The 57,671-nt window shown below is 53.8% G+C and carries 55 protein-coding genes (2 of these 55 cut by a window edge); 14 read left to right on the plus strand and 41 right to left on the minus strand.

Annotated elements, in window-relative coordinates; genetic code table 11:
* From MHH28_RS08345 to MHH28_RS08375, 7 genes are all read right to left on the minus strand, one after another.
* On the minus strand, positions 1–48 hold the 5' end (the start) of the coding sequence (locus MHH28_RS08345; protein WP_405113857.1) for a putative amidoligase domain-containing protein. It extends 1,821 nt beyond the left edge of the window; the window shows 48 of its 1,869 coding nt (coding positions 1–48); its start codon is at positions 46–48; its stop codon lies off the left edge, out of view.
* A 456-nt stretch (positions 49–504) separates the two neighbouring features.
* Entirely contained in the window at positions 505–1,062 is a 558-nt protein-coding gene (locus MHH28_RS08350; RefSeq protein ID WP_405113859.1) for an outer spore coat protein CotE, read from the minus strand.
* A 229-nt stretch (positions 1,063–1,291) separates the two neighbouring features.
* Positions 1,292–2,311 carry an HD-GYP domain-containing protein gene (locus MHH28_RS08355; protein WP_405113861.1) on the minus strand — a complete coding sequence of 340 codons (1,020 nt, stop codon included), beginning with the start codon at positions 2,309–2,311 and terminating at the stop codon, positions 1,292–1,294.
* A 136-nt stretch (positions 2,312–2,447) separates the two neighbouring features.
* Positions 2,448–3,437: an aromatic acid exporter family protein gene (locus MHH28_RS08360; protein WP_405113863.1), complete on the minus strand. Its 990-nt coding sequence runs from the start codon at positions 3,435–3,437 to the stop codon at positions 2,448–2,450.
* 95 nt (positions 3,438–3,532) lie between these two features.
* Positions 3,533–4,285, minus strand: coding sequence for an ABC transporter permease (locus MHH28_RS08365; RefSeq protein ID WP_405116938.1), 753 nt, complete (start codon positions 4,283–4,285; stop codon positions 3,533–3,535).
* Positions 4,286–4,365: 80 nt separating this feature from the next.
* Entirely contained in the window at positions 4,366–5,145 is a 780-nt protein-coding gene (locus MHH28_RS08370; RefSeq protein ID WP_405113865.1) for an ABC transporter ATP-binding protein, read from the minus strand.
* A gap of 14 nt (positions 5,146–5,159) precedes the next feature.
* Entirely contained in the window at positions 5,160–6,170 is a 1,011-nt protein-coding gene (locus tag MHH28_RS08375) for an ABC transporter substrate-binding protein (RefSeq protein ID WP_405113867.1), read from the minus strand.
* A 101-nt stretch (positions 6,171–6,271) separates the two neighbouring features.
* Between MHH28_RS08375 and MHH28_RS08380 the strand changes: the two genes are divergently transcribed.
* A complete protein-coding gene (locus MHH28_RS08380; RefSeq protein WP_405113869.1) occupies positions 6,272–6,406 on the plus strand; it encodes a hypothetical protein in 135 nt (44 codons plus the stop codon).
* Here MHH28_RS08380 and MHH28_RS08385 read toward each other — a convergent pair.
* Entirely contained in the window at positions 6,399–7,043 is a 645-nt protein-coding gene (locus MHH28_RS08385) for a hypothetical protein (RefSeq protein ID WP_405113871.1), read from the minus strand. The genes MHH28_RS08380 and MHH28_RS08385 overlap by 8 nt on opposite strands.
* A gap of 194 nt (positions 7,044–7,237) precedes the next feature.
* On the opposite strand from MHH28_RS08385, the gene MHH28_RS08390 reads away from it, so the two are divergent.
* Positions 7,238–7,477 carry a hypothetical protein gene (locus MHH28_RS08390; protein WP_036699054.1) on the plus strand — a complete coding sequence of 80 codons (240 nt, stop codon included), beginning with the start codon at positions 7,238–7,240 and terminating at the stop codon, positions 7,475–7,477.
* 376 nt (positions 7,478–7,853) lie between these two features.
* On the opposite strand, the gene MHH28_RS08395 is transcribed toward MHH28_RS08390, so the two are convergent.
* Positions 7,854–7,991: a hypothetical protein gene (locus MHH28_RS08395; RefSeq protein ID WP_179090468.1), complete on the minus strand. Its 138-nt coding sequence runs from the start codon at positions 7,989–7,991 to the stop codon at positions 7,854–7,856.
* A 329-nt stretch (positions 7,992–8,320) separates the two neighbouring features.
* Here MHH28_RS08395 and MHH28_RS08400 point away from each other — a divergent pair, with 329 nt between their 5' ends.
* The gene (locus MHH28_RS08400; RefSeq protein WP_340940244.1) at positions 8,321–8,947 is read left to right on the plus strand and encodes an FMN-dependent NADH-azoreductase; all 627 of its coding nucleotides are present in this window, start codon (positions 8,321–8,323) and stop codon (positions 8,945–8,947) included.
* 1,096 nt (positions 8,948–10,043) lie between these two features.
* Here the strand turns inward: MHH28_RS08400 and rsgA are convergent.
* From rsgA to MHH28_RS08420, 4 genes are all read right to left on the minus strand, one after another.
* Complete coding sequence (gene rsgA / locus MHH28_RS08405; RefSeq protein ID WP_405113874.1) at positions 10,044–11,147, minus strand: ribosome small subunit-dependent GTPase A; 1,104 nt, start codon at positions 11,145–11,147, stop codon at positions 10,044–10,046.
* Positions 11,148–11,658: 511 nt separating this feature from the next.
* The gene (locus tag MHH28_RS08410) at positions 11,659–12,330 is read right to left on the minus strand and encodes an HAD family hydrolase (RefSeq protein WP_405113876.1); all 672 of its coding nucleotides are present in this window, start codon (positions 12,328–12,330) and stop codon (positions 11,659–11,661) included.
* Between the two features lie 156 nt (positions 12,331–12,486).
* Entirely contained in the window at positions 12,487–12,945 is a 459-nt protein-coding gene (locus MHH28_RS08415) for a DUF3939 domain-containing protein (RefSeq protein ID WP_405113878.1), read from the minus strand.
* A 120-nt stretch (positions 12,946–13,065) separates the two neighbouring features.
* Complete coding sequence (locus MHH28_RS08420) at positions 13,066–13,662, minus strand: metalloregulator ArsR/SmtB family transcription factor (protein WP_405113880.1); 597 nt, start codon at positions 13,660–13,662, stop codon at positions 13,066–13,068.
* A 198-nt stretch (positions 13,663–13,860) separates the two neighbouring features.
* Between MHH28_RS08420 and MHH28_RS08425 the strand changes: the two genes are divergently transcribed.
* Together MHH28_RS08425 and MHH28_RS08430 are read left to right on the plus strand one after the other, a co-directional pair.
* The gene (locus tag MHH28_RS08425; protein WP_405113882.1) at positions 13,861–14,847 is read left to right on the plus strand and encodes a YpdA family putative bacillithiol disulfide reductase; all 987 of its coding nucleotides are present in this window, start codon (positions 13,861–13,863) and stop codon (positions 14,845–14,847) included.
* Between the two features lie 20 nt (positions 14,848–14,867).
* The gene (locus MHH28_RS08430; protein WP_405113884.1) at positions 14,868–15,311 is read left to right on the plus strand and encodes a DUF441 domain-containing protein; all 444 of its coding nucleotides are present in this window, start codon (positions 14,868–14,870) and stop codon (positions 15,309–15,311) included.
* A gap of 102 nt (positions 15,312–15,413) precedes the next feature.
* Here MHH28_RS08430 and MHH28_RS08435 read toward each other — a convergent pair whose 3' ends face one another.
* The gene (locus tag MHH28_RS08435; RefSeq protein WP_405113886.1) at positions 15,414–17,162 is read right to left on the minus strand and encodes an ABC transporter ATP-binding protein; all 1,749 of its coding nucleotides are present in this window, start codon (positions 17,160–17,162) and stop codon (positions 15,414–15,416) included.
* A 119-nt stretch (positions 17,163–17,281) separates the two neighbouring features.
* Between MHH28_RS08435 and MHH28_RS08440 the strand changes: the two genes are divergently transcribed.
* Positions 17,282–17,797 (plus strand): ADP-heptose synthase, encoded by a 516-nt coding sequence (locus tag MHH28_RS08440; RefSeq protein WP_405113888.1) that lies wholly within the window; start codon positions 17,282–17,284, stop codon positions 17,795–17,797.
* Between the two features lie 128 nt (positions 17,798–17,925).
* On the opposite strand, the gene MHH28_RS08445 is transcribed toward MHH28_RS08440, so the two are convergent.
* Positions 17,926–18,228, minus strand: a complete 303-nt coding sequence (locus tag MHH28_RS08445) for a HesB/YadR/YfhF family protein (RefSeq protein ID WP_405113890.1) — start codon at positions 18,226–18,228, stop codon at positions 17,926–17,928.
* Between the two features lie 518 nt (positions 18,229–18,746).
* Here MHH28_RS08445 and MHH28_RS08450 point away from each other — a divergent pair.
* From MHH28_RS08450 to MHH28_RS08460, 3 genes are all read left to right on the plus strand, one after another.
* A complete protein-coding gene (locus MHH28_RS08450; RefSeq protein ID WP_405113892.1) occupies positions 18,747–20,495 on the plus strand; it encodes an ABC transporter ATP-binding protein in 1,749 nt (582 codons plus the stop codon).
* A 22-nt stretch (positions 20,496–20,517) separates the two neighbouring features.
* The gene (locus tag MHH28_RS08455) at positions 20,518–22,608 is read left to right on the plus strand and encodes an ABC transporter ATP-binding protein (RefSeq protein ID WP_405113894.1); all 2,091 of its coding nucleotides are present in this window, start codon (positions 20,518–20,520) and stop codon (positions 22,606–22,608) included.
* Positions 22,609–22,775: 167 nt separating this feature from the next.
* Positions 22,776–24,110 carry a DNA glycosylase AlkZ-like family protein gene (locus MHH28_RS08460; RefSeq protein ID WP_405113896.1) on the plus strand — a complete coding sequence of 445 codons (1,335 nt, stop codon included), beginning with the start codon at positions 22,776–22,778 and terminating at the stop codon, positions 24,108–24,110.
* A gap of 537 nt (positions 24,111–24,647) precedes the next feature.
* Here the strand turns inward: MHH28_RS08460 and MHH28_RS08465 are convergent.
* From MHH28_RS08465 to MHH28_RS08485, 5 genes are all read right to left on the minus strand, one after another.
* On the minus strand, positions 24,648–25,112 hold the full coding sequence (locus tag MHH28_RS08465) for a hypothetical protein (protein ID WP_036724577.1): 465 nt from the start codon (positions 25,110–25,112) through the stop codon (positions 24,648–24,650).
* A gap of 159 nt (positions 25,113–25,271) precedes the next feature.
* A complete protein-coding gene (locus MHH28_RS08470; protein ID WP_405113898.1) occupies positions 25,272–25,982 on the minus strand; it encodes a hypothetical protein in 711 nt (236 codons plus the stop codon).
* The gene (locus MHH28_RS08475; protein ID WP_405116941.1) at positions 25,979–26,971 is read right to left on the minus strand and encodes an ATP-binding cassette domain-containing protein; all 993 of its coding nucleotides are present in this window, start codon (positions 26,969–26,971) and stop codon (positions 25,979–25,981) included. The genes MHH28_RS08470 and MHH28_RS08475 overlap by 4 nt, the downstream gene beginning before the upstream one ends.
* Before the next feature lie 158 nt (positions 26,972–27,129).
* Positions 27,130–27,477 (minus strand): four-helix bundle copper-binding protein, encoded by a 348-nt coding sequence (locus tag MHH28_RS08480; protein WP_405113900.1) that lies wholly within the window; start codon positions 27,475–27,477, stop codon positions 27,130–27,132.
* 95 nt (positions 27,478–27,572) lie between these two features.
* Positions 27,573–28,574, minus strand: a complete 1,002-nt coding sequence (locus MHH28_RS08485) for a CobW family GTP-binding protein (protein WP_405113902.1) — start codon at positions 28,572–28,574, stop codon at positions 27,573–27,575.
* Between the two features lie 185 nt (positions 28,575–28,759).
* Between MHH28_RS08485 and MHH28_RS08490 the strand changes: the two genes are divergently transcribed.
* Entirely contained in the window at positions 28,760–29,275 is a 516-nt protein-coding gene (locus MHH28_RS08490) for a molybdenum cofactor biosynthesis protein B (RefSeq protein ID WP_405116944.1), read from the plus strand.
* A 438-nt stretch (positions 29,276–29,713) separates the two neighbouring features.
* On the opposite strand, the gene MHH28_RS08495 is transcribed toward MHH28_RS08490, so the two are convergent.
* From MHH28_RS08495 to miaB, 10 genes are all read right to left on the minus strand, one after another.
* The gene (locus MHH28_RS08495) at positions 29,714–30,313 is read right to left on the minus strand and encodes a DUF1349 domain-containing protein (RefSeq protein WP_405113904.1); all 600 of its coding nucleotides are present in this window, start codon (positions 30,311–30,313) and stop codon (positions 29,714–29,716) included.
* Complete coding sequence (locus tag MHH28_RS08500) at positions 30,313–31,521, minus strand: MFS transporter (RefSeq protein WP_405113906.1); 1,209 nt, start codon at positions 31,519–31,521, stop codon at positions 30,313–30,315. The genes MHH28_RS08495 and MHH28_RS08500 overlap by 1 nt, the downstream gene beginning before the upstream one ends.
* A 218-nt stretch (positions 31,522–31,739) precedes the next feature.
* Positions 31,740–34,046 carry a thiamine pyrophosphate-dependent enzyme gene (locus MHH28_RS08505; RefSeq protein ID WP_405113908.1) on the minus strand — a complete coding sequence of 769 codons (2,307 nt, stop codon included), beginning with the start codon at positions 34,044–34,046 and terminating at the stop codon, positions 31,740–31,742.
* Positions 34,047–34,072: 26 nt separating this feature from the next.
* Entirely contained in the window at positions 34,073–35,083 is a 1,011-nt protein-coding gene (locus tag MHH28_RS08510; protein WP_405113910.1) for a 2-oxoacid:acceptor oxidoreductase family protein, read from the minus strand.
* Between the two features lie 933 nt (positions 35,084–36,016).
* Positions 36,017–37,246: a glycosyl hydrolase family 8 gene (locus MHH28_RS08515; protein ID WP_405113912.1), complete on the minus strand. Its 1,230-nt coding sequence runs from the start codon at positions 37,244–37,246 to the stop codon at positions 36,017–36,019.
* A 351-nt stretch (positions 37,247–37,597) separates the two neighbouring features.
* Positions 37,598–39,049 (minus strand): nicotinate phosphoribosyltransferase, encoded by a 1,452-nt coding sequence (locus tag MHH28_RS08520; RefSeq protein WP_405113914.1) that lies wholly within the window; start codon positions 39,047–39,049, stop codon positions 37,598–37,600.
* A 64-nt stretch (positions 39,050–39,113) separates the two neighbouring features.
* Positions 39,114–39,656: a cysteine hydrolase family protein gene (locus MHH28_RS08525; protein WP_405113916.1), complete on the minus strand. Its 543-nt coding sequence runs from the start codon at positions 39,654–39,656 to the stop codon at positions 39,114–39,116.
* Between the two features lie 48 nt (positions 39,657–39,704).
* Entirely contained in the window at positions 39,705–40,475 is a 771-nt protein-coding gene (locus MHH28_RS08530) for an NUDIX domain-containing protein (RefSeq protein ID WP_036699096.1), read from the minus strand.
* Between the two features lie 140 nt (positions 40,476–40,615).
* Entirely contained in the window at positions 40,616–41,068 is a 453-nt protein-coding gene (locus MHH28_RS08535; RefSeq protein WP_405113919.1) for a RicAFT regulatory complex protein RicA family protein, read from the minus strand.
* 24 nt (positions 41,069–41,092) lie between these two features.
* Positions 41,093–42,643: a tRNA (N6-isopentenyl adenosine(37)-C2)-methylthiotransferase MiaB gene (gene miaB, locus MHH28_RS08540; protein WP_405113921.1), complete on the minus strand. Its 1,551-nt coding sequence runs from the start codon at positions 42,641–42,643 to the stop codon at positions 41,093–41,095.
* Positions 42,644–42,818: 175 nt separating this feature from the next.
* Here miaB and MHH28_RS08545 point away from each other — a divergent pair, with 175 nt between their 5' ends.
* Together MHH28_RS08545 and MHH28_RS08550 are read left to right on the plus strand one after the other, a co-directional pair.
* Positions 42,819–43,601, plus strand: a complete 783-nt coding sequence (locus MHH28_RS08545) for a MerR family transcriptional regulator (RefSeq protein WP_405113923.1) — start codon at positions 42,819–42,821, stop codon at positions 43,599–43,601.
* Positions 43,598–44,074, plus strand: coding sequence for a hypothetical protein (locus MHH28_RS08550; protein WP_405113925.1), 477 nt, complete (start codon positions 43,598–43,600; stop codon positions 44,072–44,074). The genes MHH28_RS08545 and MHH28_RS08550 overlap by 4 nt, the downstream gene beginning before the upstream one ends.
* 120 nt (positions 44,075–44,194) lie before the next feature.
* Here MHH28_RS08550 and MHH28_RS08555 read toward each other — a convergent pair whose 3' ends face one another.
* The 5 genes from MHH28_RS08555 to MHH28_RS08575 form a co-directional block, all read right to left on the minus strand.
* Positions 44,195–45,289 carry an NADH:flavin oxidoreductase gene (locus tag MHH28_RS08555; protein WP_405113927.1) on the minus strand — a complete coding sequence of 365 codons (1,095 nt, stop codon included), beginning with the start codon at positions 45,287–45,289 and terminating at the stop codon, positions 44,195–44,197.
* Positions 45,290–45,630: 341 nt separating this feature from the next.
* Positions 45,631–46,476, minus strand: coding sequence for a rhamnulose-1-phosphate aldolase (gene rhaD, locus MHH28_RS08560; RefSeq protein ID WP_405113929.1), 846 nt, complete (start codon positions 46,474–46,476; stop codon positions 45,631–45,633).
* A gap of 24 nt (positions 46,477–46,500) precedes the next feature.
* Entirely contained in the window at positions 46,501–47,757 is a 1,257-nt protein-coding gene (gene rhaA, locus MHH28_RS08565) for an L-rhamnose isomerase (RefSeq protein ID WP_405113931.1), read from the minus strand.
* A gap of 16 nt (positions 47,758–47,773) precedes the next feature.
* Positions 47,774–49,246 (minus strand): rhamnulokinase, encoded by a 1,473-nt coding sequence (gene rhaB / locus MHH28_RS08570; RefSeq protein WP_405113933.1) that lies wholly within the window; start codon positions 49,244–49,246, stop codon positions 47,774–47,776.
* 30 nt (positions 49,247–49,276) lie between these two features.
* Positions 49,277–50,428, minus strand: coding sequence for an iron-containing alcohol dehydrogenase (locus MHH28_RS08575; RefSeq protein WP_405113935.1), 1,152 nt, complete (start codon positions 50,426–50,428; stop codon positions 49,277–49,279).
* A gap of 267 nt (positions 50,429–50,695) precedes the next feature.
* Here MHH28_RS08575 and MHH28_RS08580 point away from each other — a divergent pair, with 267 nt between their 5' ends.
* Entirely contained in the window at positions 50,696–51,451 is a 756-nt protein-coding gene (locus tag MHH28_RS08580; protein ID WP_405113937.1) for a DeoR/GlpR family DNA-binding transcription regulator, read from the plus strand.
* A 39-nt stretch (positions 51,452–51,490) separates the two neighbouring features.
* Entirely contained in the window at positions 51,491–52,546 is a 1,056-nt protein-coding gene (locus MHH28_RS08585; RefSeq protein WP_405113939.1) for an ankyrin repeat domain-containing protein, read from the plus strand.
* A gap of 31 nt (positions 52,547–52,577) precedes the next feature.
* On the opposite strand, the gene MHH28_RS08590 is transcribed toward MHH28_RS08585, so the two are convergent.
* The 6 genes from MHH28_RS08590 to MHH28_RS08615 all read right to left on the minus strand — a co-directional run.
* A complete protein-coding gene (locus MHH28_RS08590) occupies positions 52,578–53,870 on the minus strand; it encodes a serine dehydratase subunit alpha family protein (RefSeq protein WP_405113941.1) in 1,293 nt (430 codons plus the stop codon).
* Positions 53,871–53,969: 99 nt separating this feature from the next.
* Positions 53,970–54,164, minus strand: coding sequence for a hypothetical protein (locus MHH28_RS08595; RefSeq protein WP_405113943.1), 195 nt, complete (start codon positions 54,162–54,164; stop codon positions 53,970–53,972).
* Between the two features lie 364 nt (positions 54,165–54,528).
* Entirely contained in the window at positions 54,529–55,422 is an 894-nt protein-coding gene (gene gnd, locus MHH28_RS08600; RefSeq protein WP_405113945.1) for a phosphogluconate dehydrogenase (NAD(+)-dependent, decarboxylating), read from the minus strand.
* Between the two features lie 52 nt (positions 55,423–55,474).
* Positions 55,475–57,013 (minus strand): glucose-6-phosphate dehydrogenase, encoded by a 1,539-nt coding sequence (gene zwf / locus MHH28_RS08605; protein WP_405113947.1) that lies wholly within the window; start codon positions 57,011–57,013, stop codon positions 55,475–55,477.
* A 186-nt stretch (positions 57,014–57,199) separates the two neighbouring features.
* Positions 57,200–57,430 carry a hypothetical protein gene (locus MHH28_RS08610; RefSeq protein WP_405113949.1) on the minus strand — a complete coding sequence of 77 codons (231 nt, stop codon included), beginning with the start codon at positions 57,428–57,430 and terminating at the stop codon, positions 57,200–57,202.
* Between the two features lie 6 nt (positions 57,431–57,436).
* Positions 57,437–57,671, minus strand: partial view of a Ger(x)C family spore germination protein gene (locus MHH28_RS08615; protein ID WP_405113951.1) — the 3' portion only. 989 nt of this gene lie beyond the right edge of the window; 235 of the gene's 1,224 nt are visible here — the last part of the coding sequence; its start codon lies beyond the right edge, outside the window; it ends in the stop codon at positions 57,437–57,439.

Below are 57,671 nucleotides of genomic sequence, written 5' to 3' on the forward strand. Positions count from 1 at the left end.
GATCTGCTCCGGTGCAAGCTGCCGGAATACATTCAGCCCTTCATTCATGTCAGTGCCTCCGCCCATACGAAATTCCTCAGGGCTGCATCCCTCCGCGCACCGCCCTGTAACCGGACAATGCCCTGTGAGCGATAAGCCGCTGAGGAAACCTGACCCCCGAATTATTCAAGTCGAACCTCAAGTGGAAACGGCTTTGTCGTCCTTTGTAAGGACGGTACCGTTTCAGCGAGAAATAGAAGGATAATTTATCATGTGAAACATATAAATTCTTATATTTGCACAAATCTTCCTTATCAAGACGGTATCACCCTAAGCCATGCGTAGGACGCCTATGCCGTCCTTTTATCAGAAACAGTACGGCATGCAGCATCTTCATTCTGAGCTTCATTAAAAAATATTTTTGTATTTTTAAAAAAAGAGGGCATTCGCCCTCTACGCCGCTGCCCTCTCATCATATAATGGATCATAACCCACACAGTACTTCAGGCAGCGGCGTATTGCTTCCTACAATTCATCATCCAGAGCGTCAGGGTCCAGATCATCGTAATCAAAGTTCTCGCCTTCAAAATCATAATCCTTGTCTTCCAGATCATCACTCTGATCACTGACATACACGCGGACCTTGGTCTCAGCCACCAGTTCCGCCTCGAACTCGCGTTCCACCCTAAGTGTCACACTGCCTCCGCCCGGCGATACCCCGGCTTCCACACAATTGGGTTCCTGCGTTGCCTCCGCAGAGACCTGTGCCGTGGAAGCACGATGTCTCGGGTCGAGGTACGACAATGGAATCAGCTCCACATAGGAGACCGTTTCCTTGGCAACCTCGGTTTGCTTGTTTTTGTCGTACGAATACCAGATGTTTACATCATAGGTACCGATTACTTCGATTCCGTTCCCGGCGGCAACCGCTTCGTACTGGTGGTTAATGATCCAAGCCCCCAGAATACTAGTCGGATGATGTGGCGGAGTCACGGTATGGGTTGCTGTAGAGAACTTACGACCTTTGCCGCAAATTGCCTTCGTAATGATCTCCCTTGTTTGACGTTTATGGCTTAATGACATCTTTGAACCTCCTCCATACAATCATTCACTATCAAGTGTATGCACGTTCTGGGCATTTGTTGATTGTTAGAGTAGAAATAAATTTGGGTAAGCCCCCGGACCCCGTGAATTAAGCCTTCTGCTTCATTTTATTGCCGGATTTAGTCCATTATGAGTCCTCCTGCCCGAAAAAAAACAAAAGTAGCGAACTCCCAAAACATAGGGAACCGCTACTTTTGTTGTGTTTCTGCTATGAAAGCACACGTACAATCCCCAGCTGCCGCTGGCGGCTGAGATCGATGAAGTCCTCACCGATATTCACCAGCGGACGCAGCGGGTCATGGGCCAGAATCATAATAATTTTGCCGATCTGCCCGTCCGTCAGGAGCACCTCATTGCCGATCATCGATTGCATCAGCTTATTAATGAAGACGCTGCAGATATACGGATCCAGCTTGCCGTAGACATTCTCGTCCATCTTCCTCAGCACCTCATATAACGGCGCAGCGTTGCGGTAGAACCGGTCCGAAGTCATCGCATGGAAAATATCCGCCACCGCCACAATCTTGCTGAAATCCGTAATCCGGTGGCCCAGCACGCCGAAGGGATAGCCGCTGCCGTCCATCCGCTCGTGATGCTGCAGCGCCACAAGCGCCTGCATATGATTGGTGCCCACCGTATCGCGGATCATCTCATATCCGTAGGTGGTGTGCTTCTTCATCAAGGCATATTCATCCTCACTCAGCGGACCCGGCTTGGTAAGGATCTCGGCCGGAATCATAATTTTGCCGATATCATGAAGCGTCGCGGCAATCGTCAGCATACTCAGCTCATCCGGCTTCAGCTTCAGCCATTTGCCAAGCAGCGTAGAGATGATGCCCACCGCCACATTATGCCTGTATGTATAGTCATCCTTCGTCTGGAGCGCAGACAATATGCCAAAGAAATCATTCCTCTCGCTCACCTGCTGGATAAACGGGATCACTTCATTCCTGAGCTCAATCATGGGCAGACGCTTCGTCTTCGTATAGCGCAGCTGTTCAAAGATACTCTCCATCGCCGCCGTACATTCATCCACAGCCAGCTGATAGAATGCAGCGCTGTCGACCTGGATCACATCCTGCGGCTCCAGAACAATTTTGTGCTGCGTGATCAGGCGGATATGCTCCCCGGTGAGCAGGGTCAATGCCGGCAAGACAAATACACCGCTATGATTAAAAAGGTTCGCTACCAGCTGTTTGCCGATATATTGATCATTGCTGTTATTCATATTCCTCACCTGCCAGACCAAGATTCTTGGGTTTTGGACATCACTTAAGAGACCAGCTCACTTTTGGCGCTTATGTTTCTTATCGTTATTTTACACCTGAATGTGAATACCTGACACCTAAATTACATGGAATTGCTTATGCCTTACCTTTGTCAGGCAGCTTGTCCTTGGCCGGACGTAGTTCAACCGGACTTTTATAACGCTTTGCAATCTTAAGATATAGCGCAAGCTCGCGGCATAATTGCAGAATAGCGGAGCGGATCTCGAATTCCTCACGCGAATCCGGCAGCTCCATCTCCTGGAACTCCTGCTGCAGCTCCTCCAGCAGCCGTTCGGTGCGGCCGGTATATTCCTCAGCCAGCACATCGCCGCTAAGCTGGTCGAACAGCTCCGCTACCATATCCCCATGCGGCAGCTGGCGGTACACTTGCGAGAGCAGCTGCATCATATTCTGGATGGACTCCAGCTGCTCCTTGCGCATATAGAAGTACACGTTCCAGGCTTCATCCGGGTGAATCACATGATTCTCCATTTCCCTGGATGCCGCGTTCAGCCCCTTCTGCACAGTCTCGCCTGCCCCGATCAGCTCTTTCCCGTCCCAGATGTAACCTGGATCACGGAGCGTCCGGGCCATCTGCCGGAAGATCACCGAGAAATAGCTGTCCACCTCTTTGCGGATGCCCGCAATCATCCCGCCTGTCTCCGGCATATAGATGAAGTTAACGAGTCCGGCCGAGCCGAGGCCGATCAGCAGCAGCTCAATCTGCTGCAGCAGGATGTGGACCGTGATATCGGCTTGTCCAAATACGCGGAACACAATGACCGAGCTGGTGACGATCCCTTCCTTGAAGCCGGATTTGACAATCAGCGGGAAGCCGAACAATACATACAGACCAAGCACCCAATAATGAAAGCCCAGGGCCCAGAACAGAATGCAGCCCAAAAAGAGTCCCACCAATGAGGCGAAGAAGCGCGCCGTAATCGTGCGTAGACTCCTTTTGCGGGTCGTTTCCACCCCGAGAATGGCCAGCAGTCCCGCGCTTTGCGCACCCGGAATACCAGCGGCGGCTGCCAGCAGAATGGACAGCAAAGTTGCAGCCGCCGTTTTAATAATACGAAATCCCATGTGAATACCTCTCCTACACCGATAAGCTTCAACATTCAGATGAAGATATAGTCATGGTACAAGATTTTGCCAACAGACACAATATGACATCGTTCCTACCTTCTCGACAGCAGCAATTTCTCCACATACACCACCAGCTGGTACATGGCTGTGGCCACTGCCGCAATAATGAGCAGACTCGACATGACCAGGGTGAAGTTGAACACCTGAAAGCCGTAGATGATCAGGTAACCCAGCCCCGATTTCGCAACCAGAAATTCACCTACAATGACGCCGACCCAGGACATTCCGACATTCACCTTCAGGGTAGAGACCACAGCCGGGAATGAAGCCGGGAGAATGACCTTACAGAACTCCTGGCTCTTGGAGGCGCCGAAGGAGCGGACCACCTTAACCAGATTCGGGTCCACGCTGCAAAAGCTGTTGTACACTACCAGAGTGGTGATAATCACGGTAATCGATAAGGTTGTAATGACAATGGCGGTGAAGCCTGCCCCGAACATTACAATGAAGATCGGACCCAGCGCGACCTTCGGCATACTGTTGAATACGACCATATAAGGGTCCAGGACAGCGGACAGAAACGGCGACCACCAGATGACGACAGCAAGCAGCGTCCCGATCAAGGTGCCCAGAATAAAGCCCACCGCCGTCTCGCCGACGGTCATTCCCAGATGCGGCCACAGACTGCCGCTGACCATGTCCTCCCAGATCTGCCGGAACACCTTCGTCGGATAGCTGAACAGCAGCTCATCGATCCAGCCCATGCGGGCCCCGGCTTCCCAGAGCACGAAGAACACCAGCAGCAGGCTGCTGCGGACCATAAGCACCTGACTCCTGCGGCGCAGCTTCTTCTTCCTGTAATCCGCATGCTTCTGTTCCAGCCACTGCGCACGGGAGGCCGTCTCACGGGGCTGCGCTTCTGTATTCACATCTCTTCCCTCCCTGCCAGCTCCATTTCCTTCCATACCTCGTGAAAAAGCTCCGCGAAGCCCGGCAGATCCCGCGCATACAGCGGCGGCGTGCGGCGGATCGCTTCCGGAATCTCAAAAATCCTGCGGATCCGCCCCGGATTCGGCTGGAGCAGAATGACCCGGCTGCTGACCGCAATCGCTTCAGACAGGTCATGGGTGACGAGAATGGCCGTGGTTCCCCGGCGCATCAGCGTCTCCGAGACCAGATCCTCCAGCTGCAGCTTAATCTGGTAATCCAGCGCAGAGAACGGCTCATCCAGCAGCAGCAGGCTGGGGTCGGTAGACAGAGTCCGCACGAGGGCGACACGCTGGCGCATCCCTCCCGAGAGCTGCGCCGGATAGGACCTCTCCTTGCCCTCCAGCCCCATATCGGCCAGCAGCTGCAGCGATTTGGCGCGCGAGCTTCCGGTGAGCCTTCCGGTCAGCTCCAGCCCGAGCAGCGCGTTATCCTGAATCGTCCTCCAGGGGAACAGATAGTCCTGCTGGAGCATATACCCTACCTCCGGCGAAGGTCCCGTGGTAGGGCGCCCGCTGAGCAGCACCTCGCCGCGCGAGGGCTGCAGCAGTCCGGCGATGATGGACAGGATCGTCGTTTTGCCGCAGCCGCTTGGTCCGACCAGGCTGACGAACTCGCCTTGGCCGACACTGAGATTCAGATCCTCTATCGCAAGCGAAGCCTCGCGGTCTCCCAGATAGGCGTGCGTGACTTCCTTCAACTCGACTACGGGAAGCATAGTTGTCAGCCCCCTCAATCCTTAATCGTGCTCTCTGCCTGCTCTGCAAAGCTGTTATTTACAATTTTAGCGGCAGGAATCCGTTCCTTCAGCTCACCGGCATGGTCAATGACATCCAGCAGATTATTCCATTCCTTGTCATCGATCACCGGATTCACGGCATAGGTGTCCTGTTCCTTATAACGGCTGATGGATGAGACTACAATGCTGCGGTCAATTTTCTCAAAATAAGGCATGACCGCGTCAGCAATCTCCTCAGGACTGTGAGCCTTCACCCATAGCTGGGCGCGCTGGACCGCATTGGTGAATTTCTGCACCGTATCCTGGTTCTTATCGATATAGCTCTGCTTGGACATGAACACCGTATACGGCAGATAACCGCTCTCCACCCCGAAGGAAGCGACCACCTGGCCCCGGCCTTCGCTCTCGAAGATCGATGCCTGAGGCTCGAACAGCTGCACATAATCCCCGGTCCCGGAAGCAAAGGCACCCGCAATATTGGCAAAGTCAATATTCTGGATCAGCGTCAGATCCTTCCCGGCATCAATCCCCTTATTCAGCAGCGTGAATGCGCCCGCCATCTGCGGCATACCCCCTTGGCGTTGCCCCAGGAAGGTCGAGCCCTTCACTTTGTCCCATGTAAAATGGCTGTCCGGTGTGCGCGCGAACAAGAAGGTTCCATCCCGCTGCGTGAGCTGAGCGAAATTGATGACAGGATCATCCGCCCCCTGCTGGTATACGTAAATTGAGGTCTCCGAACCGACCAAGGCCACATCGATCGCCCCTGAGAGCAGGGCCGTCATCGTTTTATCTCCGCCCGGTATCGTCTGCAGCTCTACATCCAGCCCTTCATCCTTGAAAAAGCCCTGCGATAAGGCAACATATTCAGGCGCATAGAACACGGAACGGGTAACTTCGCCAATCTTCACCTTGACCCCGGCGGAATTGCTGCCGCAGCCTGCTAGGACAGAGCCGATTACAAGGATCAGCAGCATCGGCAATGACAGTCTTTTGAACCCTTTCATCCTTTCCTCTCCTTTCTTCCAGGGTCTTTCGCCCTTGCTCTATGCATATGCGGCAGTCTATAGAAAGGTTAAAGCACAATAAATGAAGCGCTTACATAAATATGCACTTCGACCACCCGCCCAATCCGTGGGGGGGGATCGGCGCCATGTTCACTCTGAAGCGAATCAACGGGCGGATACTCAAGGATCGGGCGGTGCCTGGGCGGGGCTATTGTGCCAAGAACAATCTTAGCTGAGCAGCCATTCACCGAAAGCATGACACAGCTCCGCCCGGGTAAGCGGGAACGCAATCATATAATCATCTTCCGGCTCACTGCTGCTGCGCAGAAGCCAGCCGCCCGAAGAAGCCTCAATGAACGATACCTGCTGCTGGCTCCAGCCTGCACCATTCCTAGCACATAACCGCAGTTCTCCCGATGCTGTCCGGTTCTTGAGCACTTTGGCCAATTCAGCAGAGCTGTCAGGGTCCCCCGTCTCCGCTTCCAGCGTTTCTGCCAGCACACATAGTGTCCAGGCTCCGGCCATCTCATGAATCTCCTCATATCTCCGCCGGGACAGGAATAGCGCGGGAGCAGACAGATTCCGGGGCTGTGCATGACCGGAGCCGTTGAACAGGTAATAGCAGGCGCGCTTCACCTCTGCCGGCTCCTTCAGTTCGTAGCCGAACTCGTCCTCTTCCACTAACCCGGTTAGAATGATCTTCTCGTTATGTACCTGCAGGCATACGTCCTGCGCATATTCATGCTCATTGAATTTTATTCGGCAGATCCGCATGCAGCCGGAGGCTGTGTGCAGGAGCTCCGCCACCACTCTCCGCCGGGCCTCACCCGGGAACAGATACTGCGCCAGACAGGCAACATCTTGATTATTCACATTCTTTATCCCTTTCAGCGGGAAATAGAAAGATAATTTATCATGTGAAACATATAAATTCTTATATTTTAAAAAAGCAGCAAAACTATAAAACTTGCAATCTTTATGTTATCATAAGCTAATTTTAAGGTAAAATTAAGAAAGACAAGGTAAGATCAATACCATGAAATACTTTTAGCGAGGTGGTTTTCAAAATGAGAATGCTCATCACATTTCAAAACAAGCTTGTCCCTGTATATTTCACAACAGAAAACAAACAGCCGACCCAAAAAGTACTTCGACTGCTCAACAGTACACTCGAACTTAAAATTCAAAAGGGTAAAAACGCCCTGCAGACCTGTTTGAATTCTCTGATCAGTATCGAAATTAAAGGCTCAGAAGCTATATTGCACAGTTACAGTGAAAATGATTCATTGGCATTATCCCTCTACTAAACAGAGGGATATTTTTTTGCGGATGAATATGATTACCTTCGCGTGAAGACAATGTATGCTTTTTTCCACATACGTTTGGTCTATCTGCCTGCTTGCGAGCACAATGTATGCTGTTTTTGACATACATTTGTCCAGTTGCCTCCTTGCGAGCAAAATGAATGCTGTTTTTCACATACAATCAGCCTTCAGTCACATTAAGAATCAAAGTCACTCTTTGATTCTTTCCAAGAATTCTTATTCACATATGTACGCTAACCTTTTCCACAGCAAGAGGAAACTAAATTTTCCTTTAAAATAAAAAAGCACATTCCCATAAGTGAGAGATGCGCTTAGTCTATGGTTTACAGGGGCTTAACACTCAACATTATACCGGCAGTCATCCAATCCGGAGGTTCCGGTTCTCCTCTTTCTCCGCCTTTTTAATTCGCAATTTGAACAACTTCACCAGGTTGCGCCGGGTATGCTCTTCGTGACAGCTGTCCAGTTTCTTCAGGATGAAACGGTCGATGGACATGTCAATCGCTCCTTTAAATGGGGGCTTAGTCCCGTGATCTGGAGAGGGAATCATTTCCTCTTCTCCTTATATCACCTATATAACCGGGCCGCTGATTCCCTAAACTTGTCCTGAAGCACGCCCGCGCAGACTGCGAAATAAGGAATACTACATATAGATCGTTCCACGCATTATTGAAGTTCTGTTATAGAAGATATGGTACATTTGCGAAGGATAGCAGCTTGCTGTCAGCAGAATAAAAATTTTATCCGACGGATATTTACAAACTAAAAATTAAATGCTATATTATCGATAGTTAATATTAAATAGATACCTAAGGAGAAATCATAATGTCGAATGTACTGTTTATCAAAGCCAATAACCGCCCTGCCGAGCAATCCGTAAGTGTTCAGCTCTACAATGAATTCCTGTCCAGCTACAAGGAGACTCATCCGCAGGACCAGATTACTGAACTGGACCTGTTCGCTGAACAGCTTCCTTACTACGATAACACACTTATCACCGGCGTATACAAAGCAGCTCAAGGCTTCGAAGCCACTCCTGAAGAAGCAGCAGGCGCTGCACTTGTCAAGAAATATCTGGACCAGTTCCTGGCCGCTGACAAAGTAGTATTTGCCTTCCCGCTCTGGAACATGACTGTTCCGGCTGTTCTGCACACATACATTGACTACCTGAACCAGGCTGGAACTACCTTCAAGTATACTGCTGAAGGCCCAGTAGGACTGCTGACCGGCAAAAAAGCAGCCGTACTGAACGCCAGAGGCGGCGTATATTCCGCAGGTCCGGCAGCAAGTGCCGAAATGGCCGTTAACTTCATCATGGGCAACCTGAACTTCTGGGGCTTCAAGGAAACTACTCAGGTCATCATCGAAGGACACAACCAGAATCCGGATAAATCCGCTGAAATTATCGCTTCCGGCCTGCAACTGGCTAAGACAGCAGCAGCATCGTTCTAATCTGCTATTACTTGAACCAGCATACGAAGGGGCTGTCCCAAACTTGGGACAGCTCTTTATTTTGAAGTTGGATCAATGTGAGCACTTGGGTGGACGCTGCGTGAACGGACCGATGTTTGGGTCGCTGTGCTCTCCAGATTTTTTTCCCTTTTGCGGTGAAAATCCGGAGACTGCTGACTAGAGTAAAGGACTGGTGTATGGCCAGCCCCTCCTCATCAAACCGTACGTGAGGTTTTCCCTCATACGGCTTTCCGATGTTCGTCACTCTTGGGCATGCGGCCTCTTTGGCCTTGGCTCCTTGAGCTAGTTTCCTCCACGGAGTTGTTGAGCGTTTCTTGCGTGTCGTTAGCCCTTTGGGCAATCACGTACTCGTACCTCTGGGATAAACTTGAACAAAGTAGGGCCCCTTTCCTCCCGCAGGTTATGTTGTCCTACGGTTACTTGGTACTATAGGCCCCTCGGACTCCCTTCCTGCAGACCTCTCATTTCACCTTCTGGGTTTATAGAGGGTCCCTTTACCTTTTCTTTTCGGTGCAGGGGAGGGTCTCCCCAGTTCACTGCCTTCTCTTTCTAACCATGCCGTTCCCCTTACGCCGGAGGATTCTTCGTTGCTGCTCCAAGTTCTCTGCAACTTCCTTGGCCTTCGTCCGAAAGCACGAGACTCGGCTTCCTCTTGCCCTCTTGCGAGGCCGCATTGACGACGCGGCAGGATTCACTTGATGTTGCGGCCTGGTCAGTTGCTCGCACGGTCCTACAACCGCACTTCTGTCGATGCGCTTCTACACACAGATTTCGCCATGTGCAGGCATCCTAGCTACGCGGGGGCTTGGCCCCTCCCGCGACCGGACTTTCACCGGCTAGAGATTGCGCGCTTTGCTGGGCACGCTGCTTCCGAAGCGAGCTTTCCTGCGGAAAGCTATCAGGCGACCGCTATCGCTTTCTCACATTCGTTCCGTCCTGTCTGCTATTTAAGCGGGATGCCGAACATTCTTTAAAAAAACCAAAAACGGAAAGCAGCGATTTCCCAATGACGGGAGAATCGCTGCTTTTTTAATCTTTGAAGCTTTTAAGAAAATCGAGAACTTGGCACTCCCGCTTAATATTCATCCAGCACCCGCTCCCAGCTCTTGCCTTTGGCGCGGGGCGGGGCGCTTCTGGTGGAGGCGGCGGCTGTCTTACGCTTCTGTCTCGCTTCCTTGCTGTTCTGGAATTGCAGCTCCTTCTGCGTCTTGTGGTAATTCTGCAGCCGCTTCCCGTCCAGCACACCGCTGGCGGCAGCCGCAAGCACGGCGCAGCCTTCCTCCCGTATATGGGTGCAGTCACTGAAGCGGCATGCTGCCGCAAGACTGCTGATCTCTCCGAACGCCAGGTCCAATCCGCCGTCATCCTCCCATAATTGCAGCTCGCGCATTCCCGGCGTATCGACGATGATCCCCCCGTCCGGGAGGACGAACAGCTCACGGTGTGTAGTTGTATGCCGTCCGCGGCTGTCCCCTTCCCGCACATCCTGGGTGAGCTGCAGATTGCGGCCGCTGAGCCAGTTGACCATCGTTGATTTGCCGCAGCCGGACGAACCGGTCAGGGCTACCGTTTGGCCGAAGCCGATGTAAGGCTGCAGCTCCTCCCGCCCGTCGTTGCGCAAAGCACTGACCGCATGGACTGGGACACCTGGAGCAGCCTGCTGCATTTCGGCCATTTTCAGCTCCGCATCGGTGCACAGATCCGCCTTGGTCAACAGAATGACCGGATTCGCCCCGCTGTTCCAGGCCATAATCAGATAGCGCTCCATCCGCCGCACATTGAAATCATCATTCAAGGCACTTACCAGGAATAAAGTATCCACATTGGAGGCCACGATCTGCTCCTCCTGGGTGTGACCCGCGACCTTGCGCGAGATGACGCTGTGGCGGGGAAGCACGCCATGAATCACCGCATGCGCTCCTCCATCCTGCATGGCCAGCACCACCCAGTCTCCTACCGCCGGATACTCGCCCGACCCGCTCAGCGAATGCCGGAACTTGCCTGACAGCTCTCCCCACATTTCACCTGCGGCGGTGACGACCCGGTATTTGCTGCCGAAATCTCCGGCAATCCGGCCCGGCGCAAACTCCCTGCCGTCCAATTCCTGGAGCTTCCCTGCCCATTTCTGTTGCCATTCTTCATTCCAGCCGTACTGTTCAATCTTGATATCGATATTCATGCATTTCCTCCTGAATAGGTTATTATGTGATTTCACATCCATGTATCTCCGGGCAGCGGCAGCTCCTCAAGTGCACGCAAAAAACCGCCGGAACCTTAGTTAAGGTTCCGGCGGCAGAGGCAGACCTGGCAGCGGTCCGGCCTATGCTGTTGTACAGCAAAGAACCGCCCGCTGGGCAGAGTCATTCCAGAATAGCGGAAGCTACTCTCTTCGCGAGAAGGAGCAGACACCGCTATTTCGGGCGTGATGCAGCAGACCTGCACACGCAAAAAAGCCGCCGGAACCGATACGGTTCCCGGCGGCTCTAAAAGGCATCATAGAGCTTACCTGCGAAACTGGGGATTCATTATTACTCCACAGCCGCTTTTCCCGGAAGACACGTATCCACAACAGTAGCAACCAATCCTGAACCGCTAGTATAAACTGCCATTGACATCGTCTCCTTCCGAAATAATATGCTGTAATAATATATGGCCCGGATGCCGTTTGTCAACAGCAGGCCCTAACTTTCTCAAATAATGCCCCGCAGCTCATCCAGCTCCTGAATGACCGCGACCGGCTTCACGTTCAGTGATTCATCCCAAGGGTGGTTGCGCTTCAGCCAGATCGTATCCATCCCGCTCTGCGCCGCCCCCCAAATATCATTCACCGGATGATCCCCGATGAATATAGTCTGTTCAGCCGTGGAACCGAGACGCTCCAGGGCCAGCCGGTAGATTGCAGGATCAGGCTTGCTGATCCCGGCCTCACCCGAAATGACGATCGTGCGGAAGTAGCCGCGAAGTCCCAGCAGATCGATTTTGCCATACTGAATATCCCTGCCGCCGTTCGTGACCAGTCCCAGCGGATATCCGTGGTCCCGGCAATAGTCCAGCGTCTCCAACGCATGCTTCATTATCGCCCCGTGGCGGATATAGGTCTCGTCATAATAGGCCCGGATGTCCGCAGCGGTCAATGCCTTCTCCCAAGGGAGAACCTCGCTCAGCTCGGCGAAGAACCCGTCCTTATCCCGGTATCCGTCCGCATCCCTGATAATCATATCCTCCACCACCTGCATGGCCTGCTCTTCGCTCAGATGTCCCAGGAAATCCTGCACAAACTTCGTACTGAAGCTGCGGAAGGTCTGATCACGGTCCATCAGGGTGTTGTCCAGATCAAACAGCAAAGCTTGTACCTCTCTCATATCTACGCTCCCCTTCTGTCGTCCAATTCTGCGTTCTACGCACCAAATGCTTATTGTACTACGCGCCGGGGCGCAAAATAAAGACCATTCCGCCCGGAAGGACAACCTCTCCTTCGTCAGAATGGCCTGTATAGGGGAATCAGGTAGGCTGAGCTGTCAGGATTCAAAATGCTCTGCCCGGTGCGTCAGCATCATTTCCTCGTCGGTAATGTAGAGCGGGAACGGCGGTGTCTCCTTGAGGTATCGCTCAGTGGACAACAGCCGGTAATGAACCTCGGGGAGCCAGGCGTCTTCGAGCAACGGCAGCTTGCCGGTGTCACTGATATAATTGTCTACCGCCGATTGAACCATATCGAGGTAGTACGGCACCAGCTTGTCAGATTCTTCAAAAATCTCAAAGGTCTCGCTGGACATATAGAATTTCTGCTGCGGAACTCCGCCTAAATATCGTTTGAGCCGGTTCAGGTCAATACTCTTATCTTCCTGGATCAGAGCGGTACGGTTAATGGGAGCGGGCATATCTTCTTCAAATTGCCTTACAGCCTGCTTGATCTGCGGCAAGGTAACGGTTGGATGATCGGATTGCAGCTTTTTTTTGGCACGTTTGAATATCATACTGAAGGTCTCCTTTCGAAGCTTTTGTCAGATAACGCTTACAATTCCATTTTATTCGTTATTTGAACAATTAATCAGCAGTTTCGCACTTGTCATAAAAAATCCCCATTTATTAGATCATTATTTGACATTTTCCCAGTGAGTCCACAGCTCCGGCGGGTTAAGCTCGTATTTATCATTCTCCCGGTACATGAACTGATGCATGATGAACTCCCGGCGGATCGTAGCATAATCATCATGGAACGGCTTAATGAACTCGTTGATCTCTTTCTCCGAATAGACTACACCCGGTTCGAGCTTCTCCACCATATACTGCAGCGCGATTAATTTCTTCTTGTATTGTGCGGGAATCTGACGCAGGCGTCCGTCTTTCGCAAAAAAATTACGGAGCACCGACTCCTTCAGGCTGTGTTCAGGCGACTCTTCCTCCATCTCCTCCACCCCCTTTGCAAAAATAAATTTCAGCGAGGCCTCGGAGCCTGACTGGATAAACTCGGGATTCAGCTTGAAATATACGGTATTCTTATCTCTGCGCTCCTGGATCAGCGCGGCTTCGCGCAGCTTGGCGGCATGGTGGGTCACGGTAGGCTGCGAGAGATTCAGCTTCTCGGCCAAGGCATGACCGTGAACCTCGCCCCGGGAGAGGAGCAGCAGAATACGCAGCCGGGTCGGATCGGATAAGGCTTTGTGATAGGCGACAATTTTCTCTAATTGCAAGCGGGACCACGCTCCTAATGATGTTCGTAATGCAGTCTGTGTGACCTGACATCTTAACTTTAGATATATATCTAATTATATACCCATCTTGACCTTGGATCAATCCCCAATTTGCGGAATTCACCGGCCATGGCAAAAAACAAAAATATAAGGTACCATTTACTGCATAGAATACTTCCTTAGGAGGACATAGCTATTATGATAGACGTTATTATTATCGGCGCCGGTCCCTGCGGACTGTCTGCAGCCATCGAATGCCAGCGCCAAGGGCTCTCCAGCCTGATCGTGGAAAAGAACTTCATTGTGCATTCCATCTACTTGTATCCGACCAACATGCAGTTCTTCAGCACCACCCCGCTGCTGGAGATCGGAGATGTGCCCTTCACCTCTCCGAATGACAAGCCCTACCGCCATGAAGCGCTGGTCTACTACCGCCGCGCGGCCGCGCAGCACCAGCTTGAGATTGCCGCTTATGAAGAAGCGCTGTCCGTTCTGCCGCAGGAGGATGGCAGCTTCGTTGTACATACGGTCAACAAGCGCGGTGAGGAGCAGCAGCGCAGAGCTGCGAACGTAGTCATCTCTACCGGTTACTTCGATCAGCCTAATCTGATCGGGATTCCCGGGGAGGAGCTGCCGAAGGTCACTCATTATTTCGGCGAGGCACATCCTTATTCCGGCATGAAGGTGACTGTAATCGGGGGCAGCAATTCTGCGGTAGACGCCGCGCTGGAGCTGCTGCGGGTAGGCGCCAAGGTGGATATGGTCTACCGGGGAAGCAGTATCTCGGACAATATCAAGCCCTGGGTGCGTCCGATCTTCGAGAGCATGGTGCAGAAGGGGAGCATTACGCTGCATCTGGAATCACGCGTCACGGAGATCACCCCGGCCTCTGTTCTGGTAACCTCCACATTAAACGGGGATACTGCCGAGCTTGACAATGACTTCGTGCTGGCGATGACCGGCTTCCGCCCCAGCCGGGCCCTGCTCACCTCTGCCGGTGTGCGGATGGATGACTCGCTGGATAAGCCCGCCTTCAACCCCGCGACAATGGAGAGCAATATTCCGGGCATCTATGTCGCCGGGGTCATCGCATCCGGGCGGAACGCCAACGAGGTATTCATCGAGAGCGGCCGGGGACACGGCAAGCTGATTGCAGATCATATTGTGAGCACTAGGCTAACTTAGAGAAGGAGAGTATCCAAGCTATGGATATAACCTCGTTATTGCTGCTGGGTCTGGCAGCGCTCGGAATACTCAGCAGCAATACACCCATTACCATTGCCATGGTGGTGCTGCTGCTGATCCGCGTGCTGGGACTCCAGCACGCGTTCCCCTGGCTGGAGAAGTACGGGCTGACTGTTGGCATCATCATCCTGACGATCGGGGTGATGACGCCGCTTGCCAGCGGGAAGATCTCCCTCCAGACCATCGGACAGTCGTTCCTGCACTGGAAATCACTCGCCGCCATCGGAGTCGGTATTCTCGTCGCTTATCTGGGCGGGCGCGGAGCGGTGCTCATGGGGAGCCAGCCGACCATTGTCGCCGGACTACTCATCGGAACCGTCCTAGGGGTGGCGCTGTTCAAGGGCGTTCCGGTCGGCCCGCTTATCGCTGCCGGCATCCTGTCGCTGCTGATCGGACGGATGTAAGCCGATATACCGATCCCTTCCAGGCCAAACAGGCTGCAAGCCCACCTCTTACGGGTGGAGCTTGAAGCCTGTTTTATTTTGAATAAGAATAGTAGAACCGAGCTAAGCATCCAGCCGCTGAACATTGAACAGCCGGGCATAACTCCCCGCAAGCCCCATCAGCTCTTCATGGGTGCCGCGTTCAGTGATCTCCCCGTTCTCCAGTACAATAATCTGGTCGGCGTGGGTAATCGTGGACAGCCGGTGAGCCACAATCAGAGTCGTCCGCTCGGAAGCAAGCGCCTGCAGCGCCTGCTGGATCAGATGCTCGGACTCCAGATCCAGTGCGGAGGTCGCTTCGTCCAGAATCAGCACCTTGGGGTCCTTCAGGAACACGCGCGCAATCGCCACCCGCTGCTTCTGTCCGCCGGACAGCTTCACGCCGCGCTCCCCCACCTCGGTATCATAGCCTTCCGGCAGCTGCATGATGAAGTCGTGGGCATTCGCAGACACCGCCGCCTTCACGACCTCCTCTTCCTCCGCTTCCGGGTTCCCGAACTTGATATTGTCGCGTACCGAGCCGCTGAACAGGAAATTATCCTGCAGCACCATGCCCACCGTCCGCCTCAGACTCTCCTGGGTCAGCGCGCGGATATCGTGTCCGTCCATGCGCAGACTGCCTTCGCTGATATCATAAAAGCGCGGGATCAGGCTGATCAGCGAGGATTTGCCGCCTCCGCTCATTCCGACAAAAGCCACCGTCTGGCCCGGAGCAATGCTCAGATTAATGTCCCGCAGCACCCACTCATTCTCGTCGTTATACTTGAACCACACCTTGTTGAATTCGATCTTTCCGGCTGGCTTCAGCAGCGGCTTCGCGCCCGGAGCATCGGTGATATCATAGGGCTCATTCAGCAGCTCCAGGACACGCTCAAGCGATGCCGAGGCTTGGGTCAGCACGGTCGAGGAGTTGATCAGACGGCGCAGCGGCGCATACATCCGGTCCAGATAGCCGAAGAAGGCTACAAAGGTCCCGAGCGTCAGGTTGCCCTGAATGACCTGGTATCCGCCGTACCCGATCACGAGCAGCGGCGCAATATCGGTCAGGGTGTTGATAATCGCGAAGGTGAAGGCGTTCCACCGCGTTTGCGCCAGCGCTTTTTGCAGAAACTTGCCGTTGATATCCTCGAACTGCCGCTGGTCCACCCGCTCCATCGTGAAGCTGCGGATGACCGCGATCCCCTGAATCCGTTCATGCAGATAGCCCTGAATGACGGCAAGTGCCTGTGACCGGTCTTTGGTCAGCACCTTGAGGCGCTTGTAGAGCGTATTGACGGCAATGCCATACAGCGGCAGAATCGCAATCGCCACCAGCGTCAGCACCGGATTCAGATAGAGCATGAAGCCCAGGGCGAAGAGCAGGGTGAACATATCCAGCCAGACATTCATCATTCCGACCTCAACCAGGTTCTTCGACTGCTCCACATCGTTGATGAACCGCGAGATGGCTTCGCCCACCTTCGTATTCTGGTAATAACGCAGCGACAGCCGCTGCAAGTGAGCGTAGAGCTTGTTGCGCATGTCGAAGAGCACCTTGCTCGTAATCAGCTGGGCGAAATACTGGCGGTAATACTCCACCGGCCCGCGGACAATCACGAACAGAATGAGGCCCCCTCCGATCACCGTCATCAGCTTCGAGACCCGCTCCGCGACCGACAGTGCGGGGTTACCCAGCAGCTCATCGACCACATATTTCAGAATCATCGGCAGGGTCAGCGGAATGCTGAATTTGACCATCCCGATGATCAGGGTGAACACAATCCATTTCATATAAGGCCGAACAAAGGTATAATAAGATTTCCAAGGTTTCACGGCGTGTCAGGTCCTTTCCAATTCATTCTTCATCAGGGTACAGTTGACATTTGCGCGCTGCAATGTTTTATTATTTTTACACAGTTACGGTTGCAGTACCGAAATTCAGGAGGATAATGATGCCCAGACAATTTGTGACGGAAGCCGTCATGATGGCGATTTACGGCCAGCTTCTCGTTCCGCGGAGCCCTGTAGAATATATAGTCCCTTATACCACAATCATGGAGTTATATGAGCTGCGGGACAGCGAGGAGCCGGTGATGAGCCAGGCGGATGATGACAAGCATGTCAGACTCAGAATCCGCGAGCTGATCAACTATTTCGAGGAGCCGCTGAATGCCAAGAAGATCAACCGCTGCCTGAACATCCCCTGGGCCAAAAGCTCCGGCATCCTCCTCGGCGGACACGCGCAGATCACCATTATCAACAGCATCGACAACGCCTCCTACGGAGAAGCTTTCGATCCGATTGAGACAGAGCTGCTGCTGGCCTCCCAGCGTGAGAAGGTGCCGATTCTGACCGACCAGTTCGAGCTCATTCAGCGCATCATCGAAGGCGGAGTTCCCGTCCAGGTCTACGACATTGATGATTTCGAGTTCGCCATGGAGGAAGAAACCTTCCGCAGCTCGCATTGATTCCGCCGCCTGTGATATACAGCAGCTTCGCTGAGCCCAAACGTATGGAACAAGCCCTTGCCTCTAGGCAAGGGCTTGCTGTGCATCCCCGGCCTTGCCGGGATCTGCCATTGGCGCCAGTTCTCCGCTTATGCCACCGGTACCGGCTCATACTTATATTCGATGTCATCCTCCGCCTGAGAATAGACAATCGAGAGATTGTACCCCTCCATGTACCACAGATCCTGCTCTTCCATATAGAAGGTCAGGCCGCCCTGCCCGAATTGTACAGCAGGACGTCCCGGCTGCTCGGTAGCAATGCCCAGCGAGAAGCCGGGATGCAGGCCTCCGCCTGAGCTGTACCGGGGGAACAACCGGATATACGCACCCTCCTGGAGGCTCAGCTCTCTTTTGAACCAGGCGGCTGCTTCCGGACTAATCAATATATTCATCTCTTTACTCCTCCCCTCTACCCCAATCATACCGAATAATCTTCAATTCACCAAATCATAGCGACACTCCCGCCGGATGCTGTCTTCTATGCAAAATTAAATTTGACAATTCTTAAACTGTGATGATAAACTCGGAACATAACGAAACGCTTCAAGTTATTACCATAATGAAGAAAGGGTGATCTCGGTGTTTAACATGGATATGGTATACCTCGCCACTATTGTACAAAACTATACCCAACTGAATACCGGAGCAGCCCGAGCAGTGGAGAATTCCTGAAGTTCATGCGTACTACGCGTAACGTATGAGAACAGGCTAAACGTATCTCTAACATGTCTCTGTGCTGCCTTAAGCACCGTGGACATGATAACCGCAATTACAGGCGTATCATCCGTTTTCGGATGGTACGCTTTTTCGCGTGCTGTGAGAATGTGATCCGCTGCCCAAATGACCAGGAATGTTCCGTTAACCAAGCCAACTTAGTAATTACTCCAAGCATGAAAGGAAGGGATTTACCTTGTTCTCCGTACTCCGAAATCTCGGCTGGTTCTTCCGCCGCGAAAAAAGGCGCTATACTATAGGCCTTATTCTTCTTATTGTGGTAGGTGTGCTGGAACTGCTGCCTCCACGCCTGCTCGGCAACGCCATCGACGAAATCGTCAGCGGTGCAGTCACTGCAGGTTCATTAATGAAATACATTGGCCTGATCTTACTTATGCTGCTGATCATTTACTGGATCACCTACATATGGATGCATAAGCTGTTCGGGGGATCGAATCTGGTGGAGCGTCTGCTGCGCTCGCGCTTCATGAATCATCTTATGACAATGACTCCCGCCTTCTTCGAGCGTAACCGCACCGGTGATCTGATGGCCCGTGCCACCAATGATATCCGCGCCGTATCCGCCACCGTGGGCTTCGGGATGCTTACCCTTGTGGATTCCACCGTGTACCTCACGGTTGTCCTGTTCGCCATGGGGTTCCTGGTCAGCTGGAAGCTGACGCTGGCCGCCGTCATTCCGCTTCCGATGATTGCAGTAGCTATGGTCTTCTACGGCAAAGCGATCCACGACCGCTACAGCCTGGCGCAGGATGCCTTCGGTGACATGAATGACCAGGTACTGGAATCTGTCTCTGGCATCCGCGTCATCCGCGCTTATGTGCAGGAGCGGCACGATGAGAAGCGCTTCTCTGACATTACAGACGATGTGTACCGCAAAAATATGGCGGTCGCCCGGGTCGATGCCTTCTTCGAGCCGACGATCCGCTTGTTCGTGGGTCTCAGCTATATCATCGCCCTGACCTACGGAATCTATCTGGTATTCCGCAACCAGATTACGCTTGGTGATCTGGTATCGTTCAATATGTATCTCGGGATGATCGTCTGGCCGATGTTCGCCATCGGTGAGCTGATTAATATTATGCAGCGCGGCGGCGCTTCGCTGGAGCGGATCGACGAGACGCTGAATGCGAAGCCTGATGTCAAGGATGTGCCTCATCCGGTTCCTGTGGCCCAGCCGACCACCATTGAGCTGAAGGATGTAACCTTCCGCTATCCGACCTCTACTATCGATAATCTCAGCGGTGTCAGTTTATCCCTCTCCCAAGGCCAGACGCTGGGCGTGGTCGGACGGACGGGCAGCGGCAAATCGACGCTGCTGAAGCAGCTGCTGCATGAATACCCGGCCGGCACCGGCGAGATTCTGATCTCCGGCGTGCCGATCACCCAGATTGCCCTCGACCAGCTTCACAGCTGGATGGGCTACGTGCCGCAGGAGCAGATCCTGTTCTCCAAATCCGTACGCGAGAATATCCAGTTCGGATACTCCGGGGCCACCGATGAGCGGATCATGCAGGCGATCACCGCCGCAGCCTTCCAGAATGACCTCGGTACCTTGTCCGACGGGCTGGATACGATGGTTGGCGAGCGCGGCGTCTCCCTCTCTGGCGGACAGAAGCAGCGTGTCTCCATCTCGCGCGCCTTCATTGCGAATCCGGACATTCTGATTCTGGATGATGCCCTGTCTGCCGTGGACGCGCGGACAGAAGCGAAGATCATCGAGAACATCCGTGAGGAGCGCAGCGGCAAAACCACGCTCATCTCTACCCACCGCCTCTCGGCGATCGAGCATGCCGATCTGATCGTTGTTCTCGAAGACGGGCATATTACAGAGCAGGGTACGCACCAGGAGCTGCTGGAGCTGAACGGCTGGTACCGTGAGCAGTTCGACCGCCAGCAGGTTGAGAATAATCTGACGAATGAATAACCCCATACAGGAGGTGTCACCGTTGACACAGAGTACAGGCAAACGTCTGCTGCAATATGCACTGACCGCCAAAAAGACCTTCATCGCCGCCCTTCTGCTCCTTACCATCGGAGTAGCGGCTGAGCTGGCGGGGCCTTTTATCGCCAAGAGCATGATTGACAATCATCTGCTTGCGATTGAGAAGCCCTATTTCCAGACAGCCTCACCGGAAGGTGCTGCTGAATACAACAACACTTATTACAAACGCGGTGATAAATTTGCCGCTGACGAAGCCAAGGGCCAGGAGGTCCGCCTGCTTCAGGCAGGCCGAAGCTTCTACTTCATCAATGAAGCGGTAGCGAAGGCCGAAGGCGAGCGGAGCTTCGCGGACGGGAAGCTCCAGATCAAATACGGTGAGCAGACCACGGTCTATCCGGCCGTCAAGCTGTCGGCGGGTGATCTGTTTTCCTTTTACAAGCCGGAGCTTCCGGGAATCTATCAGCTGGTCGCCCTATACGCCATGTTCCTTGTCATTTCCATTATTGCAGAGTTCGGCAAAACCTACTGGCTGCAATCATCCGCCAATCAGGTCATCCGCAAGCTGCGGACCGATGTCTATGCCCATATCCAGCGCCTGCCGGTCTATTTCTTCGATAATCTGCCTGCCGGCAAAGTCGTCTCCCGGGTAACCAATGATACGGAAGCGGTCAAGGACCTCTTCATTGCCGTGTTATCCAACTTCGCTACAGGAATTATCAATATTACCGGTGTCTATGTGGCCCTCTTCCTGCTGGATGTGAAGCTTGGGCTGGTCAGCCTGTTCATCGTGCCGATCATCATTCTCTGGATTGTGCTGTACCGCAAAATTGCCACCAAATACAATACGATCATCCGCTCGCGGCTCAGTGAGATTAATGCCATTATTAACGAATCGATTCAGGGGATGTCGATCATCCGGATTTTCCGGCGCCAGAAGCAGAGCAGTGCTGAATTCGAGCAGCTGAATGACGACTATCTGAAATATCAGAACAAAATGCTGAATCTGAACGCCTTCACCTCCCACAATCTGGTGAATTCGCTGCGCAGCCTCTCCTTCGTGCTCGTACTGTGGTACTTCGGCTTCGGCAGCCTGGACGGGTCAACCTTCGTATCGCTTGGCGTCCTCTATGCCTTCGTCGATGTACTGGGCCGGATGTTCCAGCCGATTACGGGGATGGTTAACCAGCTGGCGAATCTGGACAGCTCGATGGTCTCCGCCGGCCGCGTATTCACACTGATGGATGAGCCGGGTGAGCCGGTCACTGACGGATCGATGCCGCGTTACAAGGGAAATGTAGTATTCAAGGATGTCTCCTTTGCCTATAAAAAGGACTTCGTCCTGCGCGACATCTCCTTCGAGGCGCGCCCGGGCGAGACCGTCGCCCTTGTAGGCCATACCGGCTCCGGCAAAAGCTCGATCATTAACCTGCTGTTCCGCTTCTATGATCCGCAGCAGGGAAGCATCACGATCGACGGGCAAAAGGTCAAGGACCTGCCGAAGCAATGGCTCCGCAGTCATATGGGGATCGTGCTGCAGGACCCGTATCTTTTCACCGGAACCATTGCCTCCAACGTCAGTCTGGGTGATGAACGGATCTCCCGTGAGCGTGTGGAACGCGCCTTGCGTGAGGTCGGTGCCGATAAATTGCTGGCCCATCTGCCGCAAGGCTTCGATGAACCGGTCATTGAGAAGGGCAGCACCCTGTCCGCCGGACAGCGGCAGCTGATCTCCTTCGCCAGAGCGTTATCCTTCGATCCGGCGATCCTGATTCTGGATGAAGCAACGTCCAACATCGATACCGAGACCGAGAGCATTATCCAGCAGGCGCTGGAGGTGCTGAAAAAAGGCCGGACCACCTTCATCATCGCCCACCGTTTGTCAACCATCCGCAGTGCGGACCAGATTCTGGTGCTGCACCGGGGCGAGATTGTTGAACGCGGCAGCCACGATGAGCTGATGGCGCAGGGCGGCCGCTACTTCCGCATGTATCAGCTTCAGGTGGGTGCGGGTGCAGGGAACGGCTCAGGCGAGCCTGCTCCTCTAACCGGCAATGCTTCTACTGGCGGACTTCGGCCTTCGCTGGAGCAGCTCTAGTCCGGCTCCTTAGGGCTGGCAGCTTAAGTCTGCTGGCGGGCAACCGCTGTACCGCTCAGATCGTTAATAATTCGTAACAAGAACACCCCTTGATGCCTCAGGCGTCAGGGGGTGTTCTGTACTTGATATCAGAACATTTGTTCTGTATAATAGGAGCAATACATAATATGGATGAGGTGAAGACGATGATAACCTACAGTCTCAGCAAGCGGCAAGCCCGGCTATTCCTGCTGCGCCATCAGCGGCTCACAAGCAACCCGTTGCCCGGCGGTAAGCAGAGCATCTATGACTTCGTCCGGCATGTAGGCTGTATCCAGTATGATCCGCTCAGCATTGCCGGACATAACCATGAGCTGGTGCTTCAGGCGAGAATTCCCGGCTTCGTGCCCGAGATGGCGAGTGAGCTGCTGTATAAGGACAGGCTACTGATTGACGGCTGGGACAAGAACATGTCGATCTACTGCACGGAGGACTGGCCGTATTTCCAGCGGCGCCGGGAAGCTGCCGCCAGGCACCAGCATAACGAGGCCATGGCGGCTATGATTACCCATGTCCGCGGGGAGCTGGATGCACGCGGTCCACTCTCGTCACTGGACCTTGCGAGCAAAGAGAAGATCGACTGGTCCTGGGCTCCGGCAAGACTCTCCCGGGCCGCCATGGAGAGCATGTACTTCTGGGGCGAGTTATCCATCCATCACCGGGTGCATACCCGCCGTTATTACGACTACACGGCCAAGCTGCTGCCTCCGGATCTGCTCAGCGCAAGCGATCCGAACGAGACGCTGGAGCAGCACCATGACTGGTATGTGCTGCGCCGGATCGGCAGTATCGGCCTGCAATGGAACCGCTCTGGGGACGGCTGGCTTGGCATCTCCGGCCTGAAGAGCAAGGAGCGGACGGCGGCCGTGCAGCGGCTGCTGCAGAAGGACCTGCTCCGCGAGGTACGGGTTGAGGATGTGAAGCTTCCGCTGTATATCCGCACGGCAGATGTGCCTGAGCTTGAAGCGGTATTGCTTGAAGATGAGACTACGGGTGGGAATGAGTCCGCAGCAGGGTCTCGGGCTGGTAATGAGGGCGGGGCCGGTCATGCTGAACAAGCGGCCTCCTTCGCGGCGGCACTGGCCCCGCTGGACAATCTGCTGTGGGACAGAGAGCTGATCCTCCAGCTGTTCGGCTTCCAATACCGCTGGGAGGTCTATAAGCCAGTGCTTGAACGGGAATACGGGTACTATGTCCTCCCCCTTCTTTACGGCGACCGCTTCATCGGGCGGCTGGAGCCGGTGATGAACAAGAAGACCGGCATTCTGACCATCGCCCGCTGGTGGTGGGAGGCCGGGGAGACGCTTGATCGCGATATGCTCCCCGCGCTGACCGGGGCCTTCTCTTCCCTGCAACGCTCGACCGGAGCCTCCGAGATCCGGTTCGCACCGGATGTCGTCCAATCCTGCGGACTACAGGAACTGGAGGAGGCGCTGTCCGGGGCTCCTGTAAATACAAATTAATTCAAGCATCAACGACATCCTGCGGTCGGAGGACGTCGGGACTTATGCGGTCCACACAGCTTGTGTGGACTACCTCTCACACATTACTCACATCCGCCCGCTTCTGGGGCAATCCGCTGAATTCGGGGGCACTAGTGCTCTTCATTCGGGCGTTTGGCTTGTATCCGCTGAATTCGGGGGCACTAGTGCTCCTCATTCGGGCATTTGGCTCGTATCCGCTGAATTCGGGGGCACTACCCCTCGCGGCTCTCAGTCAGCAACATTTTAGCCCACGTACCTCCGCGCCAGCACATTGTATTCGGTTTTCGCATACATTTGCTCCACGTACAACCCCGCCAACCAATTGTATTCAGTTTTTCACATACATTCGGTCCACTCACACCCTCCTAACCCATTGCATTCAGTTTTTCGCATCCTTCCGGCCACTCCCTACGCTCAGCTTATATATCCCAAGAAGCCCCCCTCTGGCGCAGGCTGCGCTGCGATAGAGGGAGGCTTCTTGGGAATGGGGGCTATTTTTATAATAGGGACAATGCCTTATTGGATATGCTCTTCCTCAAGACCCAGTTTGCTGTACATCTCTGTACAATAACCCTGCAGCTTAATCTCCAGCCGGCTTGCCTTGTTCTTGAAACGTTTCAGTTCACGGATCATGTGGGCCCGCCCGGCCGGTGTGAAGGTCTCTTGAATCCGCTCCTTGAAGTAATCATGGACAATATGGTTGCGTTCCTTCCATACGGCCTGCAATTGACTGGTCTCTTCCTCAGAGAATGGGAAGTGATGCTGGATTTCTTTGATGAGTTGGCCGAGTGAATTGCTAAGCTTGCGTTGATACAGCTCTGCGATTTCGGCATCGGTTGGCGTTTTGCCCTGTGACAGCTTCGTCAGCAGCAACAGATTCGTTAATTGCTGCTCCAGCGCCTGACAATAGTATACGGCCAGCCCGAAATATGCAAATAGCTCTTTGGATTGTTCACTCTCCGGTATTTGTGTATCCTTCATCGTTCCTCCCGTTCTTGATCTGGTTATTTGTTCTGTATAGATCGAACCTTAAGTTCTATTTTGGAATGGATGCTACCACTTCTACTGTTCCTACAGTTCCAAATTTCCCATCCGTCACTTGTTCCAATCGATAAATCTTCAAGTTCATAAGGATACAGATCAGGTTGTTTTGTTATAATCCATCCGGCCGGAACGGTAAATGTAATACCCGGCAAGCAATATTATGTACGTCAATGCGTGGGCATAAGCTCCCAGCACGGAGGACAGCGGCAGCGTCTCAGCATTCATCATCCTGTCCATGACCGGATACACCGGCGGCAGGAGAATGGACACAACTGGCCCTGGCACTGCTTCAGCCACTTTGCCGGCGCTTATAGAGAGGATGAGGAGGATCAGCATCATTCCCGCCGCATAACTGGCTCTCGGTACCCATGAGGACTGTAAGAACAGGGAGATTGTAATCCCTAACAGCCCCAGGAGCGCATGTCCAGACAAAGCAAGCAGAATCCGGTAAAGTCCGGCAGGTTCAATGAAGCTTCCGGCCAATACGGGATATATAACAATGATTACATCCAGCGACAACGTAAGCAGCACAAGTGTCAATAATCCTCCGATACTGTAGCGGCGGGCACTGCGGAGCTGGACAATCACCACCTGCTTTTGTACCGCCTGCTCGTGGTTAAGGAAGCTTAAGCCGAGCCAGGCACAGGCTACGAACAGAAAGACCGCCGTTGCTGAATAACTGCTCATGACCGGATTGGGCTTGTAGGAATAGAGGATTAATACCGCAATAAGTATCCCGGCAACCGGTCCGAAGAACCGCTGGGAGACCGTATAACTGTGCAAAAAATAACCGATTAGCCCTCTCACCCGCGTCCACTCCCGATCTGATCCTTGGGGTCCATCCACTCGGTCAGGTCGCTTAATCCCCCAAGAGGCTTAACTGATACTATGGAACCGCCCGCTGCAAGAATCTGCTGCAGGCAGGTATCTGACATCTTCTGATCTACAATCAACCCGGTACATGCTGTACCCGCGAGTTCGGGCGGCGGCACTTGGATGACCCCGGGCAAGGCCTCCAGAGCCTGCTGTACTTGTCCCGGCAAGGCCGTATAGACGATTTTCACTGTTGGGGCACTCTTCAGATTCTCTGCTCCGTGAATCGTCCGGATGGTCTGCCCTTCATGCAATACATATACAGTATCCGCCACAGCTTCGATAATCTGCGGTTCATGAACGGACAAGACTAGCGCTGTCCCCTCCGCTTTCAGCTCCCGCAGCACATCTATAAGTGTAGCTTGTGCCGGGAGATCGAGTCCGGACATGGGCTCGTCAAGCAGCAATAACTGCGGCCGGATCAGCAGAGTCTGAATCAGGTTGACCTTCTGCAGCATTCCCTTGGAGAAGCCTGCCAGCTTGCGGCTGCGGGAGGATTCCAGGCTGAACAGCTCCAGCAGTTCGTTTATCCTGGAAGCCGAAGCTGCTTCGGAGAATCCGGCTATCCGGCCCATCCAGCGCAGATAATCTTCGGCCGTTAGCTTCAAGCCGGGAAACGCTTCAGGGGCATACCCTATGGTCAGCGCCTGACGGTCACAGGTCAGCACACCGGAGGACAGCCTGAGCAATCCTGCGAGGATGGACAGCAGCGTACTCTTACCGGACCCGTTGCGACCGACCAGAGCTGTGGCTGTGCCGGGAAGAACCGTCATGGATATCCCGGTCAGAACCGGGCGGCTTCCATACTGCTTACTTCCCCCGGTAATTGTAATTAGTGGCGGTGCATTCGTAGCTTCCAGGCCTCCTTCAATTCGTGCATGCCTATGGGCTGCACTGAACGGCAGCCTGATGATGCTTCTAATGTAACATTCGCCGGAATGCCTATATTCTCCTTTTTAATTTCCCGGAATCCATGAATTTCACATCGAAAAAAAACCAGAACTGTGCAGAATGAATCCGCAGCCGCCCTGGTTCCTGATTAAGTATTCAATGCAGTATATGTTAGTCCTAATGGGTGAACTCAGGCGTAGACTTCAACAGCTTCGCTGACCATTCTGCAGGCTATGGCTGCATTGCGGCAGGCATCGATGCAATCCTGACAATAGTTATGCTTATGTCTGCTGCTAGTGTCCGCACAGCGGTCGCAGATTTCAGCACACAAGCTGAGGATTTCGGCCACGAACGGACTGCGGCGGGTCATGGCCTGGATAGCGAAGGAGCAGATGTCTGCGCATTCACGGTCCAGCTGGATGCTCTCCCGCAGATCAGCCAGATCATATTCTTTCAGGCTTGAGACATAGCTATAGTTACAGGCGTCCATACATGTAATCAAAGTATTGATGCATTCCTGATATTGAATTCGGGTCATAGCCTTACAACCTCCTGCAATTATTATAGGGTATGCCAATGTATTAACCTGCAAGAATAGGAACGAACCATCCGCAATGAGCTGCAAAGATTAAGCTACAGGCTCCGTTTGACCGCCGCCGGTCTGCTCAGCAGGCGCTTCTCCAGCCGCAGAAGCTCCCTGCGCAGCTCACCGGAGGAGAAATGCTCACCGATGAATACCGCAACATCCGGCACCTCGCCCTGGGGAGTAATCCTCATGAAATCCGCTTCCCTGTAAGCATACTGAAACAGAAAACGGCTGGAGGTATCGGTAAAGGTTACAATTCCCTTGGCCCGGTACACATCGCGCGGCAATTCCTTCACAAACCGTTCGAATTCCTCGCTGTTCACGGGATTCTGGAAGTAATGCGTGTAAGCCATGACATGATCATGCGAGGCGTGCACCGCTCCTTCCGCTCCGCTGTCTCCCGTCTCCCCGTCGGCAGGCCGGTCTTCCATGTGAACGGCTCCCACACTGCCCAGCAGCGCTTCTGGCTCCAGTTCACAGCGCACCGCCGGCAGAATCTCCGCGTAGGCATTCCACTTGCGCAGCACCTCCGAGATTTCTGCAATCTCTGTGTCTTGAATCCGGTCTGTCTTGTTCAGGATCAGGACGGATGCACAGCGGATCTGCTCCTGCATCAGGCGATAGGTTGCCCCTTGCTGGGAGCGGTACAGCTCCAGCAGATGGGCGGCATCCACGACGGTAATCAGGCCCTTCAGCTCCACTTGCTGATATAGGGAGGTCTCTGTAACTGCATCCACAATCTCCAGCGGATTGGCTGCGCCTGTGGCCTCGATGATGACCACATCCGGCGATTCTTTCTTGAGCAGCGTGGTCAGCTCGGTGCTTAAGTCGCCCCTGCTCGTGCAGCAGATGCAGCCGCCCAGCATCTCAGCCATCGGCACAGACTGCTCCACCAGCAAGCCGTCCAGGTTCACCTCGCCCAGCTCATTCATAATGACGGCCGGACGCAAGCCCTGATGGTTCCAATGATCCAACAGACGCTGCAGTAACGTTGTCTTGCCGCTCCCGAGAAATCCCGACAATATATATACTGGTAATGACTGTTCCAAGTTCGCTCTCTCCCTGCCTCAATCGGTTATGGTAGCGAGTGTACTACAATGACCGCTTCTGTGCAAGGCGGCACTGCCACTTGAAGCATGCAGCAGCGTTCTCCCCGGAGCTTGTTATTACCGTTGCCATCCCCTATCATGGGAACTATAAGCTGCATATCAGATACAACAAGGAGCTGGTTCATATCTCATCCGCCCAAGAACACCGGAGCGAAGCCCCGGATTCAGTCGCCTGCTACGTTATAACGGTCTCGGACACCCGGACCACGGATACGGACACTGGAGGTCCTCTGATCCAGAGTCTGCTGGAAGCCGCCGGTTACACCGTGATCGGCCGCACCATCGTGAAGGATGATTATGAGGACATCCGGGAGCTGGTCTACAAAAGCTCCGTTCATTCCGGCATCGAAGCCGTGCTGCTGACCGGAGGGACAGGCATATCCCCGCGCGATACCACCTATGAGGCGGTCGCCTCCCTGCTGGACAAGTCGCTGCCGGGCTTCGGGGAGATATTCCGGCTGCTCAGCTTCACCGAAGATATCGGCTCCGCCGCTATACTCAGCCGGGCCATAGCCGGGACAATCGGCAGTACCGCCGTCTTCTCGATGCCCGGCTCCACCGGTGCAATCAAGCTGGCCATGGAACGGCTGATCCTGCCCGAGCTGCGCCATGTCATGCGTGAGATCTACAAGCGTTCCTGATGCGCAGAATGGACGGACACCTATTTTGCCGGAATATAGACGAATGAACAAGCAGGCTCCTGCATAATGCGTATACTGGCATAAGTCCAATGCGAAGGAGCTGAGCTTAATGAGAAATTGTCCGAAATGTCCTGCTGAAACGGTTACAGATCCCACACAGGTTGTATATGAGGATTACTATCACCCCCAGGTGGTCCAGGTAGTCCACCATGTTGAGGTCGTCAGACGCCACCACTGTGTTCCAGTCCCGCAGCACATCTACACCTACTCCGTCCGGGATGAAATGTGCGGACCTACCGCAATGGTACGCAGCAGAAAAAGATAACCTGCCGCTGTCTCTATAGGATAATGATTGCAAAAAGCAAAACCGCCGTCTGCGCCTGAATGAAACGCGCAACGGCGGTTTTGCCTTGTTTGGGGGAGTCTATTTAGGAGGGCCTATACGAATGGCGGGTCTGTATGGACATCTGTATCGGGTGCAGTAGCCGCCCAGCGAGTGAAAGTGACCTGAAAGCCCGCCCGCGTGGGAGCGCACAGGAACGGTCCTGCCTGACTGCCGGTCTCATAAGGGAAACGGGCAACGCGGATAGTCCGCCACGGATGATTCTCCGTTCGCGCTCTGAGGATTACGGCATCCTTCATCCACGAAGCGCGCAGAGTGATTAATTCCCCCTTCCACTCCGGAACAGGGGACAGCGACCAGTCAGAATATCCGTCGGTCACAACTGCACCGATATGCGGAACACCGTCATTCAGCTCAATACCGGCTTTGATCCACTGCTCGCCGCCGTGCCATAGCATAATGCCTGCCTGGTCATACAGCTCCGTGAACCCGTCCAGCGCGAAGCTGACCTCCACCGCCTCAGCCTTCTCCCACGGGGCAAGCAGCGCATGGCCGTTGTCATGCTGGAAGCCGTACATCGTCTTTTGCCAGTAGTCACTGCTCTCCGCTGCCTGGACCACAAGATTACCGTTCGCGGTCTTGCTTGACACCGGTTCATGACTCCATACTCCATCCTGCCACTCTATGAATCTCATTACACCTTCACCTCTCCTTGTCGTTTACTCATCATCCGGTTGATCACTTCAGAGCTGACTATCATCACTATGATATACCCAATCATTGCGGGCGGGAGAATCATGAAGGTGCTCCGCGCCGCCGCCCAGCCCAGCAGCGGAGGCAGAAACGCACCGCCCGTATACGCCAAGGCCATCTGATACCCCATAATCTTCTGCGAATGCTCCGCTCCGAACCGGGCGGGCGTCTCATGCAGCATACAGGGGAAGATCGGCGCCGAGCCGAGGCCAATCAGAATGAAGGCTACCAGTGAAAATACCGCCGGAAGCGGCAATGCCAGCAGCAGCGCACCCGCCAGTGATATGGCCAGCCCGCCGCGAATCAGCGTACGGTTGCTGAACCGGAAGGTAATGAAGCCGGTAATCAGCCGTCCGGCCGTAATTCCGCCGTAATAGAGCGAGACCCATCCGGCTGCCGTTGCCGGGGATACCTGCTTGACATTCACCAGATAACTGCTGCCCCATAGCCCTAACGTAGCTTCCACTCCGCAATAGAACAGGAAGGTGAGCATCGCCAGCTTCACGCCTTTGATCCGCAGCACTTTGCTCTCAGCAGGGATGACGGCAGTCTGGGGCTCTATCTTCCCGGGTGTCTCTTCGGGTTGCGGGCGGCTGCTTTTGTTCACTCTTGTCCACAGCGGCAGGCTGAAGAACAGTACCACCACCAGCGCGAACTGAATCATACTGACCGCAAAAAAACCCATTCTCCAGGACTCGCCATTCGCAATATAACGCGACATCAGGATCGGTCCGAGCATGGCCCCCACTCCCCAGAAGCAGTGCAGCCAGCTCATATGATGCGCTTTGTAATGGGTTGCCACATAGTTATTCAGCCCGGTATCGATCGATCCGGCCCCTAAGCCCAGCGGTAAAGCCAGCAGAGCCACCCACAGGACTGAGGAGGAATACGTGAAGCCGAGCAGGGCCAGAGCTGTTACCGCCACGCTGATAAAAGTAACCATCCCTGTGCCGAGCCGCTTCAGCACCACACTGCTGGCCAAGCTTGAGATAATCGTCCCTGCGACTACAATCATCGACAGCAGTCCGGCCAGCTCGACAGGCGCCCCGAAATCCAGCCGGATAATCGGCCAGGCTGCGCCAAGCATCGAATCCGGCAGTCCCAGGCTGATGAACGCCAAATAAATAATAATCAAAAAAACCGTTGCCATGTTTATCCCGCCTAACCTTCTAATGTTGCTCCGCTCTAATGTTGCTAAGCCGTCGCCTCGTTATTATATTACTTTATAAAAGTATTTTAATAAATAGTTTTTTTGGCCAGTTCCAGGTGCAAATAACCCGGCAGAGTGACTCTGCCGGGCGGGTGCTAACTTTGGGTAATGCTAATGCTTATGACGTATGCAGATGATTGCTAAGAATTCATTAGACCTTACAAATCCGGATGCTCATGCTTCGCCTTGAGGCGGCTCCAGCGGCGCTGGACTTCGCCCTCGAAGCTGCGCAGGGCCGGTTCGTTCTCCGGCTTCAGCAGATGGCGGGTCTTGCCCATCGTCTTCAGCCAGGCGGATACTTCTACCCGTTTGTCCTTGTCTTCCGGATTGTAGGTGATATTGGTAATCCCCTGCTCTACTTCATAGAGCGGGAAGAAACAGGATTCGACAGCCAGGGACACGATATCGGTCCCATCCTTATCCTCGCTCATCCAGTTCAGCGGACAGGCAATGAGAATCTTGCCGTAGACCAGACCTTCATTCTGCGCATACCACTGGGCCTTAGCGGCTTTCTTCAGCATGTCCTGCGGATAAGCTTCACAGCCGGTGAAGACATAAGGAATGTTGGTAGCCGCCATAATCTGCGCCGTGTCCTTATGCTGGGTCAACTTGCCCTGCTGGGTTTTGCCGATGCTTGAGGTGGACGTCCGGTGTCCGAGCGGTGTGGAATAAGATTGCTGGGCACCTGTATTCATATACCCTTCGTTATCATATTCCACGATGATCATCTTGTGGCCGCGCAGCGCTGCCCCGATCGCAGGTCCCATCCCGATATCCATCCCGCCGTCACCGGTAACCATGACGAATGTAAAGTCTTCCTTCAGCCCCAGGCCGTCCAGCTCGCCGCGGCGTTTACGTTCCCAGAACATCTCCACCACACCGGACAGTGTAGCTGCACCGTTCTGGAATAGATTGTGGATGAACGTCGATTTGTGGGAGGAATACGGATAGCCGGTAGTGGTCACCATCGCACAGCCGGTATGATAGAGCGCTACGATATCGCCTTCGATTCCTTTGAAGAACAGCTCCAGCCCTGAGAAAATCCCGCAGCCCGGACATGCCCCATGCCCCGGAGACAGACGTCTTGGCTTCTTCATCAGCGAGCGCACCGGCGGAACTCTGACACTCAGCTTGCCGGTCTCTTCGTTCCGGGTTACCGTGATCAGACCGGTCTTCAGCTTATCGAAGTCCATCGGCTTCAGCAGGCGCTTCGGTGCATTCTCCGGCGCTCCCGGGTTATGGCCATAGTAATCAAACGGCACTTCCACACGGTCAGCAACGACAGCATCCATAGCCAGCTGGAAGAAGTGGTGTCCGTCTTCGGCATAGAAGTCTTTCCCGCCGAGTCCATAGATGCGGCTAATGACCTTAGTCGTTGTGTTACCGTAGGTGAACAGCGCAGCCTTAATCTCGTTCACCATGTTACCGCCGTGTCCGCCGACAGAATCCGCACGGTCACCTACAGTAATGGCTTTGACATGCTTCAGCGCTTCGGCGATCTGCTTCTGCGGGAACGGGCGGATCATGTTCGGGGAGATGGCCCCTGCTTTAATTCCCTGCTCACGGAGCTGATCGACTACATCCTTGATAATCTCCGAAGCGGAGTTCATCAGGAAGACGGCAATGTCGGCATCCTTCATCCGGTACTGCTCGATCATCTCATAATGACGTCCGGTGAGCTCCGCGAACTCCTGTGCGATCTCTTCGAACACTTCACCGGCGTTGTACATCGCCACGGATTGCTGATACCGGTTGTTGATGTAATCGGGTTCGTTCATGTAAGGCCCGACCGTAACCGGATTATTGCGGTCAAGCGTATCTCTGAAGCCTGCAGGCGGCTGTTCGCCAACGAACTTGTGAACATCCTCACGGTGGGCAAAAGCCTGCACACGACGCTTCTGGTGCGAAGTGAAGTAACCGTCAGAAGCTACCATCACCGGCAGCCGGACTTTGGCGTGCTCCGCCAGCTTCAGCGCCATCAGGTTCATGTCATAGACGGACTGCGGATCACGGCACATCAGGATCGGCCAGCCGGTGTTCAAGGCGAAATACAGATCCGAATGGTCCCCGTGGATATTCAGCGGTCCCGAGATCGAACGGCAGACCAGGTTCATGACCATCGGCATCCGCGTACCTGCTTGTACAGGCAATTGCTCCAGCATGAACATATATCCTTGGGCGCTGGTTGCGTTGAACACACGGCCGCCCGCTGTAGACGCGCCGTAACATATCCCTGCGGAGCTGTGCTCGCCATCTGACGGCACCAGCATAATATCGTGCTGGCCGCTGGCCTTCATCGTATCGAGAAACTGGGCCACCTCGGTCGATGGGGAGATCGGGAAATACCCCATGACATGATAGTTAATCTGATGGGCAGCATAAGCGGCCATTTCGTTGCCGGACTCATATAGGAATTTCTGCTCTACCTTGGCAGAACCTACTTCTTTCTCGTAATCAATTGCCACAATTCATTCCACCTTTCTTCCGGGTTTTAGACTGGAGTGACCAGATCGAACTGATGCTTCACGGTATGGCTGTCTGCGTAGCCTTCCTGCTCCCTCAGGCTGGAGAGCGCCGAAGTCGGGCAGGCTCCAATACATTTCAGGCAGCCTTTGCAGTACTGGTAGTCAATGCCTGTCAGGAACATCTGAGAACGGCCCTTGCGGTCCAGTCGCTCTTCCCATACGAAGCATTGGTCGGGACATACCGTGTCACACTGTGCACAGTGGATACAGGACTCAATCTCAAATGCCGGAAGCATACCGGAACGGGAGATGCTGAGGTTCTTCAGGAAGCTGCTGCCCGGGTTCGTGATCGTTCCGCCGATCGGCTGAGTCTCATAGCCGAGAGCTGAGATGTCGGAACGGATATATACCGGCATCATCTCACCGGCTGCCAGCTCGAACTGCATGAATTTCACTTCATTGTAGCCGCGCTCGAAGGTCATGATAGCCGACTGGACGGCCTGCGGATATTTTTTGCCGAGGGACTTCTCAATGACGCCCTTCATAATATCCGTATCCAGGAACGGGCAGAGCCGGAACAGCGCGCCGAGCATCGCCATGTTGACGCGGTTCTTCTCCTTGAGTGCGATGCTGGTAGCATCGATCACTGCAATCGTGCCAGCCTTCATCTTCAGCAGTTCTCTGAGTTCTTCCGGCGTCTTGGCCGAGTTCACGAGAACGGTGCTGTGTTCATGAATTCCGCTGGTTACATTAACGGTCTTGGCAAGTGCTTCGTGAAATACACCGACAACATGCGGACGCTCTACCGGCGAAGTATCGCGGATATGGGTATCCATATCACAGAAACGGATGTGTGCCTTAACCGCAGACCCCTTCTTCTCCGAACCGTACGAGGAAAAGCTGACGCCATTAAGCCCTGCGCCGACCACTCCTGCTTCCGCCAGCATTTTACCTGCGAGGTTCGCGCCCAGGCCTCCAATGGATTCAAGACGAATCTCAAAGAATCCGAGCTCATTTACTATTGGCAATTGTACCACCGACATAACCCCTTTCTTAGTACATCCTTTTGACTTTTTTGAGCGATTGCAACTTGATATTGCCAGCCGCGAAGTGACATATCTTGCATTTTCCACACTTTGGGAATCACAATTCTTGATAGATTCGGGCAGGCTCCTGTATACGCGACAGTGCGGTGTAATTTCAATAGAAGGAAAGCTTCCATAAAAACGACAAAATGTGAAAATCCTGTGTAATTCCGCACTTTCCCAAGTTATCGGTGGATTGAATGTCATCCTTAATTTAGCAATAAAATTAAAAATTAAGATGTTAAAAATATCACAGAAATTCGGGGCGAAGAAGAGTATCGCTAACCTCAATTATGTGGATGGTGCACAAGCATCCCATCTTTCCTCTCATAAAATATAGTATTTACGAAGAGAGGTCAGGTGAGCAGAATGAGCATTCAGTTTTTGGATATGCGCATTTCACAGGGTAGTACAGTGGATACATCAGTTATAAACTTGGTCCGTTCGGGTGCAATTTTCGGTGACATTGGACTGCAAACTGTAAATGTTACACCTGCCAATGTGAACTTGGTCAGAGTCACATTAAATGCCTATGTCAGGCGTAGTGTTGATGTTAGCGTTATAGTTCAGAATGATGTTACTTTTAATATCTACCGCAATAATACTTTAATCTTCAGTACCACATATCCGGGGAACATCAATAACACATTCATTCAGTAAGAAATGGTAGGAATAACCGCTGTGGACTTTCCTCCGGCCAGTGATGTGCTTGCAGGTCAAATTCAATACACAATTTCAGCCTCAGCCATTAGAACAGCCACTTTGGGTGCACGAAGCTTCAGTGGAATTGCAGTAGCCGGCAATGGATAACGATTGTTAAGGATATATCCGAAAAGAAAACTCCTGTCCATCCGGACAGGAGTTTCGTCTTCAACATAGAGCCGCTTAGTAAGTCCACCAGTTGCCTGACATAACAATCATCGAGAACAGCTTAATACTGTCTTCATAATAATCCTCTGCTGCGCTGCTGGCCGTATGGCTCCAGAGCGAGTTCAGCCAGCTCTGATTGGCGGAGGAGGTCATGGCGCTTACACCGAAGGGGGCATAGAACGCGCCGCTGTTATAGCTGCCGAAGGTGGTTCCGTTCAGCTTGTAGCCATCTTTGATGTTCCCCGGTGTACTGCTTACTTTGGTCTTGATCCAGCTGTTCAGCTGATTCAGCTGGGCTAAGGCCCGGTTATCGCCTGTCAGCAGATAATCGGTGGCGATCCGCCACGGTGTACGGCAGGAATTATAATTATAGTTGCCGTCGTTGGCATCCTCCAGGAAATTCGCGGCGGCTGGCTTATAGGTATTGTTGGAGTAAACTACGAAGTCCGGCAGCAAGCCGGTGGATGAGCTATAGCCGGTATAGAGGCTATTAATAATCGTATAGGTCTTGTTCGTTACATTCTGCCAGCGGACATCCCCGGTAGCGGTCTGGAAAGCCTTCAAGTGATTCAGCATGAAGTCTGAAGGCCGGGTAGCCGTATTGTATGAACCGCTATTCGCCCAGTCTCCGAGACGGATCGTCCACTGAGTCTGATTGATCTCCGTATCCATGATGGCGTTAATCATATTTGTCGCTGCCTGCAAATAGTTGACGGTTCCGCTGCTTCCCCATTGCTTGTGGGCCAGCAGCAGCGAGAAGGCAATATCCATATCGCCGTCGGTTGCGGAGTCTTGTCCTTCGATATTCTGGAAGCTGCTGTTCTGCTTCCAGGACATCAGATAGGGATTGATCGTGCTTGGATGGGCTGTGTAATAGTTATAGAGTCCGTTATAATACGTCTGCGCATTCGTGTCATAGCCGGCCATCAGCACGGTGAACAGCATGCCGTAGCCATGCGCTTCGGAGACTGTCTCTCCCGCTGAATTATATTTGACATAATATTTGCCGGTTCCGGCCGGTTTGAGATAGGCGCCTTTCCAGGCATCCCATTTGCTCTTGACAGCATTGTCCATAGCTGTCTGCGTAACATTGTTCGGTTTGATGGTTCCGCTCGTATAGGTGGTGTGCTGCGGGAACGGTTTGTTCACTGCGGCGAAGGCGGACCCGGCAGGCAGGATGAAGATGGCCAAACATAGAAGCATCAGACTTTTCCAGTGCAGCTTGCGTTTCCCTTGCTTGTTCATAACCCGTTCACTCCTCATCGTTGGGGTGGATACTTCAGAGAATCCATTGTACTTACAAACGGACAGCTGTAGGAAAAGTTCACCTCCTCAATTGGGTGTGGCGGCTACAGAAGAGAACGTAGCGGTTATAATGAGCTTAATAGTAAAATTAAAGCGCTTAAACTTTTTTTGCAAAAAAAACTCTTTCTTCCAAATCTGTTAATTGGAATATTTTAAATATATGATTTTAGAGACTTGCTGTCAATGAGTAAATGGTCGCTCACACAAAAAGCCCCCTCATACCACCGAGTTCGCACGGCAGGCCTGAGAGGGCTGACTATATTCTGGTTCTAATGAAATTCGGGCCAGGTTCTACTCCACATCCGTAATCATATGCTCCGCAATCAGCTGCTGCTTGCGGTTCCATAACTGTTCGCTGAGATTCACGCGGAAGACTTCCGGGTTCAGCTTGCGCAGGTACTCCGGCCAGAAGAGGTCCAGCTGCTCCTCATGGTAACGGCGGATCTCCGCCAGCTCCGGCAGGGTATAGACCTGGAAGCCGTTCACCACAATCGGCTCCAGCATCCGCAGAGCGTCGTAGCGCTCCACATGCTTCTTCATATAAGGGTGCAGCGGGTTGAACAGCTTCAGCCGGACACCGCTGCGGGGCGCAGCCTCATCGGCGAAGCTGATATAATCAGCCAGTGCCTTGCCATTCTGGCCAATAATGCGGTAGACTTCCTTTTTGCCGGGCGTAGATACCTTCTCGGGATTGGAAGAGATCTTGATCGTGGGGATCATCTCGCCGCTCGGGGCTTCAATCTCGACAAGCTTGTAGACGCCGCCCAGCGAAGGCTGATCCGCAGCGGTAATCAACTGGGTTCCGACACCCCATGTATCGATTGCAGCCCCCTGCGACTTCAAGTTCATGATGGTGTTCTCATCCAGATCATTGGAGGCCACAATCTTCACATACTGCAGCCCGGCTTCATCCAGCATCTCACGCGCCTTGCGGGACAGATAAGCAAGGTCACCGCTGTCCAGCCGGATACCGTTCATCCGTTTGCCCTGTGCCTCCAGCTTCTTCGCCGTGTTGATGGCATTCGGCACCCCGCTGCGCAGGGTATCGAAGGTATCCACCAGCAGCGTCACGCCGTCCGGCATCACTCTGGCGTAAGCGTCGAACGCCTCCTGCTCGCTTGGGAAGCTCTGCACCCAGGAATGGGCATGGGTGCCCTTCGTAGGGATGCCGAACTTTTTGCCGGCCAGCATGTTCGAGGTTGCATGGAAGCCGCCGACATAGGCGGCGCGTGCGCCCCACACTGCGGCATCCGCTTCCTGCGCACGGCGCGTTCCGAACTCCAGCAGCGTGTCGTCCGGGGCCACCTGCTTGATCCGCGAGGCCTTAGTAGCGATCAGCGTCTGATAGTTCATGAAGTTCAGGATTGCCGTCTCTACAAGCTGCGCCTCCATAATCGTGCCTTCCACCCGGATCAGCGGCTCATCCTGGAAGACCAGTGCCCCTTCCTTCATGGAATGGAGGCTGCCCTGGAAATGGAACTGCAGCAGCTCCTCCAGGAATGCCGGTGCATAGTTCTCCTCCTGCTCCGACAGGTAGCGGATATCGTCTTCCGTGAACCGCAGCTCGGCGATATACTGGGCTATCCGCTCAAGCCCCGCGAACACGGCGAACCCGTTGCCGAACGGAAGCTTGCGGAAGTAGGCTTCAAACACGGCCTTGCGCTTGTGGGTACCATTCATCCAGTGGGCGTACATCATATTAATCTGATATTTGTCTGTATGTAGAGCAAGTTCTCTCCTCAAGTCCTCATCTCCTAATGTATGCACTGCTGTATAAGGGCTCTGCAGCTGCTATTGTGTTGGAACTCTATTCCGCCGTGACGACCTTCGCGCCAAGACTGCCGCGGAAGTGTCCCAGCGCCCACACGTGGCCGTCCGGGTTGAAGCTGGCTACGGCATCCTCATGCACGATGATCTCGAAGCCGTGGTTGTAAGCATCCACTGCCGTATGCAGCACACAGATATCCGTACACACTCCGATCAGATGCACCTCGGTAATGCCCCGCTCACGCAGCTTCAGCGCAAGATCCGTGCCGCAGAAGGCGCTGTAACGCGTTTTGTCCATCCAGTAGACGGCTTCCCGGTTCTCCTCGTAGACAGTCTTCAGGCTGCCGTACAGCTCACGCCCCTGGCTTCCCCGCAGATTATGCGGCGGAAACAACTTGGTCTCCGGGTGATACGGATCACCTGCTTCATGCAGGTCTACAGCCATCACCACAAAGTCCCCGCTGCGCACGAATTGCTCCGTCAATTCACTGACTCTAGGCGCAATATCGATGCCGGGCTGGCCGACAGGCAGATTCCCGTCAACAAAATCATTCGTGAAATCAATTGCAATCAGTGCTCTCATAGCATGACAGCCTCCTAAAAGGTTAATGGGCCTGCACTTCCCGTTAGCTTACGTATAGATGGACAACAACGGCTCATGGTCCGTGAACATATAGAGCTGTGCCGGGCGCTGGGAATATTGATTGGAGCTGAGCGGATTGCCCGCTTCATCGCTCACTTCTTTTAATATACCCTGACGGCTGCGTGTTGACGTAATTTTGCGGATAAAATTCGGTTCTTTGAATTCCGGCACCACCGTCTGGATCACCTGGTACAGCTCGCTGAGCGTGAAATGGCGCGGCAGGAACTGCCGGGCAATCGTCGTCTGCAGCATCTGCTGCTGAATCCGCAGGTAGGCATCGGTAATAATATCATGGTGGTCAAAAGCCAGCTCCAGCTCCTCCAGCGCTTCCTGCAGTGTGAACAGGCCAACCTCGCCCGCATCATCCGAGGCCTGCCGCTGCTCCAGCATCCACTCCTCTACCAGTGCAAAGAAGGCATGGCTGATAATCCAGCCGCGCGGATCCCGGCCCGGCTGGCTGTAGACGCCGAGATATTCCAAATGTCCGCCGTCCACGCCGGTCTCTTCCTTCAGCTCGCGTGTAGCGGCATCATAGATCGATTCATCCTCCTGGCAAAAGCCGCCCGGCAGGGCCCACATGCCCGCACACGGCCACTTTTTGCGCCGGACCAGCATCACCTTCAGCTCGCGCAGCGGCAGCGTCTTCGTGACGGTCTTCCGCTCGCGCTTGGTCAGTGTAAACATGACAATATCCGCCGGAACGCCATCCGGAGTGCGGTATTTCTTGGCGTTATAGGTTTGTTCCGCGTTCTCAGTCACTTTAGATCATCCTTTGCCGCAGCTATTGTTTGCTGTTCGTATCTTTTAATGTACCAAACCTGTCCGCCCAAAATCAACCGGAGCAGCGCGCCAGCTTATGTAAAAGGGACGGATTCACATCCGCCCCCGGGGGTTCTGCCTTAATCTCCGCAAGTGGAGGGCGGCGCTTCGGTGCCTGCTTCCACATTGATTTTATCCGAGACGGTATCCCTGATCACTGAAATCACCATCTGCAGCAGATAATTGATATCGCTCTGGCTCTGCTGGAACTCGTTCACGACCGGGATGCTGTCGATCTCATCCTGCAGCGCTTCAATCTCACGCTCAATCTTCTCGACCATCGCCTGATTCTTGAAGCTCTCGAACGCGACGATCTCCTTCTGCTTCTTCTTAATGGTAGCAATAAGTCCCTGCACACGCTCGTGATTCAGGATCTTCTGCTCGGCCTGCTGGAAATGACGGACCTCCTCACTGGTGGAGATGAGTGCAGCCAAGTCCTTCGCTTTGCCCATAATATCCTCACGTACAATTAAATCGCGGGTATTGTGGGTCTGCATGCCATATTGATTCAGTCGTGCTTCTTCCTGGCTCATTCTTCTCGCCCCATTTCTCTATAATTAGAGGACCGCTGCGGCTTCCGCCTGATAGTCCCCCTGGATGTACCAAGTCTTCGCGCCGGTAATGCTCACCTGCACCAGCGTGCCAATCAGGGAGGACGGGCCTTCAAAATGCACCAGCTTGCTGTCACGGGTACGTCCGGCCAGCATCCGGGCATTATTCTTGCTCTCGCCTTCCACCAGAACCTCCACCCGCTGGCCCAGCATCCGCTCATTCCCCAGCCGGCTCTGCTCCTTGATCAGATCATTCAGACGCTGGAGGCGTCCGCTCTTGACCTCTGGCGGAACATTATCCTCCATCCCGGCTGCCGGAGTCCCTTCGCGCGGAGAATAAATGAAGGTATACGCCATATCATACCCTACTTCGCGCACCAGGGACAGTGTCTCCTCGAACTGCTCCTCCGTCTCACCGGGGAAGCCGACAATAATATCGGTAGTCAGCACCGCATCCGGCACGCCTGCCTTAATCTTGCGGACCAGCTCCAGGTAGGCTTCACGGGTATATTTGCGGCTCATGCGCTTCAGCACCGCTGTGCTTCCAGACTGCACCGGCAGATGAATATGCTCCACCAGATTCCCGCCTTTGCCCAGCACATGAATGAGTTTATCGTCAAAATCACGCGGATGCGAGGTCATGAACCGGATACGCGGAATATCGATCCTCCGCATGTCGTCCATCAGGTCGCCGAAGGTATAATCGATGTCGGTAAAATCCTTGCCGTAGGCATTCACATTCTGTCCCAGCAGCGTCACTTCCTTGAACCCCTGGCGGGCCAGCTCCCGCACCTCGGCAATGACATCCTCCGGACGCCTGCTCCGCTCCTTCCCACGGGTGAACGGCACAATGCAATAGGTACAGAACTTGTCGCAGCCGTACATAATGTTCACCCAAGCGCGCAGGCCCTCCCGCTTCTTCGGCAGATTCTCAATGATATCGCCTTCCTTGGACCAGACCTCGATGACCAGTTCGCGGCTGAACACCGCTTCCTTGATCAGCTGCGGCAGGCGGTGGATGTTATGGGTGCCGAAGATCAGATCGACGAAGCCGTACCGGCTCATGATCCGGTTGACCACGCCCTCCTCCTGGGACATACAGCCGCAGATTCCGAGCAGCAGGCCCGGCTTCTCCAGCTTCAGTGTTTTGAGATGGCCCAGCTCGCCGAATACCTTATCCTCCGCATTCTCACGGATCGCACATGTATTAAGTAGAATAATATCAGCCTCGCTGCGGTCTTCGGCCGCCCGGTACCCGAGCTGCTCCAGCATCCCCTTCATCGTCTCCGTGTCATGCTCATTCATCTGGCAGCCGTAGGTAGTAATATGATAGCTCTTGCCTGCCCCGAAATCCTCCATCTCCGGCGGAATCTCGAAATGATAGTGTACCTCAATCTCTTCCTTGCCCCGCCGCTTGCCTTCCTTGTAATCGGGCTGGCTGTTGATCTGCACGTTTCTGCCTTTGATCCGGTAGGTGGTCTTGCCTTCAGTCTCGCTGATCAGTTTGGCATCCGTGAAATCGAAATACTGCCCGTAATCCTTGCTCCCCTTCACCATGCTAAAGTCACATCCTCTGCTGATGTCCCCGTATTTTCAGAGCTTTTCTAGTGTAAAATTATATCATAAGAATCCCAATAGATACCATTCTATATCCGGGGTCAAGTTGGATTTAAAAGCTTTACTATAACGTATACGTTATCGTTTATAGTGTTGTTGAGGAGGGAACGGAACTATGATCCGCATCGGGGAGTTAGCGAAGACAGCAAATATCAGCAAAAGAACCTTGTATCACTATGAACAAATTGCGCTGTTACAGCCCACACTTATTTCAGAGAACGGATACCGCTATTATGATGCCAAAGCCATCCTCCGGCTTCAAAAAATTCTTTTATTGAAATCGGTCGGCTATACCTTGGAACAGATTAAAGGGCTGTTAGAGAATAAGCATTCTGCGCAAGAAGATGATAATTGGATCGCTTCATTAAACGAGCAGATAGAGCTGATAGAACAGAAGAAGGAAGAGTTAAGCCGCAAGCAGTATTATCTCCGGTCAACCATTCATGCCATCCGGCTCAAGGGAACAGAGAATTTGCAGGATCTGACGCACATCATTAGTGCCATGAATAACCGCCCTTTGAGCGGAGAAATCATACCTGCCGAATTCACGGAGGATTCACCCTTTACGGCTAAGGAAACCGGGATTCTTCAGCATCTCCCTGTGCTTGGCAGCAACAACCGGCAGATGGAGGAGCTTTTGGATATTTTGGAGCAGGCAGTACGGTTAAAGTCCTCATCTCCCTATTCTCCAGAAGCACAACATCTGGCGGGCCGGTTGTACGACAAGGCACTGGAGCTATTCGAGGGTGACGCCAAGCTGCTGGATAAGTATTGGGAGCAGATCAGACCCGCTGACGGGGCAGAGCCTGTCGTAATGGGCATGGATCGCGCATTCATGTCTTTTGTAGACGAGATGATCCGCTATTATCTGCACACCAGGAAAGGAGAACAGACATGAGTAACGCTAAACAATTAGAGATGATGTTCAGGAAAATAGGAAGGACAACCCTGCTGGCCAGTGCACTGCTTCTATTATCGGCCTGCGGAATAACACAAGAACCCAAGGAGGGAATGACCGCTGAGCCCTCCCCAGTACAGGCTGAACCGGATGCCGATGCCATACGGGTAGAGGTGCTAATTGAAAGTGACAGCGATTCGGCAGTTAATCTGGAGGTGGACATCGATGCCCGGAAGCATCCGGAAAGTGTCTATCTGGATACTATCGAAGTTCCTTACAGAGAGGAATTTACCGTCCCCAAGGACACCTTCATCCCGCTAACCTCCACTAAGGTGCAGGCAGACAAGGATGAGGCGGCCAGCTGGATCAGCTGTACCATTCTGTATGACGGAGAGGTAGTCGCAACTCACAAATCCAGAGGTGATAAAGCGAAGGCTGTTTGCGAGAAGAATTTCCGCTTGGGGCCGGGATAACGGATAAGAATTAAGCTTCACGGACAAAAAAGAACACCCCATGCGGGCAGCCATGAGCTGATAGACTTGAAGTCTAACCTAATGGCTTGGCACAGGGTGTTACAGATCAAGCTCTATTGATTAGTACAAAGTCTGGGTCGCCTCGGAGGTGAACGGAATAATCTCGTCCGGCTTGCCCGCCTGCACCTTGGCAGGCCATGCAGGATCGCTGATCAGCGCCCGGCCTACTGCTACCAGATCGAATTCAGCCCGTTCCAGGCGTTCCAGCAGACGGTCGATATTGTCGTCCTGGTTCTTCTCCGTGACCGCACTGGTGAACGCACTATCCAGTCCCACAGAACCTACTGTAATGGCAGGCTTGCCCGTGATCTTCTTCGTCCAGCCTGCCAGGTTAAGCTCCGAGCCAGCGAATTCCGGCTCCCAGAACCGCCGGGTCGAGCAGTGGAAGATATCCACGCCCGCATTGCTGAGCGGAGCCAGGAAGCGGGCCAGGTCCTCAGGAGTCTCAGCCAGCTTCGCGTCATAGGCTCCGGCTTTCCACTGCGAGAAACGTAGGATGATCGGGAAATCCGGTCCTACCGCGCGGCGGCAGGCATCGACCACTTCCACCGCAAAGGTGGTGCGCGCTTCCAGATCGCCGCCGTATTCATCGGTCCGGCGGTTGGTCTTCTCCCAGAAGAACTGGTCGATCAGATAGCCGTGGGCACCGTGCAGCTCAATTCCGTCGAATCCGATGGCTTTGGCAGCCTTCGCCGCCTTGGCAAAGGCACTGACGATTGCTTGAATCGCGCTCTTCGTCATCGGCTCCGTTACCTGCTCTCCGGCCAGACTCAGCCCGGACGGGCCAATTGGCAGCGCCGAAGCGTTAGGCCCCTCACCGATACTGCGGGCCATGCCGACATGCCAGAGCTGTGGCATAATCTTGCCCCCGGCGGCATGCACCTCGCGCACGACCTGCGCCCAGCCCTCCAGGGCGGCTTCGCCATGGAAGTTCGGGATATCCTGATGGCTGACCGCCGCCGGATGATCAATGGCTGTGCCTTCCGTTATGATCAGGCCTACCCCGCCTTCCGCGCGGCGGCGGTAATACGCTGCAACCTCAGGACCGGGTACGCCTCCAGGGGAATGCACCCGGGTCATCGGTGCCATCACCACACGGTTGCGGAGAGAAAGGCCTCCGTATTCAAAAGGTTCAAACAATGCAGCAACATTCATAATCCACTAGCCTCCAATTCATACGATGATTACTTTAAGTAAGCATAGTATGACGGTTTCCGGCGGCAAATGCAAATACTGTGACAGGGGTATTCTTCGTGGGCGTTTGGCTTGGCGTAACGGACTAAGCAGCACTTATTCCGGTTGCAAGTCACAATTGGGGCAAGCAACGGACCCCATAGACCTTATTCACCGATAGTATGCTCCTAAACATCGTTTACAGAGACGATAAGGTCCCCTCGGTCCGTTTCGCCGCACAAAGCGGTGTTTTCCTGGGAATAAGGTCTCTCCGGTCCGTCAGTACCGATTCGCTTAGGTTAACAAGGGAGTTAGAATAGGCGTCATACATCCAACACGCCGGCTTTCGGAGTCACCCGGAAGGCTGCAGCCAGATCCGCCAGCTGCTGATCGGTAATCTTCTGCTTGATTTCTCGTCCGCCGATCAGATTATAGACGATGGCGGCCTTCTCAATGGTCTCTACTAATCCGAACGTCGCATCCATAGTCTGGCCAGTCACGAAGATGCCATGCTGCGGCCAGATGACCACTCGGTAATCCTTCATTTTATCCGCGGTGGCCCGCCCGATCTCACTGCTGCCCGGAACCATCCAGGGAATGACGCTGACGCCATCCGGGAAGACCACCAGACATTCCGTGCACATCTCCCACAGAGTCTTGGTGAATTTCAGCTCATCCAAATCATGGGTGAACGTCATGGCAATCACATTCGTTGCATGGGTATGCAGCACAATCCGGTGCGCGGGATCTACCTTCAACCGCTCGATGTGGCTCATGAAGTGGGAAGCAAGCTCACTGGTCGGAACAGCGCCGCTGCGCAGTCCCCACAATACCTCCACGCTCTCGCCGCCGCTGCTGACACGAAGTACACCCAGGTTAGCTTCCGGGTCCTTGATCACATTGCGGAAATACTTGCCTGATCCGGTAACGATGAAGTATTTGCCCGCCAGCTCGGTTACAGGGAAGGTCAGGCTGATCGTACGCAGCGGCTCGCGGATATTGATATACTTGGCTACCTCTTCTTCATCCAGCAGGTAACTGACATTGCCGCCGTTCAGCTCATCCCAGCCCAGGGACCACATGTGATGGGTGATTTCGGACATTTCCTCGATAAAAGGCGCTGTGACGCCGGATATATACCCCTTGGATTCAATTACGGAAGTACTCATATGCGCTCTCTCCTTCTAAAAATCTTATCTGTGTGCCAGGACTTCCTGCTCATAGCTCTTCACTTCAGCCAGCCACCCCTCGCGGACCGGGGTCCCCTGCGAAGCGCAGTAGTAATCCCAGACTGCACCGAACGGATAGGACTTGAATTCTTCCACCAGGGCCAGCCGCGAGGTGTAATCTCCGGCCCGTTCAATGGCCCGAAGCGCCTCTACCGGCTCCAGCATAGCGCGCAGCAGGGCCTTGAGCGTATTGCGGGTGCCGATGACCCAAGCCGCCAGGTGATTGATGCTGCCGTCGAAGAAGTCGAGGCCGATATGTGTACGCGGCAGCAGATCCCCGCGGACCAGCTCACGGGCAATCTCCAGCAGCTCATCGTCCATGGTAACTACATGATCACTGTCCCAGCGGACTGGTCTGCTGACATGCAGCAGCAGTTGTTCGCTGAACATCAGGATCGAGCTGAGCTTGTTAGAGATCACTTCGGTCGGATGGAAATGCCCGGCATCCAGACAGAGCGCTTTGCCCCGTGTAAGGGCGTAGCCCATATAGAACTCATGTGATCCGACAACGTAGCTCTCCGAGCCGATGCCGAACAGCTTGCTCTCCACGGCATCGATCGTGTACTGCGGATCCATCTCCTCGCTGAAGATTTCATCCAGCGATTCCTTCAGGCGCATGCGCGGTGCCAGCCGGTCCACCGGAGTATCCTTGTAGCCGTCCGGCACCCAGAAATTCGTTACACACGGCTGGCCCAGCTCGCGGCCGAAGTGCTCGGCAATGCTGCGGGAAGCCTTGCAATGCTTAATCCAGAAGCTGCGGATCTCTTCGTCCGCATGGCTGAGGGTGAAACCGTCCGCTGCCTTCGGATGCGAGAAGCAGGTCGGATTGAAATCAAGACCTAAGCCCTGCTCCTTGGCCCATTCTACCCAGCCGGCGAAATGGCGCGGCTCCAGCTCATCCAGGTCCACCTGCTCCTTCGTATCGGCATAGATCGCATGCAGATTGACCTTGTGCTTACCGGGAATCAGCGAGAGGGCCTTCTCCAGATCCTGACGCAGCTCATCCGGTGTACCAGCCCTGCCGGGATAGCTGCCGGTCACGGCAATGCCGCCGCTCAGCTCTTTATCCTTGAACAGGAAGCCGCGCACATCGTCACCCTGCCAGCAGTGCAGCGATACTTTGATCTGCGCCAGCTTCTCCAGTACCTCATCCGTATGAATCCCATGGGCTGCATATAATTTCTTGGCTTCGTTGTAGCTGCTTACGATGCTCTGGTCCATGCTGTTGCCTCCTAAATTACGTATTATGAACATTCTCTTCCCGTTGAAGCTGCTCCCAGCGGACCAGCAGCTCCGCCAGCTGAGGAACCGGCTGCGGCAGATAAGACTGAATCGCGAAGGACTGGCCGATGATCTGCCGGGCTTCATGGATGTCAGCCATGCGCCCCGCCTCAATCATCTGCACAGCCAGATTCCCCAGGGCTGTGGATTCGGTCGGTCCGGCCAGTACCTCCTTGCCGGTAACATCCGCTGTCAGTTGGCACAGCAGTCTGTTGTTAGCGCCGCCGCCGACAATCTGCACCACTTCGGTGCGCTCCCCCGTAAGCTCTTCAAGCTCTGCGAGATAGCTGCGGTAGGATAGCGCCAGACTGTCGAAGATACAGCGGGCCAGCTCGCCCGGCGTCTGCGGCACAGGCTGGCCTCTCTCCTGGCAGGCTTGGCGGATCTCCTGAATCATATCGTCCGGGTTCAGGAACCGCGGATGATTGCAGGGAATCAGGCTGCGGAAGGCTGCACATTCAGCGGCCTGCTCTGCCAGTTCCGCGAAGCTGTACCTTTCGCCGTCCAGTCTGCGAACTTCCTGGATCAGCCAGAGGCCCATAATATTCTTCAGGAACCGGTAAGTCCCGTAAGCGCCCCATTCATTGGTATAATTGGCTGCCATCGCTCTGCTGTCAATGATCGGGTGGTCAAGCTCGACTCCCAAGAGAGACCAAGTTCCGCTACTAAGGTAGGCTGACGCACGGTCCTTCTGAGCAGGCACACCGAGTACCGCAGATGCTGTGTCATGTGTGGCAACGCAGATCAGGCGGCACTCCGGCAGATCATAGCTCTCTACCAGCTCCGCTGAGAGGAAGCCAAGCTCCTCACCAGGCTCCGTCAGTCTGGCGAACTGCTCTCTGCGCAGATGCAAGAATTCCAGCAGCTCCGGATCGAAATCACGGGTGGCGAGATTCAGCAGCTGTGTCGTGGATGCATTGGTAACCTCGTTGATTTTGCGCCCGCCCAGCCGGTAGTAGAGATAATCCGGCACCAGCAGGATCTGATCGGCAGCCTCCAGCTCTTCCCGGTCATGCGTATACAGCTGATACAGCGTATTGAAGGGAAGCTGCTGTATCCCCGTCTTGGCGTACACCTGATGCGGCGGGAGCTGCTTTCCGACTTCCTCCATCACCCCGTCCGTCCGGCGGTCACGGTAGGCATAGACCTCATTCACCCGCTTGCCTTCGGCATCCAGCAGCACATAATCTACCGCCCAGGTATCAATCCCGAGGGTGCATTCGTGAATGCCTCTTAGCTTCGCCTGGTGCAGACCTTTAATAATTTCATCGAATAAATAATCCATATCCCAGAAGCAGGAGCCGTCCTGCTCCGTGAAGGCATTGCTGAAACGGTGAAGCTCCGTAAGCTGGAGGCTCCCGTCCACGAGCTGTCCGAGTACAAGCCGGCCGCTGGAGGCGCCGATATCGACGGCGATATGATAGGTCATAGGGAATCTCCTATTCTATGGGAGGTTGATTTACAGAATTTTGCGGAATAACGCGATTACTTCATCTTTGGTAGGAATAAAAGGGTTACCGGGTGCGCAGGCATCCTTCATCGCATTCTCGGCGAGCAGATCAAGATCTACTTCAGCTACACCCAGCTCAGACAGCTTGGCAGGAATGCCAACCTCCTTGGACAGTGCCTTGATCGACTCGATGACGTAATCCGCACATTCCTTGTCGCTGCGTCCTTCAGTCTGCATACCGGCTGCTCTGGCAATCGCTCTGAATTTCTCCGGCACATGCTTGGCATTCTCTTCTTCCACATAAGGCAGCAGCAATGCATTGCATACGCCGTGCGGCAGATCATACACACCGCCTAGCTGATGCGCCATGGCATGCACATAGCCTAAGCCTGCGTTATTGAAGGCGAGGCCGCCTAGGAAGATCGCATAGACCATCTGCTCACGCGCTTCAATATCCCCTCCGTTCGTTACCGTCCTCGCCAGATTGCCGAAGATCAGCTCTACCGCAGCCAGTGCCGTAGCATCGGTTACCGGGTAGGCGCCCGGAGTGACCAGTGCCTCAATCGCATGCGTCAGCGCATCCATGCCCGTAGCTGCCGTCAGGGCGGCAGGCTTATCTATCATCAGCTCAGGATCATTCACCGAGATGGTGGCGATACTGTTCTTGTCTACCATGACCATTTTGATCTTGCGCTCTTCATCAGTAATCACATAGTTGATCGTCACTTCACTTGAAGTTCCGGCCGTTGTATTCACCGCTACAATCGGCAGAGATTTATGGACGGATTTGTGAACGCCCTCATAATCGGCAATGTGCCCGCCGTTGGTGGCTACAATCCCGATGGCCTTGGCCGTATCCTGCGGCGAGCCGCCGCCGATGGAGATCAGATAGTCACATTCATGCTGCTTCAGGAACGCAACGCCCTCATGGACATTTTTGCAGGTGGGGTTCGGCTTCACTTCATCATATACCGCATAATGGATTCCCGCTTCATCCAGCACAGCAAGCAGCCTGCCGGCGATTCCGCTCTTCATCAGGAACTTGTCTGTGACTACAAGCGCCTTGTTCAGTTTCAGCTCTTGAAGGTACGGGGCAATGTCCTTCAGACAGCCCTTCCCCATAATGTTGATTGACGGCACATAATAGACATGAGTACTCATTGCTTAACCAGCCTCCCGGGCACATGAATAATGAATGAACACTGTAAGCATACCTCTCCCTGTTGACCTTCTCATCGTACCGCCCTAAATCTGTGTTGTCAACAAATTAAATACTAAATATGTTGTTTTTATTTGTTTAATGTTTGTTATGTGGGAAATAAGCCATCCCTTATGTGGGTTTAAGAAGCAAATGGGGTTCATTATGTTGTACAACACAGAAATAACAGTCTATATTAAGACTATCAATTCCGAGAAAGGTGATAACGTATGCTCGCTGCCGAAAGACGCAAAAAAATAATCGACCTTGTCCATCAGGACAAACGGGTGCTGGTCTCTGATCTGAGCCGGATGTTCGAGGTTACAGAGGAGACGATCCGCAGGGACCTGGAGAAGCTGGAGAAGGATGGCATTGTAAGCCGGACCTACGGCGGAGCCATGCTGAACAGGCACACCAATGAGGATTTGCCTTTTCTGACCCGGGGTGCGCTCAATACGGATATCAAACGAAGAATAGCGATCCAGGCGCTGGATCTGATCAATGACGGGGATACGCTGATGGTGGACCCCAGCTCGACTGCGTTTGAATTCCTCAAGCTTCTGGGTAATAAAAGCAATCTGACGATCATCACCAACTCCATCAACATTCTCCATGAGTTCGCGAGTTCAAGTCTGAGCATTATTTCCACAGGCGGCTCCCTCCGCCACCGTTCCTTATCGCTTGTCGGCCCCGTAGCCCATGAGACCATTCAGCGCTACAATGTGGACACCGCCGTAATCAGCTGCAAGGCCCTTGACATGGACCGCGGAGTCACCGATTCCAATGAACCGGAATGTGAGCTGAAGAAATACATGCTGCGCCAAGCCCACAAGGTAGTCCTTCTGGCTGACCATACCAAGTTCGACCAGACGGCCTTCGCCAGGCTCGCAGAGCTAAGCCGGATCGATGTGCTGATTACCGACCGCAAGCCTTCAGAAGCGTGGCTGAAGCTGTTGTCCGAGAAGAATGTGGAAGTATTGTATTAATATCACGAGAGATCATTTTGAGAGGGGATAAGTTTAGATATGGGCACAAAGAGGAAAACCTTACCCGCGGACTTCCGCGAGCTGGTTAAATCAGGGGATATCGATCTACTTAAGGCTGTTTTTGAGCAATGTGACTGGAATGCAACCTTGGGATCCTACAAAGAACCTGCACTCAGCATCCGGCAAATTCCGGATGAGCTGGCCCGCTGGCTGGTGGAGCAGGGTGCTGACATTAACGCCAGGGATAAATACCAGCGTACTCCGCTGCATTCGCAGGCCGGAAACTGGTCAGGTAATATCCCGCTGTTCCTCGAGCTTGGTGCTGAGCTGGAAGCCCTGGATTATCAGGACGAGACCCCGCTGCACGCCGCTGTCAACTACTACCGGACTGGGGCGATCCGTGATCTTATCGCTCACGGCGCCAACATCCATGCTGTGAACAAGCGCGGGAATACCCCGCTGGCCAAGGGCTTGATCAATTGCCGGAATGCCGATATCACCGGCATGGCTGAGATCGCGCAGGTGATGCTTGCAGCCGGGGCAGAGGTCACACCGGAGATGAGGGAATCCGTGACGAAGATCGGCAAGAATTTTGAATTCATCAAAGCTAATTTCAATAAAGACTACTTGGATGATACCGTTGCAGCCCTGGACAAGCTGTACAAGCTGTTCGGTGTGGAGCCTGTAGCCGGGCGGGTGATGCATGACGGCGTTTCTAAGATCGAGGTTAAGAGCACAAGGTGGCAGGATCAGCATCAGGAGCTATGGGAGGCGCTCATCCCCGGTTCAGGACCCGCGCTTACTGTACAAGGGGAGGTCATTCGCATTACAGGGCGGATCTCCTATGAAATCATGAATAACGGTGGAGGCAACTGGGATGCGGATTTTCGTAAAATGCTCAGTGCACTGCTTCTGCACTTCGCCTCAGGCACACCTCTGGACCCTGCGCAACTGAAGGAAGCTGCGGAATTAGCCGGTTACCTGCGCCATGGCAACGGCAATGATGAACCGGCCCGATTATGCGAAATGGCCGTGAATTGGGTACTAGCCAATCCACAGCCTGTTTCCTTGCCGCAACCGGATTACAAACGCTGAACGCTGAAACATCCGATATTTGTCCTTATCCCTATGAAGAAGCAGCTCCCTTGGAGAGCATAATATTCAGAATCGCCTGGTCTGTGGCGGCAAGCCCCTCCTGGACCAGGGTCTCCATATTCTTGATCGTATCCTCCACCTTCTCGAAGATAACACCATCATTGAGACTTGCTGAGATATCGTTCATGGCCAGGGTGGCGGACTGAATGGCCGCATTGGTAGCCGTGGAGATTTTGAGCGCGCAGGTCGGCTTGGCACCGTCGCAGATCATACCAGAGGTAGATGCAATGGTATTCTGAATGGAGTGTTTAATCTGCGCGAGCGTGCCGCCCATCAGATAGACAATGCCGCTGCCTGCCCCTACTCCGCCGGCAATGCCTGAACCGCAGAGCGGAGAGAGACGGCCAATGTAATGCTTGACATGAATGGTGATCAGATTGCTCAGCGCCATCGCTCTTGCAAGGGTCTCCTCATCCTTGCCGAGGAGCTCGGCCAGGGCAATGACCGGCAGGGTGCAGGCAATCCCCTGATTGCCGCTGCCCGCCGTAGTCATTACCGGCATGGCACTGCCGTCCATCCGGGCATCGGAGGCCGCTGCCGTTGCGGCAATGATCCGGTTCGCCACATCTGCGCCGAACAGATTGAGCGCCGATTGCTGGCTCATTTTCCGGCCTACCTGAAGACCATACTCCCCGCGCAGACCTTCGTCCGAGATCGCCTTATTCATCCTCGCCCCCTCCAGCAGGAAGCGGAGATCCGCGAACGGTGTATTCTGAACGAAGGCATAGATGTCTTCAAGCGAGACGGAGTACTCCTCCGGGTCCAGGCTATGCGGGTCCCCGCAGTCGGCCTTGTCCAGCTTCGGCTCAAGCCGCTTGCCATCCTTCGCGAGGAACTCCACATTCGTATGTTCTTTCACCAGGATCGCTGTGGCGGTATGGTTCTTGCTGTGTACTCTCGCTTCAATATACAGCTTCTCCGGCGTATCCTTCAGCTCAACCTCCAGCAGCTTCCGCTCCAGCATCCCCTCTGCGCTTGCCAGCTCCTCCGGGGTCAGCCCGGACAGAATCTCCAGCTTCCGCTCCGAGCGGCGCAACACCGCCCCCAAAGCAGCTGCTATCGGCAGCCCGGTCTGGCCGGTACCCGGTATCCCTACGCCCATCGCATTCTTGATGATATTCCCGCTGAGCAGCAGCTGAATTGAAGTAATTTCCTCTTCCACCAGTTCAGCCGCCAATGAGACGGCATAGGCAACCGCGATGGGTTCCGTACAGCCTTCTGCCGGCACAATTTCTTTGTGTAACACTTCCAGTAGGTTCATCATCTGTATACCACCATTCCCTCTGTCTGCCTTCTGTGTCTATATCTGTTTCTATATATAGTACATCAGATAGACAGTCCGGGGAATCCCCGTTATTACCCATCACCCGCCCAGCTTCACCAGCCGCTTCAGCCCTTCCGTGCAGGCCCAGCCCCCCGCTCCCGCCAGAATCGTATTATGAAAAATGTTCAAAGCCAGCTTATACGTCATACTGCCGATAATGATTTCAACTACAATAAACCGTAAAATATCTCTTTTCGTAATCAGATAGACTCTGAATTCCTGATTCTGGGACACCGGTCCTCTCCCCCGTCCATTTATGTTTGATGTACTTATATGCTCCGTGCGGGTTGTCTGATTCTGCCTGCGAAACCGAAGCTTATCAGCACAAGTGGAAACAAAATAAACAGGCTGTCCCAAGAGTCATGGAATGACTACTTGAAACAGCCTGTACACAACCATATAAGTTGAGTTGCAACACCGTATTATCTACACTGATTGCATTTTATGCAATAGATTTCGCTTTAATGTGCCCTAAAACTCATTCTGTTGTATTTGATACTGTACAAAATTAGAAACCAACCAATGCAAAGGACAAAGGCAAGGGCGAGAGCTGTCTCTATAGAAAAACTACTTTCGGGACAGCCCGCTATGCAGTGTCTTACTTCGACTCCACCGCATGGCCGCCGAATTCGTTGCGCAGGGCGGCGACCACTTTGCCGGTGAAGGTATCGGTCTCCAGCGACCGGTAGCGCATGAGCAGCGCCATGGCGATGACCGGAGTCGCAGCCTGGAGGTCGAAGGCCGTCTCCAGCGTCCAGCGTCCCTCCCCGGAGGAATGCATGATCCCTTTGATGTCCTCCAGCTTGGCATCCTTGGAGAAGGCCCGCTCGATCAGCTCCATCAGCCAGGAGCGGACCACCGAGCCGTTATTCCAGACGCGGGCTACCTGCTCGAAATCGAAATCATACCCGCTCTTCTCCAGAACCTCGAAGCCCTCACCGATCGCAGCCATCATCCCGTATTCAATGCCGTTGTGCACCATCTTGAGGAAATGTCCGCTCCCGGATTTACCGGCGTACAGATACCCGTTCTCTACCGCAGTGTCCCGGAACAGCGGTTCAACGACCGTCCACGCTTCCTCATCGCCGCCAACCATGTAACACGCCCCATTGCGCGCGCCTTCCATCCCGCCGGAGGTTCCGGCATCCAGGAAATGAATCCCGTGGGCACCCAGTTCCTCATGACGGCGGATCGACTCTTTATAATGAGAGTTCCCGGCTTCAATGATTATATCTCCCTTGGACAACAACGGCGTCAGTTCCGCAATAACCGAATCTACAAAAGTATGGGGAACCATGATCCAGAGAATACGCGGGGCATCCAGCTTGTCCGTAAGCTCCTTCAGGCTTGCTGCCCCGGACGCACCGCGTTCTGTCATTTCCTGTACCGCAGCGGCATTCACATCATATGCCGCCACTTCGTGACCATGCTCCAGCAGGTTCTGGCCCAGATTGAAGCCCATTTTGCCAAGTCCAATTAAACCGACTTTCATTACGAATCCCTCCGAGTATTGTAGTCATTACTTAGGGTTTCAAGTTCGCCGCTTACGCTCCCGGACGGACGGCTTCCGGCTCCATCCCGGCTGTCCGGTGGACTCGCGCAGGCTCCACGTTCTCCGGTTCATCGAGCCACCAGCGGAATTCGCCAAGGAGCTGGTCTGCTGCCTCCGGGCCATTAGATCCGGCAGGATACAGGTCCAGCGGCAGACTTCCTTCGGCTGTGGCATCGATGATAGGCTGAACCCACTGCCAGGACAGCTCTACTTCCTCCCAATGGGCGAAGAAGGTGGCATCGCCCAGCATCGCATCATAGATCAGATTCTCATAGGCTTCCGGCAGGTCAGGATTACCTGACTCGTGCTTAATGCTGACCGGTTCAAGCTCCCCATGCTGATGGGGGTTTTTGGTATTCAGCGTCAGGGAGATGCCCTCATTCGGGCCAATCTCAATCACCAGCAGGTTAGGGTCAAGCGGCAGCTGGTTACGGTTCTTGTTATGAACATCATTAAACGGCTCTTTGAATTCTATAACAATCCGGGTGGATTTCTCCTTCATGCGTTTGCCTGTACGGATGTAGAACGGCACATCCTTCCACAGCGGATCATCGATCCACAGGCGTGCAGCAATGTATGTCTCGTTCTGTGAAGAGGCTTCGATCCCCGGTTCAGCGGTGTATGCGGGCACTTGCCGTCCGCGCATCTCCCCCGCTGCATACTGTCCGCGCACTACATGCTGCGTCACTTCTTCCGCAAGCAGCGGACGTACAGAGCGGATCACATGGCGTTTCTTGCTGCGCACATCCTCTGGTGTACTGCCCTTCGGAAGCTGCATCGCCATCATCATGAGCAATTGGAGCATATGGTTCTGGAACATGTCGCGCAGCGCGCCAGCCTTGTCATAGTACCCCGCCCGCTCTTCTACCCCAACCGTTTCACTGGCGGTAATCTGAACGTTGGCGATATACCGGTTCTGCCATAAAGCCCGCAGCACAGGGTTAGAGTACTTCAATACCTCCAGGTTCTGCACCATCGGCTTGCCGAGGAAGTGGTCAATACGGAAGATCTCCTCCTCTGCAAAAGCCGCGTTCAAGCTCTCATTCAGCACCCGCGCCGACTGCAGATCCCGGCCGAACGGCTTCTCGATAATCAGGCGTTTCCAGCCCCTAGTATCCCCAAGACCGCTGGCGTTGATGTTAACGGCGATCTCCCCGAAGAATTCGGGACCGACAGACAGATAGAACATCCGGTTCTGCGGCAATCCGAGCTCTTCCTCGCGGCGCTGTACATGACGGAGCAGCTTCACATAATCTTCCGGACGACCGACATCCAGCACACTATATTCAAAAGCCCGCAGGAAATTCTGCACCTCCGCTGTATCCTCAACCGGACGGCGCGAGAAGGTACGCAGGGAATCAAGCACCTGACGCTGAAACGTCTCGTTCGAGAGCTCTCTTCTGCCCAGCCCAATGACAGAGAGAGGACCGGAAAGCTTGCCATCAGCGAACAGGTTGTAGATCGCGGGGTAGATTTTTCGCTTCGCCAGGTCCCCGGTTGCGCCAAAAAGTATAAAGGTTGATGATTCCACTTTCATTCCTCCCGTTGTTATTATTTTATTATATAGTTACTTATTATTACTCAGGAACTTTATAACACATCATACGACTATAAAATCAATTCGTCAATCTCAATTCGACATTTACGATAATTACCCAAACATGCCAAATAGCAGGCCTTCCATTAGAAGACCTGCTATGATGCTCCGAACTCATGATCAGAACCATGAAGATACCAGATCATTGATCGGCTTGTAGATGAATATAATCAGCAGCAGCGGGCTGGGAACCTGAATTTTGAGCAGCGTGCATATCGTGGCAGCCATTCCGCCGATCCACAGCAGACCCCAGACCACACGGTCACGCCGCTTCTGCCTGCCCTTCAAGGAGGACAGATCCATGGCTGCACAGCCTGCGGCAATCAGAGCAAACATCAGCACCAGCAGCATACTGTCTCACTCCTTAATTTCTTCAAGAAATGAATTGTCAATCGTACCGATCCGGTTGATCGTCACACTGGCCTCGTAATGAACAGGGAGTGTTCTGAGATAGTCTTCTCCCTTCCGCTCCTTCAGCCTCTCCCATGTCTTGGGGCTCTTACGGTAAATCGACTGGCCGAAGCCGAAGATATCCACATTGAACTGCTTGTTGATTCCATCTACAGCATCTTTCATCCGCTTTACAGTCCGG

It is taken from the genome of Paenibacillus sp. FSL K6-1217, assembly GCF_045040735.1.
Classification (GTDB): domain Bacteria; phylum Bacillota; class Bacilli; order Paenibacillales; family Paenibacillaceae; genus Paenibacillus_AQ.

What these genes read in the sequence shown, in the direction of transcription:
- MHH28_RS08350 (WP_405113859.1), bottom strand. Translation starts at nt 1,062, where the DNA reads ATGTCATTAAGCCATAAACGTCAAACAAGGGAGATCATTACGAAGGCA.
- MHH28_RS08355 (WP_405113861.1), bottom strand. Translation starts at nt 2,311, where the DNA reads ATGAATAACAGCAATGATCAATATATCGGCAAACAGCTGGTAGCGAAC.
- MHH28_RS08360 (WP_405113863.1), bottom strand. Translation starts at nt 3,437, where the DNA reads ATGGGATTTCGTATTATTAAAACGGCGGCTGCAACTTTGCTGTCCATT.
- MHH28_RS08370 (WP_405113865.1), bottom strand. Translation starts at nt 5,145, where the DNA reads ATGCTTCCCGTAGTCGAGTTGAAGGAAGTCACGCACGCCTATCTGGGA.
- MHH28_RS08375 (WP_405113867.1), bottom strand. Translation starts at nt 6,170, where the DNA reads ATGAAAGGGTTCAAAAGACTGTCATTGCCGATGCTGCTGATCCTTGTA.
- MHH28_RS08380 (WP_405113869.1), top strand. Translation starts at nt 6,272, where the DNA reads ATGCACTTCGACCACCCGCCCAATCCGTGGGGGGGGATCGGCGCCATG.
- MHH28_RS08390 (WP_036699054.1), top strand. Translation starts at nt 7,238, where the DNA reads ATGAGAATGCTCATCACATTTCAAAACAAGCTTGTCCCTGTATATTTC.
- MHH28_RS08395 (WP_179090468.1), bottom strand. Translation starts at nt 7,991, where the DNA reads ATGTCCATCGACCGTTTCATCCTGAAGAAACTGGACAGCTGTCACGAA.
- MHH28_RS08400 (WP_340940244.1), top strand. Translation starts at nt 8,321, where the DNA reads ATGTCGAATGTACTGTTTATCAAAGCCAATAACCGCCCTGCCGAGCAA.
- rsgA (WP_405113874.1), bottom strand. Translation starts at nt 11,147, where the DNA reads ATGAATATCGATATCAAGATTGAACAGTACGGCTGGAATGAAGAATGG.
- MHH28_RS08410 (WP_405113876.1), bottom strand. Translation starts at nt 12,330, where the DNA reads ATGAGAGAGGTACAAGCTTTGCTGTTTGATCTGGACAACACCCTGATG.
- MHH28_RS08415 (WP_405113878.1), bottom strand. Translation starts at nt 12,945, where the DNA reads ATGATATTCAAACGTGCCAAAAAAAAGCTGCAATCCGATCATCCAACC.
- MHH28_RS08425 (WP_405113882.1), top strand. Translation starts at nt 13,861, where the DNA reads ATGATAGACGTTATTATTATCGGCGCCGGTCCCTGCGGACTGTCTGCA.
- MHH28_RS08430 (WP_405113884.1), top strand. Translation starts at nt 14,868, where the DNA reads ATGGATATAACCTCGTTATTGCTGCTGGGTCTGGCAGCGCTCGGAATA.
- MHH28_RS08440 (WP_405113888.1), top strand. Translation starts at nt 17,282, where the DNA reads ATGCCCAGACAATTTGTGACGGAAGCCGTCATGATGGCGATTTACGGC.
- MHH28_RS08445 (WP_405113890.1), bottom strand. Translation starts at nt 18,228, where the DNA reads ATGAATATATTGATTAGTCCGGAAGCAGCCGCCTGGTTCAAAAGAGAG.
- MHH28_RS08460 (WP_405113896.1), top strand. Translation starts at nt 22,776, where the DNA reads ATGGATGAGGTGAAGACGATGATAACCTACAGTCTCAGCAAGCGGCAA.
- MHH28_RS08465 (WP_036724577.1), bottom strand. Translation starts at nt 25,112, where the DNA reads ATGAAGGATACACAAATACCGGAGAGTGAACAATCCAAAGAGCTATTT.
- MHH28_RS08480 (WP_405113900.1), bottom strand. Translation starts at nt 27,477, where the DNA reads ATGACCCGAATTCAATATCAGGAATGCATCAATACTTTGATTACATGT.
- MHH28_RS08495 (WP_405113904.1), bottom strand. Translation starts at nt 30,313, where the DNA reads ATGAGATTCATAGAGTGGCAGGATGGAGTATGGAGTCATGAACCGGTG.
- MHH28_RS08500 (WP_405113906.1), bottom strand. Translation starts at nt 31,521, where the DNA reads ATGGCAACGGTTTTTTTGATTATTATTTATTTGGCGTTCATCAGCCTG.
- MHH28_RS08515 (WP_405113912.1), bottom strand. Translation starts at nt 37,246, where the DNA reads ATGAACAAGCAAGGGAAACGCAAGCTGCACTGGAAAAGTCTGATGCTT.
- MHH28_RS08525 (WP_405113916.1), bottom strand. Translation starts at nt 39,656, where the DNA reads ATGAGAGCACTGATTGCAATTGATTTCACGAATGATTTTGTTGACGGG.
- MHH28_RS08535 (WP_405113919.1), bottom strand. Translation starts at nt 41,068, where the DNA reads ATGAGCCAGGAAGAAGCACGACTGAATCAATATGGCATGCAGACCCAC.
- miaB (WP_405113921.1), bottom strand. Translation starts at nt 42,643, where the DNA reads ATGGTGAAGGGGAGCAAGGATTACGGGCAGTATTTCGATTTCACGGAT.
- MHH28_RS08545 (WP_405113923.1), top strand. Translation starts at nt 42,819, where the DNA reads ATGATCCGCATCGGGGAGTTAGCGAAGACAGCAAATATCAGCAAAAGA.
- MHH28_RS08550 (WP_405113925.1), top strand. Translation starts at nt 43,598, where the DNA reads ATGAGTAACGCTAAACAATTAGAGATGATGTTCAGGAAAATAGGAAGG.
- MHH28_RS08555 (WP_405113927.1), bottom strand. Translation starts at nt 45,289, where the DNA reads ATGAATGTTGCTGCATTGTTTGAACCTTTTGAATACGGAGGCCTTTCT.
- rhaD (WP_405113929.1), bottom strand. Translation starts at nt 46,476, where the DNA reads ATGAGTACTTCCGTAATTGAATCCAAGGGGTATATATCCGGCGTCACA.
- rhaA (WP_405113931.1), bottom strand. Translation starts at nt 47,757, where the DNA reads ATGGACCAGAGCATCGTAAGCAGCTACAACGAAGCCAAGAAATTATAT.
- rhaB (WP_405113933.1), bottom strand. Translation starts at nt 49,246, where the DNA reads ATGACCTATCATATCGCCGTCGATATCGGCGCCTCCAGCGGCCGGCTT.
- MHH28_RS08575 (WP_405113935.1), bottom strand. Translation starts at nt 50,428, where the DNA reads ATGAGTACTCATGTCTATTATGTGCCGTCAATCAACATTATGGGGAAG.
- MHH28_RS08580 (WP_405113937.1), top strand. Translation starts at nt 50,696, where the DNA reads ATGCTCGCTGCCGAAAGACGCAAAAAAATAATCGACCTTGTCCATCAG.
- MHH28_RS08585 (WP_405113939.1), top strand. Translation starts at nt 51,491, where the DNA reads ATGGGCACAAAGAGGAAAACCTTACCCGCGGACTTCCGCGAGCTGGTT.
- MHH28_RS08590 (WP_405113941.1), bottom strand. Translation starts at nt 53,870, where the DNA reads ATGATGAACCTACTGGAAGTGTTACACAAAGAAATTGTGCCGGCAGAA.
- gnd (WP_405113945.1), bottom strand. Translation starts at nt 55,422, where the DNA reads ATGAAAGTCGGTTTAATTGGACTTGGCAAAATGGGCTTCAATCTGGGC.
- MHH28_RS08610 (WP_405113949.1), bottom strand. Translation starts at nt 57,430, where the DNA reads ATGCTGCTGGTGCTGATGTTTGCTCTGATTGCCGCAGGCTGTGCAGCC.